Genomic DNA, 57,671 nt, shown 5'->3' with positions numbered 1-57,671 from the left:
TTCTGCTTCTAGAGAAAAAACTCACTAGAATTAATCTAATTTTGTCAAAAATCTAACAATTGAAAAGGGTAATTAAACAGTATTTTTGAGTATTTTCGTAGAATTAAATTTTATACATGAAAATAGCAATAGTTTGTTATCCAACATTTGGCGGTAGTGGTGTAGTTGCAACAGAACTAGGCCTTGAATTAGCCAGACGCGGACACGAAATACACTTTATAACATATAGTCAGCCGGTTAGGTTGGCGCTTTTAAATCCGAATGTTCATTATCACGAAGTAAACGTTCCAGAATATCCACTTTTTCATTATCAACCTTACGAATTGGCTTTGTCAAGTAAATTGGTCGATATGGTGAAATTGTATAAAATCGAAGTTCTTCATGTGCATTACGCAATCCCTCACGCTTATGCGGGTTATATGGCGAAACAAATGCTGAAAAATGAAGGAATTAATCTGCCAATGATTACAACGCTTCACGGAACAGATATTACGCTGGTAGGAAATCATCCGTTTTATAAACCTGCTGTAACTTTTAGTATCAATAAATCAGATTATGTGACATCAGTTTCGCAAAGTTTGAAAGATGATACTTTGAAACTGTTCAAAATCAAAAATAAAATTAAGGTAATCCCGAATTTTATTGAATTGGATAAAGTTAAGAAAGATCCAACTGTGCCATGTCATCGTTATGTAATGGCAAAAGAAGATGAGCGAATCATAACACATATTAGTAATTTTAGAAAGGTAAAACGTATTCCGGATATTATTAAGATTTTTTATAATATTCAGAAAGTAATGCCTGCTAAATTAATGATGGTGGGAGATGGGCCTGAGAAAGAAAAAGCAGAGGTTTTGTGCATGGAATTGGGGATTTATGATAAAGTAATCTTCTTTGGAAACAGCAACGAGATTGATAAAATTTTATGTTTTACCGATTTGTTTTTACTTCCATCAGAAACAGAAAGTTTTGGTCTTGCTGCATTAGAAGCAATGGCTTGCGGAGTTCCTGTTATTTCAAGTAATTCTGGAGGTTTGCCTGAAGTTAATTTTGATGGAGTTTCTGGTTATTTAAGTAATGTTGGAAATGTCGAGGAAATGGCTGCCAATGCTATTAAAATTTTAAAAGACGATGAAACTCTGAATCAATTTAAATTAAACGCTTTAGAGGTTGCTAAAAAGTTTGATATTAAAAACATCTTGCCTAAGTATGAAGCTTTGTATCAAAAAGCAATAGATGATTATAAAGAGTAAAAGTTTTTAAATAATATAAGCGTAAATGAAAAAAGTAATTTCGGTTCTAGTCCTTTTTGTTTTGATTTCCTGCGGTGTTAAAAAAACATCAGATTCAAAAGGTTTGTATGAGATTTTAACGGAACAGTCTGACGGCGGTGGAAATATTAAGTTTTATGAGATTTTGACCGAGCCAAACGAAATCAAAATGTTAGAAAATGATCCGCTTTTGGCTGACAAAATGAAACAGACTGATATTAATAATTCCAACTATATTATTTTAAATATGGGAGAGAAAAATACAGGAGGTTATTCTATTGGAGTTGATAAAGTCGAGGAAACAGATAAAAATATTATTATAACTGTAAAAGAAAACAGTCCGGCTAAAGATGCAATGGTTATGCAGGTTATTACATATCCGTATACAGTTGTGAAAATACACTCTAAGAAAGAAATTATTATCAAATAATACACTGTAAGTATTTAGGATTTTAAAGCAAGTGTTTCTTGTTTTTTTAAGCATAAAAAAAACCTGCCGTATTTAAAACGGCAGGTTTTTTCTTTTTTAGTTGTTGATTTTTTTTGATTAAAATCTAAATTTAACACCAAGGCCAACATCAAATCCGAAGTTGTCATCATCATAATATCCAGAACCAATTTCAGGTCTGGCATCTAATGATAATGTAATTGGCACTTCACTAAATCTGTATTCTATACCAATATCTCCAGCTGCAAAAACATAAGTTCCGCTGTCGTTATATTTGTAGTTGTTATTGTAATAATCATGATCCCATGCGGCTAATCCACCACCAACACCAGCATACCAGTTAAAACCGCCGTCAATGTTCCAAACCCATTGGTATAAAGCAACACCTTTAATGGCGTCAACATCGCTGCTGTTTCTCCATCCTAAATCAAATTCAAGTCTATTTTTTTGATTTAATCCCAGTTGGTAAGATACTTCACCTCCAAAACCGTTATTGTCGCCTAAACGTATACCAAGAGCGTTTTTTGAAATTTCTTGTGATTGAGCCGTAAATGCTAATCCTAATAGCATAATGGCAGATAGAATAATCTTTTTCATAAAATGGTTAAATTAATTTTTTTCAAATGTATAGTTCTCGTAATTCAAGAACGTATAAGATTTTTGGAAATTGTTATATAATTCACATTTCGCAACATTTGAAACGTTGTAAATTAACCTAAAAGTAGTGGTTTGCTATATGTTAACTATTTAAGAATTATTGATGAGATTAATTGAGAGGTAATAATGTCTTCCATTTCGAAAAGATTTTCTTCTTCTGAAAAATTACTTTCTGTATAAGAATATAATTTCCAGCGTTTTTTATGATATTCTAATGCTGTCAAATTTTCGATCCAGTCACCGGAGTTTAAATATAATGTTGATCCGTGTTTGTTTTCTTTTGTAACTATTTTGGGCTCGTGAATATGTCCGCAGATTACATAATCGTAATTTTTTTCGATAGCCAAATCAGTTGCAGTGGTTTCAAAATCTGAGATGAACTTAACAGCTTTTTTTACGCTGGCTTTTATTTTTTTTGAGAAAGAGTAAGGTTCTCGACCTAGTTTTGCCAAACACCAATTAGCAAAACGATTACTCAAAATTAAATAATCATATCCTAAGCCGCCTAGTTTTGCAATCCATTTTGAGTGTTGAACAGAAGCATCAAATACATCTCCGTGAAAAATCCAAGCTTTTTTATCATCTAATTCTAAAACTAATTTATCAACCAAACTAAAATTTCCTAGATTCATGTCGCTGAATTTTCGGAGAATTTCATCATGATTTCCAGTAATATAATAGACTTTTGTTCCTTTAGAAGCCATTCCTATTATACGTTGTATAACTCTTAAATGCGATTTAGGAAAGTAAGATTTTCTAAACTGCCACGCATCAATTATATCTCCGTTAAGTATTAAAGTTTTAGGTTTAATGCTTGATAAATAGTTGTTTAATTCTTTGGCGTGACTTCCGTAAGTTCCTAAGTGGACATCTGAGATAATGACCAATTCAACATTTCTTTTTTTCAATTTTTATTAATTTGAAGTTTAGCAAATAAAAGAATCTCTTCGTAAAACGGTTTTATCAAAAGGTTACTAATTTGGCTGCAGTTTTAATAAATTGTGATTTTTATTTGTTTGATCTTTAATTAACAATAACAATTTTAAATTTTTTAATTTAATTCATAAAACTTACATTTGCTCAAAACAAATAACAATGGCAGGAAATAGCTACGGCACCCTATATAAAGTTACGACATTTGGAGAATCTCATGGTGAAGCTTTAGGCGGAATTATAGACGGTTGTCCATCAGGAATTGAACTTGATTTAGAAGCAATTGAAGTTGAAATGTCTCGCAGAAAACCAGGACAGTCAGCAATTGTTACCCAACGTAAAGAACCAGATGCAGTTCAGTTTTTATCTGGAATTTTTGAAGGTAAAACTACCGGAACACCAATAGGTTTTATTATTCCAAACACCAACCAAAAGTCAGACGACTATTCGCATATAAAAGATAATTACAGACCAAGTCATGCTGATTATGTGTATGATCAAAAATATGGTTTTCGTGATTATCGCGGCGGCGGAAGAAGTTCTGCACGTGAAACGGCAAGCAGAGTTGTAGCAGGAGCAATTGCAAAACAAATGCTGCCTGAAATTAAAATTAATGCTTACGTTTCTTCCGTTGGACCTATTCATTTAGATACACCTTATCAAGATTTAGATTTTTCTAAAATCGAAAGCAATCCAGTTCGCTGTCCAGACGAAAAATCAGCAGCAATTATGGAAGAATATATTCGTGATATTCGCAAACAAGGAGATACCGTTGGAGGTGTTGTGTCTTGCGTAATTCAAAATGTTCCAGTTGGTTTAGGAGAGCCGGTATTTGATAAATTACATGCTGAATTAGGAAAAGCGATGCTCTCTATAAATGCAGTTAAAGGTTTTGAATACGGAAGCGGATTTTCTGGATCTGAAATGAAAGGAAGCGAACATAACGATTTATATAATCCTGACGGAACTACAAAAACAAATCTTTCAGGTGGAATTCAAGGTGGAATCAGCAACGGAATGGATATCTATTTTAGAGTTGCTTTTAAACCGGTTGCTACAATTATGCAAACTCAAGATTCACTTGATAATAAAGGAAACATAACACCAATGACCGGAAAAGGACGTCATGATCCGTGCGTTGTCCCTCGTGCTGTGCCAATTGTTGAAGCAATGGCCGCAATTGTTTTGGCTGATTTTTATTTAATCAACAAAACATATTAATAAAAGTTAAGACAGTGAGGGTCTTATATTTTAATAATTAAAAAACAAATTAATGCAACAAGTTACAGAAACCAAAAAAAAATCATTTCTTTCAGGACTAACTGGGCAAATTTTAATTGCTATGGTTCTTGGAGCAGCTCTAGGAATTACATTGCACCATTATATTTCGCCAGAAGCTGCGTTGTCTTTCAGCAACAAAATAAAAATGCTGGCAACTATTTTTATCCGTTTGGTGCAAATGATTATTTCGCCTTTAGTTTTTACAACTTTAGTGGTTGGAATTGCAAAATTAGGTGATATAAAAACAGTTGGAAGGGTTGGAGGAAAAGCACTTGGATGGTTTTTTACAGCTTCATTTATCTCCTTATTGATAGGGTTGTTTTATGTTAATATTTTAGAACCTGGAGTTGGAATCAACTTAGGACATGTTGATATGGCATCTGCAACAGAGGTAACTGGGAAAACTCAAAACTTATCTTTCGAGAATTTTGTTGAACATATCGTTCCTAAAAGTATTTTTGAGGCAATGGCAACCAATGAGATTTTGCAAATCGTTGTGTTTTCAATCTTTTTTGGATTGGCTGCTGCATCATTAGGAAATACTGTGAAGCCTGTAATTGGTGCTTTAGATAAAATGTCACACATCGTTTTGAAAATGGTGAATTATGTAATGAACTTCGCTCCAATTGGAGTATTTGGTGCTATTGCAGGTGTATTTGCAATTAGAGATGCCGAAGAGTTGATTATAACATACTTTAAATTCTTTGGGTCTTTCTTACTTGGAATTGGTACATTATGGGTTGTTTTAATTGCTGTAGGTTATATTTTTCTAAAAGGAAGAATGACAGAGTTGTTAAGACGTATTGTAGGACCTTTGGCGATTGCTTTTGGAACTACAAGCAGTGAAGCTGTTTTTCCTAAATTAACTGAAGAATTAGAAAGTTTTGGTGTGAAAGATAGAATTGTATCATTTATGCTGCCTCTTGGTTATTCGTTTAATCTAGACGGAAGTATGATGTATATGACTTTTGCGAGTATTTTTATTGCTCAATTTTATAAAGTTGATTTAGATTTAGGAACTCAAATGGTAATGCTTTTAGTATTAATGTTAACCAGTAAAGGAATTGCAGGTGTGCCAAGAGCTAGTTTAGTTGTTGTTGCTGCAACTTGCGGAATGTTTAAAATTCCTGTAGAAGGTATCGCCTTGATTTTGCCAATTGATCACTTTTGTGATATGTTTAGAAGTGCAACAAACGTTTTAGGTAATGCATTAGCTACTTCAGTTGTTGGACAATGGGAAGGTAATGAAGAAACAGAGGTTGTATCTGAAAGTTAAAAAAAAGATACTTTTTTCAGTAGAAAAACGTGTTTTTATATATAAAAAAAGAGCTGTATTTTTTAATTGAAATACAGCTCTTTTTTTAAATTTTTAAATGTATATTTGATAAAATTAGCCGATTAATGCCCCGAAAACGGATTTTTTTATTTCTTCTTCTATTTCTGAATTGTTTTGTCAATTCAGCGATCGGGCAAACTGAACCCATATCAGAAGCAAAGATCGATAAACTTATAAAAAAAGCATTAGCTGATTTTAGAGAGTCAAACTTCGAAAAATCATTAATTATTTCAAGAGCTGCACTAAATGCTGCAACTAATTCTAAGAATCCTACCTTAATTTCTCGTTCGTATAATATTATAGCTGCAAACTATAATGAGTTGTTAGAAGTTGACAAGGCAATCTTTTTTTACAACAAAAGTTTGTATTATGCCAATAAAACAAAAAACGATTCTATTAAATACAATCTTTATAATAATCTAGGAAATATGTACTGTTTTGAAAAAAAACAGTTCGAGAAAGGAATTCAATATTATAAAAAATCGATTGTTTATGGTTTAAAAATTAAAGATTTAAGTCAGGTTTATTTTAGTAATGTAAATATTGTCTGGGCGTATTTTGATATTAAGAAATATGAGGAAGGTTATCCGTATCTGAAATATGTAAATGAGAATAAGGAAAAGTACGGAGACGAATTGACGGAAATTGTTGTGAATATGTTTAATGGCATCTATCACAATTTTCGTAATGAAGACAGCTTAGCTGATACTTTTTTTATAAAAGCTATAAAAGCAGGAAAGGATAATACTCAAAAATCTGATTTAGCGTTTGCTCATTTAGAATATTCAAGATTTTTAACTAAAAAAAGCAGACTTAAAGAAGCTTATGAACATCTCTCGATGTATACCAAGCTTACTGATGAGTTGTATAATGATGAAAAAATTAAGAAAGCTACTGTTGCTGGTTTTAATCTTGAATTAGACGAATATAAAAGGCAGATTGATAAAGTCGAGAGCGAAAAAGTAGAACAATATCACAGTCTCAAAAAATCAAAAATTATTGTTATTCTGTTTGTTTTAATTTCTTTGATTTTGCTGTTTCTGATTATTACTTTAATTAAAAATATCAGACTTAAGAAAAAACACAATTTAGAGCTTTTAAAAGCAAAAGAAATTGCAGAGGAAGCCTCACTCCTGAAAACTCAATTTATTTCGACTATAAGCCACGAATTACGTACTCCGCTTTATGGTGTGGTTGGTATAACGAATATGCTGCTCGATGAGCATAAGGAATTAGCACGAAGCGAGCATTTAAGTGCTTTGAAATTTTCTGCCAGATATTTATTGTCGCTTGTAAATGATATTCTTCAAATCAATAAAATTGAAGAAAATAAGGTAGTGCTGGAGAACTTAACATTTAATATTTCTGATGAGATAACTGTAATCAAGAACTCTCTTTCTTTTTTATCTCAAAAAAATAATAATAAAATAAACATCGATATAGACAACAAGATTCCAGAATATCTAATTGGAGATAAACTTCGTTTAGCTCAAATTTTAATGAACTTGGTTAGTAATGCTTTAAAGTTTACTAAAAATGGTGAAGTCGATATTGTGGTTAAACTGGACCGAATTGAAGGGAAGTTTTACTTTTTAGATTTTTTAATAAAAGACAACGGAGTTGGTATAGCTGCTGTTGATCAAAATAAAATTTTCGAAAAATTTGTTCAAGTGGGAAGAAAAGATGAAGATTATCAAGGAACCGGTTTAGGGCTTAGTATTGTGAAAAGATTATTAGGGCTTTTTGGAAGCTCAATAAGTGTAGAAAGTGATCTCGGTAAAGGAACCACTTTCTCTTTTAAAGTTCCATTCGAGCATGATCCTCAGAAAACTAAAAAGATTATAGAAGAAATCGAGGTTGATTTAACATCGAATGAGATCTATAAAATTTTAATTGTTGAAGACAACTTGATTAATCAATTGGTAACCAAGAAAATTATCGAGAAAAACAATTATATCTGTTCTGTTGTAGATGATGGATTCGGAGCTTTAAAGATATTAGAGACTGAGGAGTTTGATCTTATTTTAATGGATATTAATATGCCTTTAATGAATGGATTTGAAACCACGAAAAGAATCCGTCTTTTGGGAATAAAAACACCAATAGTTGCCTTAACTGCTTTTGATAAAGATGAAATAACAGATGAAGCAATTTCATCAGGAATAAACGATATTATTGTAAAACCGTTTGAACCTGTTAAGTTGTTTAAGATTTTAAACTATTTAATAAATGAAGCAAAAAACGCTGGTTAATACCAGCGTTTTTTATTTTGTTTAGAAGCATTTGATTTTCTCGATTTATGAGCTCCGCCGCTTCGGTTTGAATTTTTAGGTTTTTCACCTGCTTCAGGACTTCCTTCGTGCCAAGGGTAAGGATGATCTGTAATAGTTTGAACATCTACTTTTATTAATTTTTGGATATCTTTCCAGTATGGATGTTCGTCTTTTCCGCAAAATGAAATTGCAATACCTCCATTTCCTGCACGCCCGGTACGTCCAATTCGGTGTACGTAAGTTTCAGGAATATTAGGAAGGTCAAAATTGATAACATAAGGAAGCTGTTCAATGTCGATTCCTCTTGCAGCAATATCTGTAGCTACAAGTACGCCAACTTCTTTGTTTTTAAAAGCATCTAGGACACGTTGTCTTGCATTTTGAGATTTATCTCCATGAATTGCTTCTGCAGGAATATCTTTTTTTCTAAGTGCTTTTACAACATTATCAGCCCCATGTTTTGTTCTTGAAAACACAAGCACATTCGATAAGTTTTCGTTTTTTATCAAATGGTATAATAAATTTCTTTTTTCTGTTTTATCAACAAAATAAATACGTTGTTCTACATTTTCGGCAGTTGAAGAAACTGGAGAAACTTCTACTTTTTCTGGATCTTGTAAAAACATTTCAGCCAGTTCGCGAATTGCTAAAGGCATTGTAGCAGAGAAAAGTAAAGTCTGTCTGTTTTTTGGAGTCAGTTTTACAATCTTCTTTACATCATTTATAAAACCCATATCAAGCATTTGATCTGCTTCATCAAGAACTAAAGTATGCAAATGATTAAAATCTAGAAAACCTTGTTTGTGTAAATCAAGTAAGCGGCCTGGAGTGGCTACTAAAATATCTACACCATTTTTTAAAGCTTCAACTTGTGGGTTTTGTGAAACGCCGCCAAAAATAGTCAGCTGTGTTAAGTTTGTATATTTAGCATAAGTGTCAAAACTTTGACCAATTTGTACTGCTAATTCACGAGTAGGAGTAACTACAAGAGCACGAATTTGTTTGGCCTTTTTTGAAGAGCCTACAATTCGGTGTAATTGATGTATGATAGGAATTGCAAATGCTGCAGTTTTTCCCGTACCTGTTTGCGCGCAGCCAATTAAATCTCGCCCAGCCAAAACAATCGGAATTGATTTTTCCTGAATTGGGGTAGGATTTAAATAGCCTTCTTCAAATACGGCTTTTTGTATACTTTTTGAAAGTGATAAATCTTCGAATAACATATCTTAGTAATTAAGATTTTAGTTTTAAGTACTAAAATCTGTGCAAAGATAGGTTTATTCGGTCAATCGTTTATTTGATTCTTGTATTATTTGGGAAATGTGTGGTTTTAAAGCGGTTGTCGTTCATTGTGATTTTTCTTTTTCGTTATTGGCTTTCACAAAATCGGTAACTAAATAACCAATTAATTTTCCAATTAAATTGTTATTTGGAGAATCGGCTAAATCTGGTGCACCTTCGCAAATATGAAGATATGCTGCATTTTTATGCTGTCCGAAAAAAGAAATAAATTGTCTGAGTTCTTCAACCGAGAATCCGCTTATAGTCATTGCGCTGCTGGCAATGTTTGGAATTGCATCTAAGTCAATTTCAATTCCAAATGAATCTGTTTTTATAAATTCAAGTGCAAGAGCCATTTCTTTGTCAAAGTCTTTTTCTTTACGAATATTGACGCTGTCGTAAGTATTGTAACGAACGCGGTCTTCTAGTTTTTTGATAATGTCTAGAACACTTTTTGAAGTATAATTTTCATGGAGCCCAAAAATGAAATATTTTTTTAGGAAACCTTCTTCGTAAGCGTACGAGAATCCATTTCCGCTGTGGCGGCCTTCGAGAATTCTAAAATCTGAATGGGCATCAAAATTTATTGCATTAATGGGTTTTCCTTTGGCTAAAGCCGAACCTTTAATGTTTCCGTAGGCATTATTATGACCACCGCCAATGATAATTGGAGTTTTTCCAGCTTTAATTATAGTAAAAATAATATGCGAAACCTCTTTGTCGATTTTTTCTACCAATTGACTTAGTTTAGATCGGTCGTCAATGTCGTTAAAATCTAGATTTTCAACATTGCGCATTTCTTCGGAAACATTGAGTTGTCCTAGAACTATAATCTGGCTGCCTTTGCAAAAGCGATTATGCTGAATATTGGCAATGCTTTTTATGGCACTATCCCAAGCAGAAGCAGCTCCGGGTCTGCCGTAGTTAGCACGCACGCCTATATCTTCTGGGATTCCCAAAAGAACATATTTTGCTTCGCTTTCTTGTAAAAATTTGATTTTATCAGCTCCCTTAGGAATGACAATCATTTTTTCTCCAAATTTTATTTCGCCGCTTCGATGATTTGTGACTTTTGCCAAATCATTGACTGTAAAAGGAATTAGTTTTTCCATTAAAAAAAAAATATTTTCCAAAAATAATATAATTGCGTCAACTTACGTTATTACGATATATTAATTCTTAAATTTGTTTTTAAAGAAAATTATTCAATATGGAAAACCCAAAGAACAACAATTCAAGTCTAAAGGCGATTATCGCAGTTTTAGCAGTCCTACTAATTGGTAGCTTAGTGTATGTTTTTAAACTTTCTTCTGATACTGAAGTGGTTAAAACTGAACTTACAACGACTATGACAGAGAAAGAATCTGTTATGAAAGATTTGCAAGAGTTAAAAGCGACTTATGATGCTGCAATTGCAGAGAATACTTCAATGTCTGATGAATTAATTCAAGAAAGAGATAAAGTAGTAGCTTTAATGGATGATTTGAACAAATCTAAAGGTGACGTTTCTAAATTCAGATCTCAAGTTCAAGCAATGCAAGGTAAAATGAAAACTTTAGTTGCTGAAAACGATGAGTTGAAAAAACAAAATGGTGTTTTAACTACTCAAAGAGATAGTACTATTGTAGTATTGGGAGAATCTAAAAAGTATAACGAAGTACTAGTTGGCCAAAATGAAGAATTGGCTAAAACTGTAGAAAGAGGTTCTAAATTATCAGTTTTAAATACTAAAACTGCAGCTTACAAATTGAAAAGCTCAGGAAAACAAGTTGAAACTGATAAAGCAAGCCGTGCCGATGTTTTGAAAGTAAGCTTTACAATTGCTGAAAATCAAATCGCTAAGTCTGGTGATAAAACGTATTATGTTCAAGTAATTGATTCTAAAAATAACGTTTTAGGTGATAAGAAAACTGAAAGTTTTGGTGATAAATCATTAACATACAGCTTTAAAACTACTGTTCAATATGAGAACAAAAGCGTAAATGTTACTGAAGATTTACCAGGTAAAGATTTTGCTAAAGGAACTTACTTTATCAATGTTTTTGATAATGATGAGTTGGTTTCTAAAACAAGCTTCAGTTTAAGATAATACCACGTCGCTTAAGTAATAATACCACTAAAATATTAAAGGTCTGTGATTTCTCGCAGACCTTTTTTTATTGATAAAACTATTTGAAGATATTGCTGTTATATAATTTTTCCTTCTATAAAAACACTTTCAATTAAATTACTGCCAAAAGCGTAAGGTATTTGGTAATAAGAAGAAATTGGTTTGGTCAGGATAAGATTGGCCTTTTTTCCTTTTGTGATACTTCCATGTGTTTCAGAAAGTCCCATTGCATAAGCTCCGTTAATTGTAGCCGCATTTATAGCTTCTTCAGGAGTCATTTTCATTTTTATACAAGCCGTTGCAACAACAAAATTCATATTTCCTGATGGAGTAGAACCGGGGTTGAAATCGGTTGCTAATGCAAGCGGTAAACCTGCTTTGATCATTTCGCGGGCTGGAGTATAAGGAATACTTAAAAAATAAGAACATGATGGTAAAGCAACCGGCATCGTTTCTGTGTCTTTTAAAGCTTCAATATCTTCAGGATTCATAATTTCAAGATGATCTACAGAAAGGGCTTTAAATTTAACGCCAGCTTGTATTCCGCCAATAGAATTGAATTGGTTTACATGTATTTTTGGTGTTAAGCCTGATTTTATTCCTGCATTCATTATTTTTTCGGTTTCTTCAACTGAAAAATAACCGCTTTCGCAGAAAACATCAATATAATCAGCAAGTTTATTTTGAGTAATTTCAGGAATCATTTGCGTTATGATTTCTTCGATATAACCCGCTTTGTTTTCTTTGTAATGTGTTGGAAAAGCATGAGCGCCCAAAAAAGTAGCTTTTATTGAAATAGGATAATTTTCGGCTAGTTTTTTAATTACACGAAGCATTTTTAATTCACCTTCAATCGTAAGTCCGTAACCTGATTTTATTTCGACAGCGCCAGTTCCTAACTGCATTACTTCTTCAAGACGAATTTTAGATTGGTCGTAAATATCGTCTTCTGAAGTTTCGTTTAGTTTTTTAGCCGAATTTAATATTCCGCCTCCGCGATTAGCAATTTCTTCATAAGTAAATCCGTTAATGCGGTCAACAAATTCCTGTTCGCGATTGCCGGCGTAAACAATATGAGTGTGACTGTCGCACCAAGTTGGCAGAACTACTTTTCCTGTGGCATCGATAACTTCGTCTGCATCGATTTCAGGAAGATTTTCCATCAATCCAAAATCGGCAATTAAATTGTCTTGTATCAGTAAAAAAGCATTTTTAAGGGTTGGAAGTATTGCCATTTCAGCTCCTGAAACTTTTGATATTGAAGTTTCGCGAACTTGAAGCAGTTCTTGTATGTTTTTTATTAATGTTGTCATTATTGTTATTGTTATAAAACACAAATTTCACAAATTATCACGAACTAATTCGCGAAATCTGTGAAATTTGTGTTCTTATTAGTTTTGTTTTATTATTCAGAAACGGTTATTTCAAACATTTTCTCCCAATATTTTCCCGTAACAAATATGGTTTTGGTTTGTGGGTTGTAAGCGATTCCGTTTAATACTTCGGCTTCTGGATGTTTGATAAATTTGCGTAAACCAGATAGGTTTAAAATGCCTTCAACAGCTCCAGAAGTTGGATTTATAACTGCAATCGCATCTTTTTGCCAAACATTTGCATAGATCTTTCCATTAATATATTCCAATTCGTTAAGAACTTTAATTTTTGAAGTTCCTGAATATACATTGATATAGTCAATCAGCTTTTGTGTATTTGGATCCATCTTCCAGATTTTTTCAGTTCCGTCTGAACGATAAATGTATTTTCCGTCATTTGTCATTCCCCAACCTTCAATTTCTTTGTCGTAGGTGAATGTTTTTTCAAGTTTTAATGTTTTAGCATCATAAATAAAACCTGTTTTTTCCTGCCAGCTTAATTGAAAAACTTTTCCATTAATAAAAGTAATTCCTTCGCCAAAATACTCTTTCGGAAGATCTACTTGTTTAATCACTTTTCCAGTTTTATAATCTACAGATCTAAAATAAGAATCTCCTTTTTGACCTGTACTTTCATATAAAACGCCATCATAAAATTCTAAACCTTCTGTAAAAGCTTTGGTGTCGTGCGGATATGTGTTTACAACTTTATAGTTGAGTAATTTTGGTTCAACACTTGAAACTAATTCAATTCTTTTAGTAGCATCAGATGAGTTTCCTCCATAATAAACTGTTGCTTTTAGATATTGATAACCTAATCTTTGATCTTTTAGTTCAAATTTAAATTTTTCATTTCCTTTTTTACTTCCCACTTTTTTATCGTTAACGAAGTATGCAACGCTGTCGATTTCTTTCGAATTTGGGTTCGAAATTCCGATTGAAACAGCTTCTTGTGGAAGAAAATGGGCAGGAAAAGCAGAATCGTCAATATTAAATAAAGAATTTTCACTTTTATTTTTATCTCCACATCCAATTAATGTAGTTCCTAATAAAATGACAGCTAGGAAGTTATATTTTTTCATAGTTTAAAATTTGAATAAGCCAATATACAACGATATTTTTATAGCAGCAAAGCTCTTGCAAAAATATAAAAAGATTGTATATTTGCACCGGCAAGTCCTACACGACCAGCTCCTGCAGACTCCCCCAGGATGGGAACATAGCAAGGGTACGTGGTTGAGCGGTGCGATGTAGGTCGCTTGCCATTTTTTTTTCTTTTTTTTTATTGTCCCGAAGTTTCGGGATTTTTTTTTAGAATTAATGTAAAAGTAGTCTTCCTTCGGGAGGATTTTTTTATTTTTGGTCCTTAGTGAAGTTTGGAGTTAAGCATTAGAGATGAAAAGTTTTGTCTTCTTTCGTAAAACTCATAAGTCACAATTCATAACTCATAACTCAAAAAATGAATAAAGTTGTTTTAATTACTGGTGCATCCTCAGGGATTGGAAAATCGATTGGTGAATTTTTGCATAAAAAAGGATTCGTTGTGTATGGAACCAGTAGAAATCCTGAAAAAGTATTGAATTCTATTTTTCCGTTAGTGGCTCTGGATGTTCGAAATGCTGAATCAATTAAGCTGGCGGTGAATAAAATTATTGCAGCTTCTGGGAGATTGGATATTGTAATTAATAATGCTGGAGTTGGAATTACAGGACCTTTGGAAGAAATTCCGATGGAGGAAATTAAAAACAATTTTGAAACCAATTTTTTTGGGCCAATTGAGGTAATGAAATCAGTATTGCCGCAAATGCGTGAACAAAAATCTGGTTTGATTATTAATATTACTTCAATTGCGGGTTATATGGGATTGCCTTATAGAAGTGTTTATTCGGCTTCAAAAGGAGCTTTAGAATTGATCACAGAGGCTTTGAGAATGGAAGTGAAGCAATTTGGGATTGAAATTACAAATGTTGCTCCTGGAGATTTTGCAACAAATATTGCATCAGGACGTTATCATGCGCCGGTTATTCAAGGTTCTGCTTATGAAAAAGTGTATGGAGAAACGTTAGCAACAATGGATGAACATGTTGATGCGGGAAGTAATCCAAATGAAATGGCTGAAGCTATTTTTAAAATTATTCAAGAAGATAAACCAAAAGTTCATTACAAAGTTGGCGCTTTCATGCAGAAGTTTTCGATTGTATTGAAACGTGCATTGCCAGATAAGGTTTATGAAAAAATGCTGATGAATCATTATAATTTGTAAAATTATGGAGCAGATGATAGAGTTTTTGCCTACTATTTTTGTTTTTTTAATTTTTCTTGTTGTTTGGTTTGTATTTCGAAGAATATTAAGCTCTTTGAGTGATAAGATTAATAATTCGGAAGTTTATAAAGAAGAAACGTTAAAAGTTCTTGAAGAAATTAGAGATGAATTGAAAGAATTAAATAAAAAGAATTCTTCTAAGTAATTATAAGTTGTAATTTTGCAGCTGAGTTTGCGTGAGGGATAAAGGTATTATCCTTTTGCGAAGTGAAGAGGAACAAAAGATATAGCCGAAAGCCCGTTCGCCGCAGCGAACACGCCCAAATAATATTCAACACAATTAAATATAAATAGATTATGAAATTTTTTATTGATACTGCTAATTTAGCTCAGATTAAAGAAGCACAAGCTTTAGGTGTTTTAGATGGTGTAACAACTAATCCGTCTTTGATGGCTAAAGAAGGAATTACTGGAAAAAACAATATCTTGAAGCATTATGTTGACATTTGCAATCTTGTAGAAGGTGATGTAAGTGCAGAAGTAAATGCATTGGATTTTGAAGGAATGGTGAAAGAAGGTGAGGAATTAGCTGAATTACATGATCAAATCGTTGTAAAATTGCCTATGACTAAAGAAGGTGTAATGGCTGCAAAATATTTTTCTGATAAAGGAATTAAAACAAACGTAACTCTTGTGTTTTCTGCAGGGCAAGCATTATTGGCTGCAAAAGCTGGTGCAACTTATGTTTCTCCTTTTATTGGTCGTTTAGATGATGTTTCTACAGATGGTTTGAATTTAATTCAAGAAATTAGAGAAATTTACGATAACTATGGTTACGAAACTCAAATTTTAGCAGCTTCTGTACGTCATACAATGCATATTGTAAACTGTGCAAAAATTGGTGCTGATGTAATGACTGGACCGCTTTCTGCAATTTACGGATTATTGAAACACCCGTTAACTGATATTGGTTTAGCACAATTCGTAGCTGACTTCGAGAAGGGAAATAAGTAATTATTAGATACTTATAAAATTAAAAACGTCTTTTTTCTAACGAGAAAAGACGTTTTTTTTTACTTTTATAGTAACCTAAAAACAAATTACTTATGAAAATTGTACTATTCTTAATGTCATTTTTTGTTGCGAGTTTATCCATAAATGCGCAAGCTGCGAAGGTTTTAACAAGTGTTAATGAAGCTGGTGATGTGGCTGCTTATGAGCTTGATTGCAGTGTTAAATTTCAGGTGTTGGCTAAAGGTTTGCGTTATAATATTACCCGACATGAATTTAAGGGACCTGAATTGAAAAACTCATACCGACTGATGTTGGTTATGGATGGATTTTATTCTAAAACACTCAATAAAACAATGACAATATCAGCAGTATTAAGTGATGGGACAATTATTGAGGCTAAAAAAATTATTGAAGATGACGGTTTTTTTGATGGCGCCTGTACATTAAAAATAAAAGATCCTCAGGCTCTTTTAGCGGCCAATATAGATAAAGTTATTGTTCACGCTGATAAAGATGTTGTGTATAATTTACGTGAGCAAAATAAAGCCGTTTTTAAGAAGAATTTGAGTAATATTATAAATGCTAAGTAATGTAATGAGGTTCAAAGAAGCAAAGTCGTAAAGGTTCAGAGATTGTTTTGAATTGTTTTTTGATACTGCTTGAATTTAGTTTTATGTTATTGGCAGAGTGTATAAAAAAAGTCCCATTTTATAAAAAATGGGACTTTTTTATTGTAATTATATTTTAATTAGTGACCGCCGCCTTCACTTTGAACGTGGCTGATTCCTTGTTTTTTTAATATTTTAGGGCAGTAGAAACCGTAGAATCCTAAATAAGCAAAGCCTAAAAGAGGTACAATGTAAGAGAAATGTGTCCATGTAATACCAAAGATTCCTTCAGGTTTTGTAAGGTCAAAATCACAGATACTTCCTTGTACTAAAGGAATAATTCCTCCTCCAAGAATCATCATGATTAGGAATGAAGATGCTTTTCCTGTGTTTTTTCCTAAACCAGCGATTGCTAAATCGAAGATTGAAGGCCACATGATAGACAAGAATAATCCGCCAGAGATAAAGAAGAATTTAGCAATTTCCGGGCTTGGACAAACTAATCCTGCAAGCATCATTAATAAACCAGATATTCCGAAAAGCATTAGCGTTTTTCCAGCATTTTTTCCTCCTATAAAACTCACTCCAATAAATACTAAAATCCAGATTGGGTAGATGTAGAATGAAGAAACATCGTGTGCTGCAAAAATATTAGCTCCAATAATTACTCCAAATGCAATAGCAGGAACAATGAATTTTAATGCTGTATTTACTAAGTTTGAAGTGTTGAAAACGTTAACACCACCATTCCAACGGCCAATCATTAAACTTCCCCAATATAGAGCGATAAATGGCGCGATAGCGTCTTCTAGGACATTACCAAATTCAGCAGTATGAAGTAAAGCAGGCAGGTTACTGATAATTGTAACTTCGGTTCCAACATAAATAAAGATTCCTAACATTCCTAGATATAGTTGTGGGTAATCAAGGATGTTGAATTTTTCGTGAGCTGTTTTTACTACTTCTTCCTCTTCTTTTGCCGGGTCTTCAATTTTAGAGAAGTTCATAAAAATTGCAACTGCAATAAATGCAAGACCAAGGATGATAAAAGGTAATTTAATATCTTCTAAAGAAAGTGCTGTTTTTTTGTTGTCTCCCATTCCAAATAAAGCGATTCCAAGTAAAATTGCTCCAATTGTTGTTCCAAAAGAGTTAATACCTCCTGCAAGTGTTAAACGGTGAGCTCCGGTTTGAGGGCTTCCCATTTTAATGGCTAATGGATTGGCAACAATTTGTTGAATAGAAAAACCTAATCCTACAGTAAATAAAGCTGTTAGGAAAAATGGAAAGCTTTCCATTGTTGCTGCAGGAATGAATAAAAATGAACCAAAAGCTGAAAGTACTAAACCAGCTGAAAGGGTTTTTTTGTATCCAAATTTTTGTAGAACATCTAATTTTAAGGAAACTAAAAAGAAAATCAAAGATCCTACAAAATACGCCGCATAAAAAGCCCACGCTACTAGTTGTGATTGAACTTGAGATAAGGTGAATACTTTTTTGAATACGGGAATAAGGATATCATTGGCGGAACCAACAAAACCCCAAAAGAAGAAGACTATTATCAACGAGATAAACTGCCCCCATTTGGTTTGCACATTTTCTGAACTCATAATTGTAATAAGGTTAATTTTTAATAAAATTGTTTTTTGAAGACCGTAAATATATTTGTTACACGAATCAAAAAAAAATTATTGATTAAAAATAATGTTAAATTTAAACGAACTACAGTATTTATTCAACAATGTGTTAATTTATATAGAGTTAGAAATGTTAAAGTTTTACTCCAAAATTCGATTTTTGACGTCTTTACTGTAATTTCTTCCAATAGGAATCGTGTAGGACTGAATCTGTATGCGGTTTCCTTCTATTGATTTTACTTTGTTTAAAGCAATAACATACGATTTGTGAATGCGCAAAAAGCGTTCAGCAGGGAGTTCTTCAGATAATGAGGTTAATGATCTGTGGGTGATATAAGTTTTGTCTGGAGTTACAACTTTTATGTACTCTTTCATTCCTTCTATAAACAGAATTTCTTCAATATTAATCTTCATCATTTTTTTATCTACTTTGATGAAAATATGCGAATCGCTTTTTGAGGTATCGACCTTAATATTGTTTTTTAAATTGTATTCTGTCGTAATTTTATTAATGCATTTTATGAATCGTGGAAGCGGAATAGGTTTTACTAAATAATCTAAAACATCGAGATCGTAACTCTCGGCAGCAAATTCTCTAAATGCGGTTGTTATGATTACTTTGGTTTTGTTTTCCATTAAACTGATAAGTTCAAAGCCAGTCATCATAGGCATATTGATATCAAGAAAAACGGCATCGACAGAGGTGCTGTTTATAAAATCCAGCGCTTCTAGAGAATTATTGAATGTTCCTATTACTTCAAAGTCTGTGAAATTTGCAAAATAATTTTGCAGCACTTTTATAGCTAAAGGTTCATCATCAATCAATACACATTTAATCTTCATTATCAATTGGTATTTGTAAACGTATTATATAGTAATTCAGTTTTGTTGTATCTTTTAAGCTAAAATGATTTTTGTAAATCAGTTTTAATCTCTTTTTTGTATTAACCAGACCAATACCGCCTTTTGAGTTAAGATTTTGTGAAAGTACAAAATTATTTAAGATTTCAAAATCTAACATTTTGTTATCAATAATCTTACAGTTGATTTTAATTTTTAGATTAGTATTGTTTATACTGCCATGTTTAAAGGCATTTTCTACTAATGAGATAAAGATCAGCGGCGGAACCATTATATCTTCAATGTTCGATTCTAGGTTAATAGTAACTTCTACATTCTCAAAACGTAATTTTTCAATCTCAACGTAATTCTGAATATAATCGATTTCTTTAATCAGCGGAACAAATTTAGTTCCTTTTACATCATACAGAACATACTCCATTAAGTTCGAAAGTTTGATAATTACATCTGGAACTTTGTCTGAAGATTCTAGTGACAATGCATAAAGATTGTTTAAAGTGTTAAAAAAGAAATGCGGTTGAATTTGATTTTCTAGATATTTCAATTTGATTTTAAACTGATTCTCTCGCAATGATCTGTTTCTTTCACGTTCACGAAGCCAAGTCAGCGTTAAGTAAACTGATGAAGCCATTGCTAGAACATACAATTCTCCAATACAAACCGCTACAATATGATTAATCTCAAACGGATGATATTCTCGATTCGCTTCCGGCCAAATATTTTCCGAGATAATATAAAAGGTAAGAGCTGTTTTTAGAAGATAAATACCAAAAAGACTGGCTAGTAAAGCAAAAGTGTAGGTAATGTATTTTTGTTTTAGGACATATTTAGGTACTAAAATAAATAGATTAAAATATACTAATGGAATGTGCAGTGAGAACTCAATTAAATTTGATTTAAAAGAATAAGGATAGTCATTAAAGTAAGCGCCCCATCTCAAAAAGTTGAGAGTGAAATAAGTGCCCCAAAACCAAATATGATTTTGAAGTTTTATGTCAAAGTTTAATTTTCGAATTTCGTTCAACTTTTTTAACGTTTTGTTATTATTTAGGGAGGACTTGTAAATACAGTACAACTTTACATAATTACTGTCAAAAACACAATTTTTTTGAATTAAATTTTAAAATAAATGTTAAAAAATACTGTATTTCAACGATATAACGTTTTCGTAAAACATAATGTTGAATGTTTCGTGTTGTTTGTTTAAAAAACTGTACTGTTTGTATAATATATTTTTTTTAACAGTGCCTTAACAATATTTTTATCGCTTAACTAATCAAAACCATGATAAAAATGAAACAAATTATGTTAATCCTTGCGATTATCTTTACTTCGCAAATGTCATTTGCACAAGTAAAAACAATCAAAGGTTTGGTAAGCGATCAAAACGGATTGCCGCTGCCTGGAGTGAGTATTATTATTAAAGGTACTAAAACGGCAACCCAAAGTGATTATGACGGAAAGTATACGATTCAGGCATCTGCGGGAGATGTTCTTGCGTTTTCGTATATTGGTATTAAAACCCAAACAGTAACGGTGACTTCTTCACCTACAATTAATGTTGTGCTTAAAGAAGATGCACAAAATTTAAATGAAGTTGTTGTTACAGCACTTGGGATTAAAAGACAAAAGAAAGAACTTGGTTATGCAGTTCAAGATGTTAAAGGTGATCAGTTAAATAAAGCGATCACAACAAATGTAACTTCAGCTTTATCAGGAAGAGTTGCCGGTGTAGACGTGTCAATACCGTCAACGGGAATTGCTGGTAGTACGAGAGTTATTATTAGAGGTATTTCAAGTATAAGCGAAAGTAACCAGCCGCTTTATATTGTAGATGGAGTTCCTATTGATAATTCTGGTTTGTCAAATGATAATGCTGCGGCAAGCAGATGGTTTGATGGACGTGATAATGGAGATGGGATTTCAGGAATTAATCCGAATAACATTGAAAGCTTAACAGTATTGAAAGGTGCAGCTGCGGCGGCATTGTATGGATCAAGAGCTTTGAACGGAGTAATTTTAATTACAACTAAAAAAGGAAGCAAAGGAAAGCTTCAAGTTGAATTGACAAGCGGTGTAAGCTTTGATCATGTAAATGCTAAGTATTCGGATTTTCAAAGTGATTATGGAACTGGTGCAAATGGTGCACTGCCGGATCCTAGCAGAGGTCCTTCTGAACTTTATAATTATACTACCAGTGCTTGGGGACCAAAGTTCTCTCAATCTGTAGGAGCACAAGTAAAAATATTTGATGGTTCTACAAGACCTTACGCTAAAGTCGATAATAATATTCAAGATTTTTTTAGAACTGGATTTACAACTACAAATGGAATTTCATTATCGGCAGGTAGTGATAATGCTTATGTACGTTTTGGATATAATAATTTAAATAACGATGACGTAATTCCGGGATCTGGTTTAGAACGAAATGATGCAAGTTTAAATGCAACTTTAAAATCAGAGAAATTTACGTTGGATGCTAATGTAAATTATATTGCCGAAAATACTGAGAACAGACCAGGTCTAGGGGATTCTCCTAATAATATTGGTTATTCATTAAGCGGATTGGCTCCAAATATTGATCAAGCTTGGTTGAAGAATTATAAGGATCCAGAAACAGGTAAGATATACGAATGGAATACTAATATTTACCAATTAAACCCATATTTTACGATAGACGAGAATCATAATTCATCTAAGAAAAATCGTTTTATTGGTAATGTATCTGGAACTTATCAGTTAAAAAGATGGGCAGCATTAACGTTGAGATCTGGTTTAGATACTTATGCTTTTAGTGCTAAAGATTTTATGGCTGCAGGAAGTACTTGGCCAGGAAGAGATGAAGGTTATTTAGGTTTAAATAATATAAATGTGTCAGAGATGAATACTGACTTAATCGCAACTTTTAGTGATATAAAATTAGCTGAAGATTTTACTTTCTCAGGAATTTTAGGAGCTGGAAGAAGAGATTTTAGAAGAGATCAAAATTCAAGATTTGGAACAAAAATTATAGAACCAGGAACTGAATACATTAGTAATTTTGTTAATCAAACAGAAAATGCTCCTGTTGAAACCAGAACCAGAACAAATTCAGTTTATGGTTCAGCAAAGTTTGATTACAAAGGGTATTTATATGCTGAATTTACAGGAAGAAATGACTGGTTCAGTGTAATTAATAAAGATGCTTTTTATCCTGCAGCTTCGTTAGGTTTTGTATTCTCTGATGCTTTTGATATTAAAAACGAAGTTTTTAATTATGGAAAATTTAGAGCTTCTTGGGCGAGAGTTTCTAATGCTCCTGGTGCTTATAAAAATGCATTAAACTATACCACGTTTGCATCTTACAATGGTCAGAGTGTGGTAAATATTAAAAATAGTGCTGCGCCAAATCCTAATTTGACTTACCAATCTAAAACAGGAGTGGAGTTTGGACTTGAAACTTCTTTCTTTAAAAATAGATTAAGAGCCGATATTACTGTTTATCGTGAAGATACTTCTGATCAAACTCTGGATCTTCCTTCATCTGCAACTTCTGGATATGAGTTTATTTCGGTTAATGCTGGAGAATTGCGTAACGAAGGTATTGAGATCTTTTTGTCTGGTACACCTATTAGAACTAAAGATTTTGAATGGGGAATTGATTTGAATTTTTCAAAAAACAAAAACTCAATTCTTTCTTTACATCCAGATATTCAGACGTATACAATTTCTGAAGCACGCTGGGCAGGAGCTTCTATTGTCGGGGAAGTTGGAGGTAAATACGGAACAATTATGGGAAGAGATTTTCTAAGAAATGATGCAGGTGAAAAAGTTGTTGGAGCAAATGGTCTGCCATTATTTACAGATGAAAAAGTAGCATTAGGAAAAGGTCTTCCAGATTGGGCTGCAGGTTTAACAAATAGATTTAGCTATAAAGGAATAACACTTCAATTTTTAATAGATATGAAGTTTGGAATGGATGTGTATTCTATGACTAATTCTGTTGCTGCACAAAAAGGACTTTTGGATGTTACTACTGATGGTAGAGATGCTTATAATCAAGCAAGAGCTCAGGCAATTGCGAGCGATCCTAATTTTAGTCAAGCAACATGGATTCCTACTGGAGGATATATTGCAGAAGGTGTTGTAAATGTAGGAACTACAGGCAATCCGAAGTATGAAAAAAATACAAAACCTGTAAATCCTCAGGATTATTGGAATACAGTATTTAATAACACACCGGCTCCATTTGTTTACGACGCTTCTTATGTGAAATTAAGAGAGGTTAGTTTAGGTTATCAAATCCCAAAAAGTGTTTTTGCGGGTGCTAAAATTAACTCAATTTATGTTTCGGCATTTGCAAGAAACTTATTGACTTTTAATAAAGATCTTCCAAATGTTGATCCGGAGTCTATGTATACATCTGGAAACGGACAAGGTTTTGAATATGGTTCGTTACCATTTAGACAGTCGTATGGTTTTAATATTAAAATTGCATTCTAAAAAAAAGATATTATGAAATTCAAACAAATAATAATAGCCATACTTGCATTATTTACTGCAGTAGGCTGTACTGAAAATTTTGACGCGCTGGAGAAAGATCCTGTGGCATTGACTGCGAATCCAGCTGGACAACTTACGTTTACACAATTGTGTATGTCTGGAGATGGGTTTTATCAATGGAGAACCAACTTAATTTATTCTGGTGGTTTTGTACAGCATTATTCTGGTGCATGGAACGTAACTACATTTGGAAGCAGATTCAACAAAGATGACGGATATGCTACAGCCTTATGGAGAAATGGATATTCTAATGAATTAAAGAATGTAGTAGATATTCTTGAAAATACAAAAAATGATCCTGCTGCTGCAAACATGAATGCTGTTGGTAAGATTATGAAAGTAATGGTGGCACAGCGTATGACAGATATTTATGGTGATATTCCTTATTCAGAAGCTGGTTTGGGTTATTCAAAAGGAGTTGTAACGCCTAAGTATGATAAACAAGAAGATATTTACGCATCGTTTTTTAAAGAATTAGATGAAGCTTATAATCAATTAAAAGTTGGCGGCGGAAGCATAAAAGGAGATTTATTTTATAAAGGCGATATTCTAAAATGGAAAAAACTGGCAAACACATTACGTTTGCGTCTCGGAATGAGAATTTCTGAAATAAAACCAGCCGAAGCTGAAAAACAAGTTAAAGCAGCTTTGCAAAACGGGGTTTTTACCAGCAATGAAGATAATTGTATCATGCGCCATCTGGATGCAAGTTTTAATGATGATCCAGCATCTATTGATTTTAGAGGAAATGGACTTGCTTATGCTTTTGTGGGGAATGAAAATGGAGATCACTTTACAACTTTGGTTATAGATTATCTTAGAGACAATGGGGATCCTAGATTAACAATGCTTGCTACTCCTAAAAAAACCAGCAGTGTTAAGCAAGGTGCGCCAATTGGGCCAGGTGAAAATTTATATGAAGGAGTAAAGCCAGGTTTGTACCAATATCAAGCTCCAGGTGGAACTGATGCTACATCAGGAATTCAAGATTATTTCAAGAAAAAAACGACACCTTTTTTACATGTTAGTTATTCAGAAACACAATTGTTACTGGCTGAAGCTGCTTTTAGAGGATGGGTTTCGGGTACTGCAGCTGATTACTATAAAAAAGGAGTTGAGGCAGGTATTAAACAATTAGAAATTTATGGAGCGCTTCCGGCTGGTCAAGCTAAAATAGATACTTATCTAAATGCTAAACCATTAGTTGCGGGAAAAGAAAAAGAACAAATCGCAACTCAGCTTTGGATAACTTATATTTTTAATAGTATTGAGGCTTATTCAAACTGGAGAAGAACTGGATTTCCAAAATTAGTTCCTATCACAAATCCAGATTCTGAGACAAATGGAGTTACACCAACACGTTTATATTATCCAAATGATGAAATGCAGAAGAATGAAGTAAATTATTTAGATGCATTAGCTAGAATGGGAGGAAAGAACGACTGGTTGAACAAAGTTTGGTGGGATGCTAATTAAATAGAAATTCCTGCATAAAGTTTTGCCTAATAAGGTGTTATTGTAATTAAATCTTAGAAATTAAAATTATGATAACATTTTATTAGGCATTTTTTTTAACATTTAAATACTTCTTTTTTTTAATAGTATTTAAATGAATCTGATAAATTTTATCTTAAATAACAGATTTTCAAATATTTGTGATTTGTTAAATGATTTTTAATAAAACTAACCTATTGTTGAATAAAATCTCCGTAAATGTGGTAAAAACTGCATTTTATAGATAGGAAAACGTTTTCGTGCAACGGATTATTGATCGATTTATGTCGTTTGTTTAAAATTTTAGGCAGTTTGTATAATATATTTTTTTTAACAATCCCTTAAGAATAATTTTACATCATAACTAACAAAATAAATAAACATGAAAAAAATTTTCTTAATCTTTATGATTGTTTTTACGGCGCAAGTTTCGCTTGCTCAGGTAAAAAATGTTAAAGGTGTGATTACAGATTCTGATGGGATGCCGTTGCCGGGTGCATCTGTTGCTGTGCAAGGAGGTCAAAAAGGTTCTACTACCGATTTTGATGGATTGTACACTATTGAAGTTACAAAAGGACAGACATTAGTTTTTACTTATGTAGGTCTTGAAACACAATCGATAGTTGTAGGTGATGCTACTACAATTAATGTTAAAATGGTACCAGCTGCATCAAATGCGTTAAACGAAGTAGTTGTTACTTCATTAGGTCTTAAGAAAACTAGAAAATCTCTTACTTATGCAGCTCAAGAACTTAAAGGAGAAGAGTTGACTCGTGTAAAAGATGCCAACGTTATTAATACAATTGCAGGTAAAGTTGCCGGTGTTGCAGTAACAAAAAGTTCTGCAGGTACTGGAGGATCTACAAAAGTACTTATTCGTGGTAACTCTTCTATATTAAACAGCCAGCCGCTTTACGTAATTGATGGTATTCCTTTGTATAATGGTAGTTCAAATCAGCCAAATGATTCATTTGGTAGTACTGCAGGAGGTAACCGTGACGGAGGAGATACAGTTTCTTTGATTAACCCTGATGATTATGAAGGAATGACCGTACTTAAAGGTGCAGCAGCATCTGTATTATACGGATCTCAAGGAGCAAATGGTGTTATTTTGCTTTCTTCTAAGAAAAATAAAGAAAACAAAGGAAACTTAGCCGTTTCTTCTGTTACTACTTTTGAGTCTGTACACTCTTTGCCAAAATTCCAAAATGAATATGGAACTTTAAATGCACAAAAATCTTGGGGTGGAAAAGTAGCTTCAAATGATTTTGTAAAAGACTTTTTCAATACTGGAGTTACACAAATTACTTCTGCTTCATTTACAACAGGATCAGATATTGCTTCTACAACTTTATCTTATGCTAACACTTCTTCTTCTGGAATTATTGAAGGTAATGGATTAAAGAAAAACAATTTTGGAATCCGTCAAACAGCTAAATTTTTCAACAATAAATTAACTGTTTCTGCTGATGCAAAATATACAAGCCAAACTATTGATAACAGACCGGTAAACGGACTTTATTCAAATCCTCTTACAGGTGTTTACTTGTTCCAAAGAGCAAATGACTTTAATTTTTACAAAGATAATTTCGAATCATTTATTCCTTCTAGAAACCTTTACGGACAAAATTTCTACACGCCATTGGATGCTGATATCTATGTTCAAAATCCTTATTGGTTAATCAATAGAAATAAATCTGTTGATAAAGATAATTTCTTTAACGGAAACATAGCTTTAGATTATAAAGCAAACAACTGGTTGAGCATTGGAGCAAGATACAGTTATAACAGAATCGAAAATGATTTTGATAAGAGAATTTATGCTACGACAAACAATTCTTTGTCTGGATATAATGGTAGATATATTAATGTAGCTACATTAAGTACACAACGTTATGGAGATTTAATTGCTAAAATCAATACTAATATCAACGAGAATTTCAGCTTTAATGCTATAGTAGGTGCTAGTATCAATAATACTTTAGGAAATCATGCTACTACTTTAGATTCTGGTATTACTCCAGGGCTTATTAATGCTAACTTATTTACATTAGGAAACTTTGGAAGTAATAAAGGTATAGATAACTTAAATCTTCAAGCTACAGGATCTTCTAGAGAAGTTCAATCTATATTTGCTTCTGCTACTTTTGGTTACAAAAACATGTTGTATTTAGATATTACAGGACGTAATGACTGGTCATCTACTTTAGTAAATACAGATACTCCATCATACTTTTACCCATCTGTGGGTGTGACTGCTCTAATCAGTGAAATGACAACTTTACCTGAATGGATTAACTTTGGAAAAGTGAGAGGAACTTATGCTGAAGTAGGAAACGATGTTTCGGCTTTCGTAACTTCTCCAAAATCAACAGTTCAAGGTGGTATTATTATTCCTCCAACTGTAGGACCAAGACCAGGCGAATCTTTAAAACCTGAGTTAAAATCAGAATACGAGTTTGGTACAGAGTGGAGAATGTTTAATAACAGATTTGGTTTTGAAATTTCTTACTACAATTCAGAAACTAAAAATCAATACATCCAAGTTCCTGCACCAAGTACTAACCCTTATGGTTATACAAATTACGGAATTAACGCTGGTAGCATCGAAAACCATGGTATTGAGCTTGTTCTTACTGGAAAAATCATCACTGGAGATAAATTTTCATGGGATACTACAGTAAACTATTCTCAAAATAAAAACAAGGTTAAAGAAATTCCAGAAGAATTAGGAGGAACAATTCCTTTAACTCCTGTAAACAATATCAACTACAGATATGCTTTAACAGAAGGAAGACCATTTGGAGTTATTGAAGGAAAAGGTATCGTTAAAAACGATAAAGGAGAAATTGTTTTAGATGACAAAGGAAACTTAGCAATTGAAGGAGCATTCCGTGAAGTAGGTAATGCAAATCCAGATTTCATGTTAGGTTGGTCAAACACATTTAAGTTTGGTGCTTTTACAGCTAATTTCTTAATTGATGGACGTTTTGGAGGTGATGTAATGAGTATTACAGAATCTATGAATGATTTTTATGGAGTTTCAAAAAGAAGTGGAGATGCAAGAAATGCTGGTGGTGTGCCAATAAATGCAGTTATGCCTAATGGTACTAAAGTTACTTCAATGGATGCTCAAAAATATTACGAAGCAGTTGGCGGACTTAACGGAGCTACAGCTGAGTATGTATATGACGCTACAAACGTAAGTTTAAGAGAGGTTTCACTTGGCTATACTTTCAGTAAAAAAACATTGCCATTTGTTAATACAGCAACTTTATCATTAATCGCAAGAAATTTATTCTTCTTTTATAAAGATGCACCTTTTGATCCAAACATTGCTTTAAGTACAGGTCAAGGTTTACAAGGAGTTGATATTTATGGTTTGCCATCAACAAGAAGTATTGGTCTTAATTTAAATGTAACTTTCTAATTTAAAATATCATGAAAACAAACAATATAAAAAAATCATTAATCTGTTTCGGTCTTTTAGCCTTAGTTGGTTGTACAGATAATTTCGATGAGATTAATAGTAATCCTGATGCTTTTACTCAAGAGGAAGTAACACAGGACTTTAACCATATTTTAGGTCCTTTTAAAAATATGTTCGAGAATGTAATGGTGAATACTCCAGGTTGGAGATATCAAATTGCCATTGATTTATCAGCAAATACTTGGGGAGGTTATTCAACAGCTCCAGGTTTTGATGGAGCAAATAATCTTTCTTACGCTCTTACTGATAAATGGAATGGAGCAGGATGGGAAGCTGCTTATTCATTAGTAATGGCAAATTTCTTGAAAGTTGAAAAAGAATCTAAAGGAAAATACGATCAGTTTTATGCACTTGCAACAATTATTAAAGTAGAAACTTTACATAAAGTAGCCGATGCTTGGGGACCAATTGTTTACTCTCAATTAGGAACTACTAATTCGACAATTGCATACGATTCTCAACAAGATGTTTATGCAGCAATGTTTAAAGACTTAGATTTTGCAGTAAATGAATTAACAAGAAGAATAGATGCAAAAGAACCAAGCTCTTTTGTAAATACTGACCGTTCAACTTACGGAGGTAGTTATGAAAAATGGGTTAGATATGCGAATTCATTGCGTTTAAGATTAGCAATGCGTATTGTAAAAGTAAATCCAACATTAGCTAAAGCAGAAGCTGAAAAAGCAATGAGCCAAAAATTTGGTGTAATGACAGCTGCAACTGATACTTTTATGGTAACTAAAGATGTTTCACAACATCCTTTAAGAGTAGCTGCTTATGAGTACAATGACAGTCGTATGTCTGCAGATATGGAGTCTATCATGGGAGGTTATAATGACCCTAGAATGAAAGCTTACTTTGCAACATCAGAACAATATCCTGATCAGTACAAAGGAATCCGTACAGGTGGAATTCTTGGAGATAAAACATTACACATGAAATTTTCAAATTTCGGAAAAGTAATTAAAGATGACAAACAAGTAGTTTGGATGAATGCTGCCGAAGTTTACTTCTTAAGAGCCGAAGGAGCTTTGAGAGGCTGGAACATGGGAGGCGATGCTGAATCATTATATAAAGCAGGTATTGCTGCATCTTTTGATCAACTTGCTACAGGAGGCGCTGCAGAATATACTGCAAATAATGTGAATACAGCAAAAGATTATGTAGATCCAGTTGCTCCATTCAATAGTGGTTTAGCGGTAAATAAAGTTACTGTTGCTTGGGACAATACTGCAAGTAATGAAGTGAAGCTTCAAAAAATCATCACTCAAAAATGGATTGCTAACTTCCCTGACGGACAAGAAGCTTGGTCTGATCACCGTAGAACAGGTTATCCTAAATTATTACCAATTCTTAATAATCAAAGTGCTGGTTTAATTACTACTCAATTTGGTGTGAGAAGAATAAACTTTGTTCAAAGTGAAAGAGATGGAAACCCAGAAGGAGTTAAAACAGGTGTTGCAAAACTAGGAGGTCCAGATAATGGAGGAACTAGAACTTGGTGGGATGTTAATGCTCCGAACTTCTAAAAACAGAGTATAAGAATTTAAGTTTGGTTAGTGAATGGTATAGGCAGTGAAAGTTGTCTATACCATTTCAAAAACCAAAATTGTAAATACAAAAAAAGAAAATAAATGAAAAGTGCTTTAGAAATAAAACCTGATATCAGCTATAAAAGTGCCGGAAAATTTGAAGAAACAAGATTTGAGAAAATCCATAATGAAATCTTCAAAAATTCAACAGAAGCTTCTATAATTGTAGCGCAGGAAATTGCGCAGTTAATTAGATCTAAGCAGGAAAAAAATAAAACCTGCGTATTAGGTTTAGCCACAGGTTCTTCTCCTATAAAAGTTTATGAGGAATTAGTGAGAATGCACAGAGAAGAAGGCTTAAGTTTTAGCAATGTAGTTACTTTTAATTTGGATGAATATTATCCAATGAGTAAAGAGAACAATCAGAGCTATCATTATTTCATGCATCAGCATCTTTTTAATCATATTGATATCAAACCAGAGAATGTAAATATTCCAGACGGTACAGTTGCAATTGATGAATTAAATCAATACTGTATCGATTACGAAATGAATATTAAAAATGCGGGAGGTCTTGATTTTCAATTATTAGGAATAGGTCGTACTGGCCACGTAGGTTTCAACGAACCAGGTTCACATATTAATTCTGGTACCAGAATTATTACACTGGATCATATTACAAGAGTTGATGCCTCATCAGATTTTAATGGAATTGATAATGTGCCTAAAAGAGCCATTACCATGGGAGTTTCAACCATTATGCGATCAAAAAGAATCGTACTTATGGCTTGGGGACAAAATAAAGCCGATATCATTAAAAGAACAACTCAAGGCGATATCAGTTCAGAAGTTCCAGCTACATTTTTGCAAAATCATCCTAATGCAACCTTTGTTTTAGATCAGTCAGCAGCATCAGAATTGACTCGTTTTAAAACTCCTTGGCTTGTTGGAGAATGTATTTGGAATCAAGAACTAAAAAGCAAAGCGATTGTTTGGTTATGTCAAAAAACAAAACAATCAATCTTAAAATTAACGGACAGAGATTACAATAACAACGGAATGTCTGATTTACTGGCACAAGAAGGTTCTGCTTATGATTTGAACATTAATATGTTCAATGTTTTACAGCATACCATTACAGGATGGCCGGGAGGAAAACCTAATACAGATGATTCACATCGTCCAGAAAGAGCTAATCCTGCAAAAAAACGAGTAATTCTTTTTAGTCCGCATCCAGATGATGATGTGATTTCTATGGGAGGAACTTTTTCAAAATTGATAAAACAAGGTCATGATGTACATGTTGTATATCAAACCTCTGGAAATATTGCGGTTACAGACGATGAAGCTTTAAAGTTTGCTGAGGTTGCCAAAGATTTTGTTGGTGAAGCAGGAAGTGGAATCAACTTTAAATCTGTAATTGAATTTTTAAACCATAAATCAGAAAACGAAATTGATTCTCTTGAAGTTCGAAAACTAAAAGGATTAATAAGAAGAAGAGAATCTTATGCTGCAACAAGATATATTGGGCTGAAAGATGAAAAAACTCATTTCTTAGATTTACCGTTTTACGAAACAGGACAAGTAAAGAAAAATCCGTTAGGACTAGAAGATATCGCGATTGTAAAAGAAATTATTGCCAGAATAAAACCACATCAAGTATTTGCGGCAGGAGATTTAGCAGATCCACACGGAACTCATGAAGTTTGTTTGAATGCGATTTTTGCAGCAATGGGTGAATTAAAATCTGAAAAATACATGGATGATTGCTGGTTATGGCTGTATAGAGGTGCATGGCAAGAATGGGATATTAATGAAATCGATATGGCTGTTCCTCTTTCTCCATCAGAAGTGCTTTTAAAACGTCATGCTATTTTGTATCACCAGTCTCAAAAAGACCGTGTAATGTTTCAAGGAAATGATTCAAGAGAATTTTGGGTTAGAGCCGAAGACAGAAATAAAAATACCGCTATTCTTTATGATGAATTAGGATTGGCAGAATATGAAGCAATCGAAGCTTTTAAACGTTTCGATTACTAAAAATTAGATTCGGATAACGAATCAAATTACAAAATTCAGATTGATTTCGCAGCGATTAGTGAGGTTCAATAAGAGTCCATCTGAGTTTTGTTTCTTTTATCTATTTATTAATGTTGTCTTAGGATAACATCTTTTCAAAAACAGTAAAAATGAAATATTTATTTGTCCTACTATTAGCAGGTGTAACCTCTAGCGCTCAAATTCAGAAAGAGCAGTTAAATCTTATGCCTTGGCCTCAGAGTGTTGAATTAAACGACGGGAATTTTGCTTTAAACAAAAACTTTAAAGTAAACATTACTGGAAATCCTAATCCAAGAATTTTTGGAGGAGTAACTCGTTTTTTACGCCGCTTAGATGGTAGAACAGGAATTTTCTTTCAGCAGGGTTTTATCACAAAATTAAATGAAGTTCCAAATGCCGAACTGCAAATTAATTGTACTAAAAGTGGTAAAATTGGTTTATACGAAGATGAAAGTTATCATTTAGATATCAAACAAAATAAAATTACGATAAACGCAACAAGCGATTTAGGTGCTTTACACGGACTTGAAACGTTGTTACAAATGCTGCAAAATAATAGTAGTTCATTTTATTTTCCAGTTTCTAAAATTTCAGATTTTCCAAGATTTACATGGAGAGGTTTAATGATAGATGCTTCAAGACACTTTCAGCCGGTTGATGTAATTAAAAGAAATCTAGATGGATTGGCAGCAATGAAAATGAATGTGTTTCATTGGCATTTAGTTGACGATCAAGGTTGGAGAATTGAAATGAAAAAACATCCAAAACTAATAGAATTAGCTTCGGATGGAATGTATTACACACAAGAGGAAATTAAAAATATCGTAAAATATGCTGAAGAGCGCGGTATTTTGATAGTTCCAGAAATAGATGTTCCAGGTCATGCATCTGCAATACTTACAGCTTATCCAGAAATTGGCAGTAAAGTGATTACATTGACAGGAGGAACTTCCGAAAAAAATATTCAAGGTACAGCAATCGCTACCTATGGAATTGAAAGAAATGCGGGTATTTTTTCGCCAACATTAGATCCTTCAAATCCTAAAACATATCAAATATTAAGTGAACTTTTTGATGAAGTATGTCCATTATTTCCAGGAGCTTATTTTCATATTGGAGGAGATGAGAATGAAGGAAAAGACTGGGATGAAAATCCAAAAATTCAAGAGTTTAAAAAGAAAAATAAGTTAACAACGAATCATGAATTGCAAACTTATTTCACCATGCAGTTAGTTCCGATGCTTAAAAAACACGGAAAGCAACTAATGGGCTGGGAAGAGATTTTGACAAAAAACATGTCAAAAGATGCTATTATTCATGCATGGAGAGGACCAAACGAAGGTGTTGTTGCAGGTCAGTCATTGATTGATGCCGTTAAAAAAGGGTATAAAACGGTAATGTCAAATGGATATTATGTCGATTTGTTGTACCCAATAGAAAGTCATTACTTAAATGATCCAATGCCAAAAGGTGCAGTTTTATCGGCAGAAGAAAAAGCAAGAGTTTTAGGTGGAGAAGCAACAATGTGGACAGAACTTGTAACACCAACAACTATCGATTCTAGACTTTGGCCAAGAACTGCGGCAATAGCAGAAAGACTTTGGTCTGCAGAAGATATTACCGATATGACTAGTATGAGAAAACGTCTTGATGTAGTTTCTTTCAGATTAGAAGAACTTGGATTAACACACATTCGTAACAAAGCAGTTATTTTAAGAAATATTTCTAATAATCAAAATATAGAAGCATTAGAAGAATTTTCGAATGTTTGTGAACCATTAAAAGGTTATAAAAGAAACAAAGGAGGAACTGAATATCAAATGTATTCTCCGTTTACACTTTTTGCAGATGCTTGCGGACCAGATGCTAAAGATTCATTAGCTTTTAATGATGCTGTAAGTCAGTATTTAGCAAATAAAACACCAGAAAATAAAGCTAAAGTAACGGCATTCTTTACTAAATGGATTTCACTTCATAAGCAATTAACAGAGTTGAGTGCAAATGCACCTTTAGTACAGCCATTTTTACCTTTAGCAAAAAGCTTAAGCGATGCATCGAAAGAGTTGTTGCTTGTGTTAGATAATAAGTCGCAATTAAAAGCTGATGAGCTTAAAAATTTAATTGAGCAATGTAACAATAAAGACCACGCTGATGTTGAATTATCAGTTTATGAAAGTCTTAAAAAATTAATATAATGAGTTTGGTTTGAGTTAGTACTTAGTAAGTTGTGTTGCCTGAATTATTTAGTAATTTTTTTTATCTCTGTCAGGTTTTCTGGCAGAGATAATTAGGGCAAAAATCTGTTGAAGACAGCTCTTTTAAGATAAGTGGAAATAGAATATTGGAATGGTTAAAATTGAGTTTGGTTATTTATTTTTTAATCTAAATTTTATTTCAGAATAATGATCAAATTTGGGTGATTTGTTATTTGGTTTTCACCCAGATGCGAACATTATAAAACCTGGTAATTTTATTACCAGGTTTTTTTATTAATGCATGTTTCCTAGTTTGAAGTTTGCTGCACAAGTGCCAAAACCAATTACAAAACCAATAATGGCGAACAGTATAATTTTCAACGAAGTTTTTCTGTCTCGTGAGATAATAATCAAGCGTAAAATTCCAACAAGAAAAGCAATTACACTTATAAAGGCGGCCATACCGCCAATTGCTACTAAAGGATTATTCATAATGTTTTAAATTAAAGCTGACTTACAATTAAGGCACAGGTGCCAAATCCAATTACAAGAATGATTATTGGAATCAGCATAATTATTAAAAAGAATTTTTTGTTTTCTTTTCCAGAAATTAAACCAATCAATCCAACTAAAAACATCACAGCGAGGATGAATCCAATAAATATTAATCCTTCCATATTTTAAAAAATTTGTAAATTAAACATTCAGTTTTTCTCGAATCTTATCAATTTTATGGTCTCTGTAGAATAAATTCATGGTTTCAAAAGGAATAATTTTCATCTTATCGCTTACAATGTGAACACAAGATTTTTTAACAGCCCGAACATCAAAATCATGCGCGTCCATAAAATTCATTATCAAAATTCGGAACAAATTATTATAGTTTAAAGTGTCTGATTGCACTCTTGGCAAGCAGCACATTAATTCATTCATTTCGGTTTCAGCACAATCAACAGAAATTCCAGTGCTAAATAGATTCAGCATATGAGTTTTTAGTTTTTCATCATGCTCAAAAACAATAGTGTTTTTGGAGTTGTTTAACAGATCTTCTGGATTAATTAAGTGTGTCATCGGGAAAACTTCTCCATCAATTTTTAATGCATAAGCCATACATAAAGCATCGGGATTACAAGGAACCGGAATTAAATCCTGAGGTGTAAAAAGAGGATACTGCTCATAAATTTTTCGGCGTACTTCGGTCAAAGTTATTCTTCCAAAATCATCATCATAATTATCATTTCTGCCTGCAACTTGAGTAGGCTGAAAAGTTACGCCACGAATACATTTTTGCTGTAAAGCATATTCAATTATCTGACCAATTTCATCATCATTTTCTCCTTTTTGAAGTGTAATTACTAACGTAGTCGAAATATTAAATTGATTTAAATGTTCAATTGCTTTTTTACGAACTTCAGTTAAATCCTCTCCGCGAAGTTTTTCTAATACTTCAGGTTTAAAGCTGTCAAATTGTAAGTAGATTTCGAAATCCGGCATGTAGCTGGCCAATGTCTCAACAAATTTTATGTCTTTTGCAATTCTTATTCCATTCGTGTTCAACATCAAATGCTTGATAGGTTTACTTTTTGCAATATCAAGAATTTTAAAAAATTCAGGATGTACAGTTGGTTCACCTCCTGAAATTTGAACAACATCTGGTTCACCTTCATTAGCGACAACAGTGTCGAACATTTTTTCAATTTCTTCTAAAGTACGATGCCTTCCATAGTTTGGAGCCGAATTTGCATAACAAGTCGGGCAGGCTAAATTGCAGCGATCCGTAACTTCAACAATCGTTAAGCAGGAGTGCTGCTCATGATCTGTGCATAATCCACAATCATATGGGCAGCCATAGTGCACTTTTGTATTGAACTTTAAGGGCATTTCAGATTGCTTATTATAATTACGAATTTGTTTATAATAATCAACATCATCAGCAATCATCGATTTCAATTCGCCGTGTGTTTTGCAATGTTTCAACATCATAACTTTATTGTCTTGAAATACAATTTTAGTATCAACAAGATCCAAGCAGGTTGGGCATAAACTTTTAGTATAATCGTAAAATATATAATCGCGGGTTTTCATTATGATAGAAGTATAGTTATTGTAAAAGTAAAGTTTTGCTTAAATGATTAAAAACCCGATTTATAAATTTCGAGTAGTAAATAAAAATAAAAATGGAGCTCCATTGAATACTGCTTAAATGAAAAAATAAAGGATTGTATGGCTTTATAAATTCAATTAAAAAGCGAAATAAAAAGTACAAAACCATGAATAGTTTAAATCGGTCACCATTAACGAGATTTCTGTTTTTTATTTTTTGAAAAAAGATAAAAAGTAAAAGCATGAAAAACATTTCATATAAAGCTACTGGATGTCTGTATAAACCATCTCCCAGATCCATTCCCGTAATAAAACTTGTTTCGATTCCGTAAGTAGGTTCAGCAATACCCATTGAAAAACAGCCAATTCGACCAATAAACAAAGCCACAATTATCGGAATTACATATAGATCACCTGAAGAGATTTTAACACCAATTATTTTTTTGAAAAGTTCCACACCAAGCAGTCCGCCTAAAAATCCTCCCGCTACAGTTTTGTTCTGAAAGAAAGTTAAAAAAGTCTGCTGTGTTATTTCGGCAGGATTTTCAAGCAAAGCAATAACTCTAGAGCCTATTAATGCACCAACCATTGCCCCAATTAAAATAATAAGACGATTGATATCTGAAATAGGATCTACTGTTCTTTTCTTCAAAAAGTAATATGCCCTTATCCCAATAAAAAAGGCTAATGTTTCAAATAAAGCGTGCCAATAAAAGGTTTCGTTAAAGAGCTTAAACTGAAATGGAAACGTCATTTTTTAGTCAGATTTTTTTGCTAATTTAATTAAATTAATTGGATTGTTTTTGCAAATTTTTTCTTTTAAGAAACTACAACAAATTAGTCTGATTTGTGATATGTTTCTTAGCTGTATATTTGTTTGTTTAATAATGAAATTATTACATTTATAACTTTTTTTTGTAAACAGAAAATATGATCTGTTATCGCATTTTTAATGCAGATATGATTTAATCATTACCTTATTTTTATAGAATAAAATATGAAAACAATAGCCATAATTAAATATGTATTTTTATCAATCGGAGCACTGATGCTTGCAGGAGCTTTTTATCTTTATCAGGATAAACAAGCCTTTTTAAAAAGAGCAGAAACCGTTCAGGGAACCGTAATTGAATTAATTAGCAAAAGATCTGATAATTCTACAACTTATGCGCCAGTAGTTACTTTTACAACAAAAAAAAGGGAACAAAATCGAATTTACTTCATCAGTGAGCAGTAATCCTCCAAGTTACAGCGAAGGTGAAAGTGTCGAAGTTTTTTACGATCCTGCAGAACCAAAAGATGCCAGTATTAATGGATTTGCTTCACTATGGCTTGGCCCATTAATTTTGGGGATTTTGGGAACAGTTTTCTTTTTAATTGGTTTCGGAATCATTTTATTCGGCTTTTTAAAACAAAGAAAAACGCTGTATCTACGAGATAATGGCAAACGTATTGATACAAAATTTGTTCAAGTGCACTTAAATTACAGTATGGCAGTAAATGGAAGGAATCCGTTTCAAATATCCAGTCAGTGGCTTAATCCTCAAACAAACGAAATGTATATTTTTGAAAGTGATAGTATTTGGTTTGATCCAACGGAGTTTATAAAAGACGATATAATAAAAGTGATGATCGATCCGAGTAATCCAAAGAAATATTATATGGATATTTCTTTTTTACCTAATCTCAAAAATTAAATAGATATTCTAGAAACCTTATAAATCTGTCTCCAGTATTTAAGGGCAATTTTAGTACTTTTGAGACTTAAATATTGTATTAAAAACCCATGCCGAAATCAATTCTTTTTATAGCAGCATTTTTAGTTTTTACCTTTGGTTACAGCCAAATTAAAAATGGAACGCCAGAAGTCGATCCAGTTCAAATTCAAAAAACGTTTAGCGATTGGTCCGTTTATCAAAGTAAAAAAATCATGCTTTCGAGAGATTTTACTGCTCTTGATTTAGAATCTAAAGAAATTTCAAAAGAAAAGTTTTTAGACCAATTAGCAAATGGAAATTATATTCCAATTCGATTAAAATCAGGAGATTCTGTCTACAGTTATAAGCTGTTTAAAATTCTGCCAAAATCTGATACGAGCATAAAAGCGACAATTAACCAAATAGGTTTTGATGCGCTTAAAAACTATCAGATGGAAGGAACCGCTTTTCCTAAATTTTCGTTCAAAGATCTAAACGGAAATCTGGTTACAAACGAATCCATGAAAGGAAAAATTATAGTAATAAAATGTTGGTACATTCACTGTACGCCCTGTATTAGAGAATTTCCACAAGTCAATACGTTAGTTGAAGAATACAAAGACCGAAAAGATATTGTTTTTATCAGTCTGGCAGAAGATTCGACGGAACAATTAAAAGCATTCTTAAGTAGAAAACCGTTGTCGTATGCTGTAATTCCTGATATGAAAGTTTATATGAATGAAGCTTTACAACTCAATTCATTTCCAACACATTTTATTCTCAATAAAGAAGGAAAGATTGCTAAAGTCCTTCCAAATTTCGAGAGTCTGGAAACCGCTTTGTCGAAAGAAAGTAAATTGTAATGGAAGTGAGATGTAAATTGTAAAATGTGAGAGGATAAAAGTTAGATATTTTGGAGTTGACATTTTACGTTTTACAATTTATAATTCACCTTTTCACATCTTTGCAACTCTGAACCTTTTTCACTACTTTTGCACCAAATTAATTAAAAAGACATTCATGTTAACAGTCAATAATTTATCAGTTCAATTTGGCAAACGAATTTTGTTTGACGAAGTAAATACAACATTCACTCACGGAAATATTTACGGCGTTATTGGAGCCAATGGTGCTGGAAAATCTACATTTCTTAAAATTATTTCAGGTGATATGGACCCAACTTCTGGGCACATACATTTAGAGCCGGGAAAACGTATGTCGGTTTTGAACCAAAATCACAACATGTTCGATGAGCATACTGTTTTGGAAACCGTTTTAATGGGAAATAAAGTTTTGTACGCTGTTAAAAAGGAAATGGATGAACTTTATTTAGACTACAACGATAAAAATGCTGACAGAATAGGGGAGCTTCAAGTTCAATTTGAAGAAATGAACGGATGGAACGCAGATTCTGATGCAGCATCAATGTTGTCTAACTTAGGAATTAACGAAGAGCATCATTATACTTTAATGGGCGATATGGAAGGAAAAATGAAAGTTCGTGTGCTTTTGGCGCAGGCACTTTTTGGAAATCCTGATGTATTGATTATGGATGAGCCTACCAACGATTTGGATTTTGAAACAATCGCTTGGTTAGAAAATTTCTTAGCAAACTACGAAAATACTGTAATTGTTGTATCTCACGACCGTCACTTTTTAGATGCGGTTTGTACACATATTTCTGATATTGATTTCGGGAAAATCAATCACTATTCAGGAAACTATACATTCTGGTACGAGTCTAGCCAATTAGCAGCAAAACAACGTGCACAGCAAAACAAAAAAGCAGAAGAGAAGAAACAAGAACTTGAAGAATTTATTCGTCGTTTTAGTGCAAACGTTGCGAAATCTAAGCAAGCTACTTCTCGTAAAAAAATGATTTCTAAATTGAATATTTCTGAAATCAAACCTTCAAGCCGTCGTTATCCAGCAATTATTTTTGATCAGGATCGTGAAGCTGGAGATCAAATTTTGAATGTAGAAAACTTATCAGCTTCAGTAGATGGTGAAGTTTTATTTAAAGATATTAACTTGAACATGGCGAAAGGCGACAAAATCGTTCTTTTCTCTAAAGATTCACGTGCTACAACTGCTTTTTATGAAATCTTAAACAACGAACAAAAAGCAGATTCTGGAACTTTTGACTGGGGAATTACAACAAATCAAGCTTATTTACCAGCTGAAAATCACGATTTCTTCGAAAACGATTTGAGTTTAGTTGATTGGTTACGTCAATATGCTAAAACAGAAGAAGAGCGCGATGAGGTGTTTATTAGAGGTTTCTTAGGGAAGATGATTTTCTCTGGAGAAGAAGCTTTAAAAACAAGCCGAGTTTTATCTGGAGGAGAAAAAGTACGTTGTATGCTTTCTAGAATGATGATGGAACGTGCAAATATTTTAATGCTGGACGAACCAACAAATCACTTAGATTTGGAATCGATTACCGCTTTCAACAACTCATTGAAAAACTTTAAAGGTTCAGTGATTTTTACAACTCATGACCACGAGTTTGCACAAACCGTTGGTAACAGAATCGTTGAAATTACACCAAACGGAGTAATTGACCGTTACATGACATTTGACGAATATCTTGATGATGAAAAAATTCAAGAGCAAAGAAAAAAGATGTACAATCTTTAATCTATAAAATTCCAATATTTTAAATTCCAAATTCCAAATTAAACTTGGAGTTTGGGATTTTTATTTTGGTCTAATTTTAAACACATAGAAACATAGTTTTAATGTCAAATTTAGTGCGAATAAAGACTACAAAAGAGAAATGTATTTCTTTCACACAGCTATTTTTTTTTTCAAAAAAGTGAAACGCCTTTTTTAAGTTCAAAAACTATGTCTCTATGTGTTTAAAAAAATCCCCGCTATGAAAATAACGGAGATTATTTTATGTCTATTTATTGCCAAAAAGTTTAGCGAAAATGAAAATGATTATCGCAATAATAAAGATTACGATGAAAATTCCAAATCCCATTCCGGCTTTAAAAATGTCTCCAATAACTTCGCAGCTTGTAAATGAAAACAGTATTACAAATACCATTAACATTCTTAGTATTTTATTTTGCATGATTCTGAGTTTTATAATTTCATAAATTAAAATTACCTCAGGAATCACGAAAATGTGTTATAGAATTTTTTGAAAATGTTTTAGGATTTGGTGTTTTAGTTTCTTTCGTACCAATTAATATATTTATTCTCTACTTATAGTGGAGTATACTATTTATAGCTGCAGATTTTCAATAAATGTATTTATATTTGAGTTTGTGCATTTTGAAATTACTTTTATTTCGGACTATTTTAATTTATTAAACTGAAATATGCTATTTTTAAAAGCTATTCAACTGGATTTTTATACCACAACAAATATGAAATCATACAAAATGAAAACCGCCTCAAAAAAAATAATATGCCAACTAATTATTGTCTTTTTTATAAACGGGCTGCTTTTTGCTCAGGAAGCTAAACCGCCAATAATGGGTTGGAGCAGTTGGAATAATTTTAGAGTGCATATCGATGAAAAAATGATTCGAGAGCAGGCTGATGCTATGATTACTTCTGGGTTGTACGATGCTGGTTATAGATATGTTAATATTGATGATGGTTATTTTGGAGGAAGAGATTCAATAGGTAATCTTTTTGTTGATACTCAAAAGTTTCCTTCGGGAATGAAGGCTTTAGTGACTTATATTCACAGCAAAAAACTTAAAGCCGGAATATACAGCGATGCAGGAAGAAATACTTGCGGATCTATTTATGATAATGATCAAAAAGGTATTGGAGTTGGTATGTATGGATATCTTGATGCAGATTGTAAAACTTTTTTTGAAGACTGGGGCTGCGATTTTTTAAAAGTAGACTGGTGTGGCGGAGAGAAAATGAATCTCGATGAGAAAACAGAATATTTAAAAATTTTAAAGGCTGTAAAAGCTAAGAACGAAGCAATTGTTCTTAATGTTTGCCGATGGAAATTTCCAGGCGAATGGGCAATCGATAAAGCGGATTCTTGGAGAATTTCCTATGATATTGATGATAAATTTTCATCTATACTTAAGATTATAGATTTAAATGTTGATTTGTATAAATACTCATCTCCCGGACATTATAACGATATGGATATGTTACAGGTTGGCAGAGGAATGACTTATGAGGAAGATAAAAGTCATTTTTCGATGTGGTGCATGTTGAATTCTCCTCTATTGGCAGGAAATGATTTAAGAAGTATGTCAAAAGAAACGGTTGGTATTCTTACCAATAAAGATCTAATTGCTTTAAACCAAGATAAGGGATTCTATCAAGCGAGACGAATATTTAAAGAAGGAAATATTGAGGTTTGGGAAAAATTGCTGGGAGAAAAAGGAAAAGACGGAAAAGCGATCGCTATTTTGAATCGCGGAGATGAAGCAAACCAATTTGTTTTAAAATCAGATTTAGTAAATCTCGAAAAATCAGCGAAAATTCGTGACTTATGGTCAGGTAAAAAGATTGGAGCAATAGGTAAGAAGGTGAATTTTAGTATTCCAAAACATGGCATAATAGTTTTGCGTACCGAATAAAACGGCCTGTGTTTTTTTTTGAAGAAGAGAGAAAAATCTATTGTTTTCTAATCGTTTTTATCTCGAGGAATATAAGTCCAGATATAATAATGATTTCTCCTAAAAAATAAGCCATACCAAAAATAGAAATACTTTTGGAGTTATATACGACAATTCCAAAAGTCATAATACAATATAGAATGTTGGCAATGCAGATTGTTTTTAGAAATGATTTCCAATTTTGCTTCACTAAAAAATAACAGGTAAGAGAATAAATAAAAAAAGCGAATGCAATAATTGAAAGGTATTCAAAGATATCTTTTGATAAACCAAAAAAAGTATTGAAATTTCTAAGTACAAAAAATAGTAATACAGCAGTAAGTAAAGCACCAAAACCATCCAGCAGAAAGATGTTTCTTGGTTTTGTTATAAACTTTTGCAAACTTTTCATCATTTTTATGGTTTAGGATAACATCTCAATAAGTTGAATATAGTTACCGCAAGTATCGTTTAAAACGGCAATTTTCACATTTCCCATTTCGGTTGGATTTGTTTTAAATGCTGCACCCAAATTTACAAGACGATTGTATTCTTCCTCAAGATTGTCTACATTAAATTGTGTACACGGAATTCCTGCTTCAAAAAGCGCTTTTTGATACGTTTTAGAAGGTTCAAAATGGTTTGGTGATGGTTCCAACAGAATTTCAACGCCATTTGGTTCCTCTTTAGAAACAACCGTCAGCCATCTATTATCGCCGCCTAAAGGCACATCGTGTTTTTTTATAAAACCTAATTTTTCTGTGTAAAACTGTAATGCCGTTTCTTGGTCAAGAACTGGAATTGATATGACTTTTGCTTTCATGATTTTGTGGTTTTATTAATTTATTATGCTGTGCGAAGTCTCTTGACTTCGTACCCATTCCAAATATGTTTTGATTTTCTTAGTGTCCTACTGTTGTCTCTGTGAAGTAAGGAGACTTCGCAGAGCGGGTTATAAACCTCACATTTTATAAAAGTCAAATTTAATTTAAATTATCTTTTACTATTCTTTATTCTTTGTTCAGTTGTTGATTGCTCTTTCGTGGATTTGTTATCATCAACACGCCAAAATTTAATAGTCAAAACAGTTATTAGAAAACTTAAAAAGGTGATTACAAAGCCTGCAATGACTATTTTTTTTCCGATTTTAGATTCAAACGATTTAAGTTTCAAGTCCAAATCCATTAATTTATCCGATTTAGCTTCTCGTTCAGCTTTTTTAATACGTTCGGTTTCTAAATCGTGTTCGATTTTAGTAAATCCTCCTTTTTTTAAAAATGAATCGACTAATCCAGAAGGTGATACAGCAAAAGGCTGTCCAATTGCTTTCACTATATTTATTAGTTCAGGTTTTTCTCTAATAATTTCTTTAATTAAGAACTCAATTTCGTCTCTATTTTTGTCTTTTAATATTACAGAAATTAAAGATTCAGAAGTAAAATATGTATCAGGATTTCTATTTGGATTAGAAATCATTTGTTGTAATATCAAATCTTTATCGTTCATTTTTCAAATTTTTGGCAACTAGTTTATATGTAATATAAATAACATATATCTATCTTATGCATAAGAGGTTAGTATGAAGTTTTTGATTTCAGCTAAAGTAGGAAAAATGTTTGTTTATAAAAAGTATGTTTCTGCTTCAATTCTATATCAATTTGAAAAAAAATATTTCCCCACTCAACACCCCAACAAATAAATTCTGATTTCGTATATTTGCCAACCAAACATTACAATTACTTATGAGCCAAAAAGTATTACTTAATTCAAAAGAAGTTACTATCATACTCCATCGTTTGGCTTGTCAGTTAATCGAAAAACATCTTGATTTCTCAGAGACTATTTTAGTGGGAATTCAGCCAAGAGGTGTTTTTTTAGCGGAACGTTTAAAACAAATATTAGAAAACGAATATAAGGTTCCCGAAATTTCTTTGGGATATCTGGATATCACTTTTTTTAGAGATGATTTCCGTCGTACTGATAAACCACTCGAAGCCAATAAAACTCAAATCAATTTTATAGTCGAAAACAAAAAAGTCATTTTTATTGATGACGTTTTGTTTACTGGAAGAAGCATTCGTTCTGCCTTAACGGCAATTCAATCTTTTGGAAGACCTTCAGAAATTGAATTATTGGTTTTAATTGACAGACGTTTCAGTCGTCATTTACCAATTCAGCCAGATTATAGAGGTCGTCAGGTAGATGCTATTAATGGTGAAAAAGTGATAGTAAGCTGGAAAGAAAATGATGGTGAAGATGTTGTTCACTTAGTGACAAATTAAAAAGTTTAATCGATTAATCGGTTAATTGTTTAATCGAAAGAAGCGATTAAACGATTAAACAAATAAACGATTAAACAGTAAAAAACAAATAAACAATAAAAATGAAAGAATTAAGCGTAAATCATTTATTAGGAATAAAATATATCAACGAGAATGATATTAACCTGATTTTTGAAACGGCAGATCATTTTAAAGAAGTCATTAATCGACCAATTAAAAAAGTTCCTTCATTACGAGATATTACCATTGCCAATATTTTCTTCGAAAACAGTACGAGAACCAAACTATCTTTTGAATTAGCGCAGAAACGTTTATCTGCTGATGTGATCAGTTTTTCTGCAGCTCAATCATCTGTTAAAAAAGGAGAAACTCTGATTGATACTGTAAATAATATCCTTTCGATGAAAGTTGATATGGTTGTAATGCGCCACTCTAATCCCGGAGCGGCTTATTTTTTATCTAAAAATGTCAAAGCGAGTATTGTAAATGCTGGAGATGGAGCGCATGAGCATCCAACTCAGGCTTTGTTAGACAGTTACTCTATTAGAGAAAAACTGGGAGATGTTGCTGGAAAAAAAGTAGTAATTGTAGGTGATATTCTGCATTCAAGAGTAGCCTTATCAAATATATATGCTTTGCAAATGCAGGGCGCAGAAGTAAAAGTATGCGGACCAAAAACATTGATTCCTAGATATATTGAATCTCTTGGTGTTACGGTTGAACCAAATTTACGTAAAGCTTTAGAATGGTGTGATGTTGCGAATATGCTTCGTGTACAAAACGAACGTATGGATGTGAATTTTTTCCCATCAACACGTGAGTACGCACAACAATACGGAGTTGATAAACCGCTTTTGGATTCTCTTGGAAAAGAAATCGTAATTATGCACCCAGGACCAATTAACAGGGGAGTAGAGATAACTTCTGAAGTGGCAGATTCTGACCATTCTGTTATCTTGAATCAGGTTGAAAATGGTGTTGCAATTAGAATGGCGGTTATTTATCTTTTGGCTTCTAAAATTCAATAATAATATTTAGTTTCAAGTTTCAGGTTTCACGTTGTTGGAACGTTCAGTTTTACAACCTGAAACTTGAAACCTGAAACAAATTAAAAAACTTCGTACCTTAGTAAAATGAAAGTAGATCAAAAAGGACATACCGTTACAATAAAAAATACACAAGGTGATTTTAATGGCTTTGTAGAAAAAGTAACGCAGCAATTTAAAACCTTTGAAAAACATAATGTTATAATCGATCTGTTATCAGATTCCGAGCTTTCAGAAAATGATTTGAAACTTTTTTTACCTCTTGCTAAATCTCAAAAAAAAGCAAAAAAATCATTTGTAATTGTTGTTTCTGATCTTGATTTTAATGCTGTTTCAGATAAATTAGTTGTTGTGCCTTCACTTTTAGAAGCACACGATATTATCGAAATGGAAGAAATTGAAAGAGACTTAGGATTTTAAAGAATCGGTTAATCGTTGATTTGTTTAACTGTTTAATCGATAAGTTTTTGATTATAATTTAACGCGATTAAACGATTCACCAAATAAACGAATAAACATCAAATTGAAGTTAACTATACTTGGCTGTTATGCCGCAACTCCTAGAACACTTACTAACCCAACTTCGCAGGTTTTAGAAATCAAGAATCGTTTATTTTTGATTGATTGCGGAGAAGGAACTCAGGTACAACTTCGAAAAAATAAGATTAAATTCTCAAAAATTAATCACATCTTTATTTCGCATCTTCATGGAGATCATCTTTACGGATTAATTGGAACCATTTCTACTTTTTCTCTTTTAGGCAGAACGACGGATTTACATATTTATGGACCAAAAGGAATAAAAGAATTAATTCTTCTTCAATTGAAGCTGACAGAATCTTGGACAACTTATAGTTTGTTTTTTCATGAATTAGAGTCGAAGAAAAGTGAAGTGATTTTTGAAGACTTAAAAGTTATTGTCAAAACTATTCCGCTTAAACATCGTGTTTATACCAATGGATTCTTGTTTCAGGAAAAACCGGGAGAAAGAAAATTAAACATAGAAGCAGTTCAGCACTATGATATCCATGTTGCTTATTATCAAAAAATAAAAAACGGCGGTGATGTTAAGCTTGATGATGGGACTTTACTAGAAAACGAAAAGTTATCGTTTGACCCAATTCCGTCAATGAGTTATGCATTTTGTTCAGATACTGCTTATAATGAAGATATAATTCCGATTATTGAAAATGTTGATGTTTTATATCATGAATCTACTTTTTTAGATTCTGAAGCTCCTTTGGCACAAAAAACACTTCATTCGACTGCAAAAGAAGCGGCAAGAATTGCATTAAAAGCAAATGTAAAACAATTGATTTTAGGTCATTATTCTACACGATACGACGGAATTGAGCGTTTTAAAGAAGAAGCTGAAACAATTTTTCCTAATGTACTTTTAGGAGACGACGGCTTGAGTTTTGAATTTTAATTTATTAGTTACAAAGGTGCGGAGTAACAAAGGTTTTAAACTTGAATATATGTATGTTACCTTGAGCGATCCTGAGGCGTCGGGAGAAGGGCTTTTGTGGTTAGAAGGGCTTCGACTTCGCTCAGCCTGACAAACTTGAAACTTGAAACAAAAAAACTAAAAACAATGAACGATTTAAGCAATTATAGAAAATCTTACGAGAAAAGTGAATTATTAGAAACTAATATTCCTGAAGATCCAATTAATCTTTTTAACAGATGGTTTCATGAAGTTGAAGATTTTGGAGGAAGCGGAGAAGTCAATGCAATGACAGTTTCTACGATTGGATTAGACGGGTTTCCTAAATCTCGTGTGGTTTTATTAAAGAAATTCTCGGAAGAAGGGTTTATTTTTTATACCAATTATAATTCAGAAAAAGGAAAAGCGATAGAAGCCAATCCTAATGTTTGTTTGTCTTTTTTCTGGCAGGAAATGGAACGTCAGGTTATTATAAAAGGAATTGCCCAAAAAACGTCTGAAAATATTTCTGATGGTTATTTTGATTCTCGTCCTGATGGGAGTAAGTTAGGAGCAATTGTTTCTAATCAAAGTGAGGTGATTCCGTCTAGAAGTTTCTTGGAAGAAAACCTAAAAAAACTGGAACATGAATTTGAAGGAAAACCAATCCCAAGACCTGAAAATTGGGGTGGATTTATTGTAACTCCTTTGCAAGTTGAATTTTGGCAGGGAAGACCAAATAGACTTCACGACCGCATTCGCTACACAAGCCAATCTGATTTTTCATGGAAGATTGAGCGTCTTTCTTCTTAATTTGTAAGATTTTTACTTTTGTTTAAAAATATTTTATGTAGTTTGTCGATTTTTTTTGTAGTTTACCGATAAATTAAATACGTTTGATATAGAAATGTAAAAAGATTGTCACATAATTATTTAAGGTTTTTGCCCCAACATTTGCTTTAAAACTAAACTACTAAGATTATGAAAAAAGTTATGTGCGCCATGCTGTTCATTGTGATTTCGATCACAATGAACTCATGCTCGGCAGAAGTCGCAGAAGGTACTGAAAGTACTGGGGGTACAGAAAAATTAATTACAGACTACAGCTACAATGCGTCTGAATTAGAAACAATGCAGTTAATAAACAATTACCGGGTAAGTATTGGTTTAAATGCATTGGAAAAAATTAATCATATTTCTTATGAATGTGAAGTTCATAATAAATATATGATTGATAACAACCTTGTAAATCACAATGATTTTGTTTTGCGTTCAAAAAACATTGAAAGTGTTCTTGGCGCCAAAAGGGTTGGAGAAAATGTGGCTTATAACTATAAAACTTCTGAAGCTGCTTTGAGAGCTTGGTTGGATAGTCCGGGTCACAAAGAAAATATCGAAGGAAATTATACTCATTTTGGTATTTCGATATCTACCGATCCCGCAACTGGGAAAAAATATTACACTAATATATTTGCAAAAATTTAAAAAAACTTTCAAATTGGTTGGTTAGTTTTCGTTGTAATTCCTGAGTTACAACGTTTTTTTTGTAAAAAAAAAGCTGTCTAGTTATAGACAGCTTTTTTTGATATAATGTATTTTGGGAGTATTATAATCCTACTATAATGAACTCGCTTCGTCTGTTCATTTGGTGTTCTTCTTCAGTACAAGGTACCCCATCAGAACATTTATTTACGAGTTGTGTTTCTCCATAACCTTTTCCTGTCAGACGATTTTTAGCTACGCCGTTTTTAATAAGCCAGGCGATAGTTGATTTGGCTCTTCGGTCAGATAAAGCTTCATTGTATTGATGAGTTGCTCTACTGTCTGTATGTGAACGAATATCTAACTTCATAGTTGGATTTTGATTCAATACATCTAATATTTTCTCTAAGTCTAAAGCAGCTTCAACACGAATGTTTGATTTGTCAAGGTCAAAATAAATCATTTTTATTCCGAAGCATTTTCCTAAATCGTCTCCGATAGCAACTTTACAAATGATTTTATCTAAAGCAATTGGCAGATCAGTTTTTCCGCTTACTTTTCCAATATTCACCATAACTTCTTTAGTCGCATAATCTGTTTTCACAGCTCTCACATTATACGATTTACCGCATTCAACTGCAAAGCTGTATTTTCCTTCGGCATTTGAAATCGTTGTACTTACAATAACCTGCTGGCTGTCATATAAAGTAAGTTTTGTTCCCGGCAGTATTATGCCACTTTCAGCGTCTGTAATTACACCAGTTAATTCTTGAATACATTTTAGTCTTCTAGTTTCTAGAAATTTATAAATATCATCAGAACCGTGGCCGCCGGCTTTATTTGAACTGAAATAACCTCTTCTAGTGGCTGGATCAATAATATAAGCGAAATCATCATTAGGCGAATTTACGTCAGCACCTAGGTTTTGAATATCACTTACAGTTCCATTATCCTGCAATTGTCCCACAAATACATCAAGTCCGCCAAGTCCTGGATGACCATCAGAAGCAAAATAAATTTCATTTTCACTGGTTACGTAAGGAAATGTTTCTTTTCCTTCGGTATTAATTGTTTTTCCTAAATTTTCAGGAGTGCCATAACCGCCATTGCTGTTGATGCTTACTTTGTAAATATCCGATTGTCCGATTGTTCCCGGCATATCAGATGCAAAGTAAAGTGTTTTTTCATCAGGGCTTAAAGCAGGATGGGCAGTACTAAAATTATCACTTGTAAAAGGAAGAGCTGCTATATTAGTCCATTTTCCATTTTCGAGTGTAGCTTTGTAAATTTTGATCAGAGTAACTTTGTTATCATCTTTTCCTTTTTTGCCGTCAATAAAATTGTTTCTAGTAAAATAAACGGTCTTTCCGTCTTTGGTAAATGCTGGAGAAGATTCGTGAAATTTTGTATTTAAGGCAGTTTTTATTTTATTTACCTTAGTCGAACTTCCGCTTTCAGCATCAATATCTGCATTGTAAATATTAGTAAAATATTCACCTGTCCATTTGTGTTTTCTCTGACTGAAATTACCAGTATCTCTAGCCGATGCAAAATAGATTTTATTGTCATATACAAAACTTCCGTAATCAGAATATTTAGAGTTGATTCCGGCATCTTCAATTTTATAGCGACCAGAGTTTAATTTGATTTGATCTAGGTAGTTTACATCTTCTTTATAAAGCTTACCTCTAGAATCGTTTTTATATTTTGTATTAAACTCATTGAGAACTTTATCAGCTTTTGCAAGCTGTCCAGTTGATTTTAAAGATTGTGCATATCTGTAAAAATACTCGGCTTCAGGAGACGGATTCATTGCAAAAAGCTCGCCGTACCATTTAGCAGCACCTTCAAATTCAGAATTGAAATAATAAGAGTTTCCGAGTTTTTTAAATAAATCTTCAGACTTATATCCTTTTTCGGCCACCCTTTCATAGGTTTTAATGGCATCAACATAAGCATATCCGTCGTATTTTTTATCACCTGAGTTAACCTTTGACTGCTGTGAATAGCCGTAAAAAATATTTAATATTATTAAGCAAAGGAGCGTATAATTTTTCATAATAATAAGTTTTAGAAGAAACGAGGAGTTGTCATTTTACCATTTTTCTTGAAGAATTCATATCGCAGGAATATCTCATGAGATCCTGAGTTGTAATTATTTAAGTTTGTTGTTTCTCGGTCGTAACCGTATCCTAAATAAAGTCCGTCTGTGATTTGAAATCCAACCATTGCACTTAAAGATGCACTCCATCTATAAGCTGCTCCAACTACAAATTTTTCAAAAAACATAAAGTTGGCAGAAATATCAACTTGTAAAGGTGCTCCTTCAACCATTTTGGTTAATACGGCAGGTTTGAATTTGATATATTGTAATTTATCAAGATCAAATACGTAACCGGCCATTAAATAATAATTGATTTTGTCTTTGTAAATAGCTACATCATTATCATCATAACGATTGGTTTCGATGAAATTGGGTACAGATAAACCAATGTAAGCTTTGTCTGAATGCCAGTAAACTCCAGCTCCAATGTTTGGAGAGAATTTATTGCTTAGGTCTTGAAACTGTGGATCGCCTTGATCTTCAGGATTTAGTTTGTTAATATCTAAATTGAATAAATTAGCAGTTCCTTTAATTCCAAAAGAGAGTTTAAAATCTGGCGAAGTTTGTATTGAATATGATAGATCGGCAGAAATATTATTCTCATTTGTTGGACCTATTTTATCATTTACCAGCGAAAGTCCTATACCCAATTTACTATTGTTTATTGGAGTGTTAATAGAGAAACTGCTGGTTTCTGGTGCTCCGTCTAAACCAACCCATTGAGTACGGTATAGACCAAAAACACTTAGAGCTCCGCGAGATCCCGCATAAGCAGGATTTATATTTATCGCATTGTACATATACTGTGTATACTGTGCATCCTGCTGTGCATAGCCTGTAAGGGCTACAAACATAATGACGAAGAAAAATAATTTTGTTCTCATAGTAGATGTGTATTATTTAGTTATTACCAACTAACTTTTTAATTCTTTAAAAAAGGTTTTTAAGTTAGTATGAATCTTTATTCAAAAATAAGTATTTTTTTACGAATTGTTATTTAATGCGCTATATATTAATGTTTTATATAGCGCATTTTCTTTGTTGTTTATTTTGAAAGATATAAGTATCCGTCTTTTTTATTATCTTGAACTTCATTATTTCCATTCAATGATTTGTAATTCAAAATGTAGAAGTACGTTCCAGTTGGTAATCCATCTGATTGTTTGATAGTTGTTCTACCTCTAGATGTTCCATCAAATGCATTGGTTTCATTATTGTAATTTGTTGTTTCAAATACCAATATTCCCCAACGATTATAGATTTCTACAGTGTTTCCTGGATAACAGGTCAAATCATCAATACTATCAATTACGAAAACATCATTTTTTCCATCTCCATTAGGAGAGAAAGCATTGTGTACAACTATATTTCCACATGGCAGTACTTTACAATCGTCGTTAATTTCCATGTTAAGAGCAATTGTTCTAGGGCAGCTCTCGTCTTTTATTCTATATTCGAATATGTAATTTCCAAGTGCTAAACCTAAAGTATTAAGTGTACTGCCTTGTAGGGCATTAGTGTTATTTGTGTCAACCCAAGTTCCTGTTGTTGCGGTTCCTTGTGGCAGTAAATTAGACAAGTTTAGTAATGTTGAATCATCATTACAAGCCTGACTTGCAATATTAGTTACACCGTTTGGCAGCACTATGATTGTTACTGTTGCTGTATCACAATTTCCAGGACTTAATTTGTCACAAAGACGATAGGTATAAGTATAAGTTCCAGCTGGAGTTAAACTTGATACTCTCACATTTCCTAATGTATCGAATGTTATATTAGAATCTGTTTTTACATTACTATTCGTTTCTGTTAATAATGTAAACTCTACAAGATCAAGTGTTGCTCTAGTTAAACCTTTAGTATCGTTACTTAAAACGTTACCTACTAGTCCAAAAGTGTTACAGCCAATATTGCTGTAAGTATCATCAACCGCATTAATTGGAGTTGGCGGTGCAGGATCAACAACTGTTATTGTTACAATTGCAGTGTCACAGTTTCCAGCATCAGCATTTTCGCAAATTTGATACGTTAATGTGTATGTTCCGCCGGTTGTACCAACTTTTACATCTACAGATCCATTAGGATTTAGTGTTAATGCTCCTGTTGGGTCTGGTGTCACTGTTGTAAGTGTAACATCTGCTGGATTAATTGCATTTCCATTTAAGGTGTCATTTGTATATACATTTACAACATTTGTTGCTCCAGTACCTCCAGAAATTGGACCTGCGTTATCATCATTAGCAACAATTGCAAATGTTGGTCTGGCAGTACAGAACGGTTCAGAAGGCGGATAATTTACAGTTATTGTTTCACTTGGATTAAGCGATAATGTAATGTTCGCAGTTGGGCGTAATCCTTCAAAACCGTCAGGCGCTTGAATCCATTGATTGTTTTGGAATACCCATCCTGGCCAGTCAGTACCTTTTCCGTTTGTATCAACTGTAGCTCCAGGCCATAAAACGCGACCACTTAGAGGTAAGTCAGACATGGTAGTTACCACTTTGTTTGCTGCATCTGCCCAAGTTATCGATACGCCATTTGCAGGAGTAAAGTTAACTGGAGTTACAGTGTAATCAAGGTATGGAACATCATTTATACAAATTGGTGATGCAGTGACTGTTATTACCGGTGCTACAATCGTTACTGTTACTGTTGCAGTATCACAGTTTGATGTTGCATCGGCTTCACAAATTTGGTATACCATTGTAAGTGTACCTACTGGTGCATTTGGTAAAACATCTACAGAGCCATCTGAATTTAATTGTAAAAACTCATTTGGTGTTACAGTAGTTATTACAACATCAGAAGCAGTTACTACTACGCCTTCAAGTGTATCGTTTGGTAAAACATTCAAGACATTTTTTGTAATATGATTTACACCAGCAATTGGACCGGCACTATCATCATTGGCAACTATATCTTTAAATTCTTTACAGTTTACACCAAAGTCAGCATCTAAATGAACTAAGTCCTCAGGAGTAACATTTACAATTATACCGCTTTGACTGGTAGTTTGACATACCGTATGCATTTGCAGTTTGGCAGGTTTTGATGTTACTTTTCTATCTGTTGAGCTTGGAAGTACTTTTACAAGTCCAGTTTCTCCTAGAGCAGCTGCAACAGCATCTAGATTTGCTTCTCTAACTAGTTTAATGTTATATTCTCCATATGGATTTGCTTGTTCTGGTCTATCTCTCCAGAATCCTTGAATTCCAATAATTACTTCAGAATGATATCCATTTGGACCATCAATTATAATATTCGGATTTGATGCGTTTCCAAAACCACCGGCATTTAATTCGCCTGCATTTGATGGACCAACATAACTTCCGTCACCATTAAAATCTATCCATTCCCAAAGACTGTAATCTACAGCACCTTCAGCATCTGGAATATTTTTAGTTACGACACCATCATTGTTAGCATCATACCATTCGTCTTGAACACCATTTCCGTTAGTATCGTACCAAACATAATCTCCTAAAACAGGAAGGTTTGATTTTCCGTATTCGAAGTTATGAACTTGGAATTCACATTCTTTAAGAGTAGTAAAGAACAAGCTCGAGTCGACTGGGTAAAGTTGATATGCACTATTTAAATTGGCATCTTGAACTTGAACTAAATAACTTCCTGCAGGCATTCCTGTGAAGCTGTACATACCATCGGCTCCAGTTACACGTAGTAAAATTGGTCCTGTGGTAGTACCTTGAGGAATCAATGTTACTGGAACATTTGCAATAGGAGTGTTAGTGTCTACATTTATAATTTGTCCAGATATTTTAACTTTATAATTTGGTTCTGTAATAACTACCGTTGCAGTTGCTGTACAAGTTTCATTTTCACTATTTACTACAGATGTCGCAGTAAGTGTGTATGTTCCAGCTGGTAAATTTGTGTTTCCAACTACTTCGTTATTTTGATTTGTAATAACTACAGTAGATCCAGGACTGCTGGTAACTGCAATTGAACCATCACTTTTTCCTTGGCAGCTTACATTTGTAGCAATACCGCTTACAGAAACTTTATTCTCAACAGTAAAGGTTTGAACTAATTCCGTTTTATTACCTGCACAGTCTGTTAAAGTATAAGTTCTAGTTAAAATATATGATTCTCCATTACATCCGGTTCCTCCATTGTTAGTGTCACTTACTGTAATTTTTACAGCTCCTGCACAGTTGTCTGCGGCATCTTTTATGTCAGATGGACTTCCTGCTGGAATGTCGGCGGCACTTTGTAGATTAGCAACATTTGATGGTGCAGTACCAGTTGGAGGTGTAGTATCTCTTACTGTTATAACTTGAGTATAAGAAATTGAATTTCCTCCACAATCACTTGTTGTCCATGTGCGAGTTAAGGTATATTCTGTACCACATTCGTTTTTAACATCGCTTTTAACTTCTTTGAAAACAATTGGTAAATCTCCATTACAATTATCAGAAGCTTCCATATTAAATGGTTCTGGAACAGCGTCACAAGAAACAGTAATATCTGAAGGAAGATTGCCAACGAAAGTTGGTTTTGTAGTATCCTGAATTGTAATTATTTGTGTGAATGTTTCAGAAGTGTTTCCACAATCATCTTTTACAGTCCATGTATTGGTGTAAGTACCGGCATTTCCGCATTCTTCAGAAGCTTTAAACTCACCGCTCACTTTATCAATGTTTGAAACATCAGTATCGCAGGCGTCAGTTGCAGCAGGGAATAAGGCTTGAGCCGATGCTAGAGCTTCTGTATCACTGCATTCTATGGTTCTGTTTAATGAAGCAGCTTCAGTAGACCAAGTTGGTGCTGTAGTATCTTGGATTGTGATTATTTGTGTGAATGTTTCAGAAATATTTCCACAATCATCAGTAACTGTCCACGTATTAGTGTAAGTTCCAGCATTTTTGCATCCTTCAACAGCTTTAAACTGACCGCTTGCTTTCAGAATATTTGTCACATTAGTATCACAGGCATCAGTTGCAGTTGGGAATAAGGCTTGTGCTGCAGCTAAAGCTTGTGTATCACTGCATTCTATGGTTTTGTTTAATGAAGCAGCTTCAGTAGACCAAGTTGGAGCAGTAGTGTCTTGAATTGTGATTACTTGTGTGAAAGTTTCAGAAATATTTCCACAATCATCAGTAACCGTCCAAGTATTAGTGTAAGTTCCAGCATTTTTACATCCTTCAGTAGCTTTAAACTCACCTTTTACTTTATCAATATTTGAAACATCTTGATCGCAAGTATCAGTTGCTGTAGGGAACAAAGCTTGCGCTGCTGTTAAAGCTTGTGTATCGCTGCATTCAACTGTTCTGTTTAAAGAAGCTGTTTGCGTTACCCAAGTTGGTTTTGTTTTGTCTTGTACTTTAATTGTTTGACTTACAGGAAGTGAAATGTTTCCACATTCGTCCTTAGCTGTCCAAGTTCTTGTAATCGAATAAGAACCCGCACAGTTACCAGGAGTAGTAACATCCTCATAAGTTAAAACAGGAGCATTACCACTATTATCAGTTGCTGTTGCTTGAGTAAAAACTGGCGTTGCAGGACAATTAATAGTAGAAGTTTCTGGTAATGGATTTATTACTGGTTTAACAGAATCTCCATCGATAATAGTTACTGTTTTTGTGACAGTACATAAGTTAGCATCTTTAACCGTAACGATATATGTTCCAGCTTTAAGACCTGTAGCTGTAGCACCAGTTTGAACAGGAGTTGTGTCCCAAGAATATGTGTAAGGGCTTGTTCCTCCTGCTGGAATTACAGTTGCAGAACCTGTTGTACCTCCACCACAAGCTACATCAACTTGTGTTGTAGTTGCACTTAAAGGATCTTGCGGCTGACCAATTGTAATTTCACATTTAGTAGTGTAATTTAATTTATCAGTAACTGTTACAGTATGTAAACCGGCAGTTAAAGCAACAGCAGTTGCAGTTGTTTCGTCATTATCCCATTTATAAGTATACTCGCCATTTCCTCCAACAGCTGTTACTGTAGCTTTACCAGTATTACCACCGTAGCATTTTACGGTTGCATCTTGTTGTATACTGCAGGATAATACATTTGGTTGTGTAATTTCTACAGTACATTCTGTAAAACAGCCATTTATATCTGTAACTTTTACACTATGCATTCCTGCGTTTAGTGCTATGGCTTTTTGTGTAGTTTCACCATTATCCCATAAGTAAGTATAACCAGGAGTACCGCCAAGAGCTGATACAGTAGCCTCACCATTGCTTAAACCGTTTGCAGTTACAGGTTTGTTTTGAACTACAGAACATGAAAGAGCTTGAGCAGGTTGTCCAACCGTAA

Annotated in this window: 47 protein-coding genes and 1 other RNA gene; 29 read left to right on the top strand and 19 right to left on the bottom strand. The window is 33.1% G+C overall.

Annotated features, from left to right (window positions below; translation table 11 throughout):
* The first annotated feature begins 116 nt into the window (after window positions 1–116).
* Window positions 117–1,253: an N-acetyl-alpha-D-glucosaminyl L-malate synthase BshA gene (gene bshA, locus B0A81_RS17380; protein ID WP_089059189.1), complete on the top strand. Its 1,137-nt coding sequence runs from the start codon at window positions 117–119 to the stop codon at window positions 1,251–1,253.
* Between the two features lie 25 nt (window positions 1,254–1,278).
* Window positions 1,279–1,701 (top strand): protease complex subunit PrcB family protein, encoded by a 423-nt coding sequence (locus tag B0A81_RS17375; protein WP_089059188.1) that lies wholly within the window; start codon window positions 1,279–1,281, stop codon window positions 1,699–1,701.
* A gap of 117 nt (window positions 1,702–1,818) precedes the next feature.
* On the opposite strand, the gene B0A81_RS17370 is transcribed toward B0A81_RS17375, so the two are convergent.
* Entirely contained in the window at window positions 1,819–2,316 is a 498-nt protein-coding gene (locus tag B0A81_RS17370) for a hypothetical protein (RefSeq protein ID WP_089052808.1), read from the bottom strand.
* A 146-nt stretch (window positions 2,317–2,462) separates the two neighbouring features.
* Window positions 2,463–3,284 (bottom strand): UDP-2,3-diacylglucosamine diphosphatase, encoded by an 822-nt coding sequence (locus tag B0A81_RS17365; RefSeq protein ID WP_089059187.1) that lies wholly within the window; start codon window positions 3,282–3,284, stop codon window positions 2,463–2,465.
* A 187-nt stretch (window positions 3,285–3,471) separates the two neighbouring features.
* On the opposite strand from B0A81_RS17365, the gene aroC reads away from it, so the two are divergent.
* The 3 genes from aroC (at window position 3,472) to B0A81_RS17350 (ending at window position 8,178) form a co-directional block, all read left to right on the top strand.
* Window positions 3,472–4,530 carry a chorismate synthase gene (gene aroC, locus B0A81_RS17360; protein WP_029273121.1) on the top strand — a complete coding sequence of 353 codons (1,059 nt, stop codon included), beginning with the start codon at window positions 3,472–3,474 and terminating at the stop codon, window positions 4,528–4,530.
* 52 nt (window positions 4,531–4,582) lie between these two features.
* Window positions 4,583–5,866: a dicarboxylate/amino acid:cation symporter gene (locus tag B0A81_RS17355; protein WP_089059186.1), complete on the top strand. Its 1,284-nt coding sequence runs from the start codon at window positions 4,583–4,585 to the stop codon at window positions 5,864–5,866.
* Between the two features lie 125 nt (window positions 5,867–5,991).
* On the top strand, window positions 5,992–8,178 hold the full coding sequence (locus tag B0A81_RS17350; protein ID WP_089059185.1) for a response regulator: 2,187 nt from the start codon (window positions 5,992–5,994) through the stop codon (window positions 8,176–8,178).
* Here the strand turns inward: B0A81_RS17350 and B0A81_RS17345 are convergent.
* On the bottom strand, window positions 8,175–9,422 hold the full coding sequence (locus B0A81_RS17345; protein WP_089052813.1) for a DEAD/DEAH box helicase: 1,248 nt from the start codon (window positions 9,420–9,422) through the stop codon (window positions 8,175–8,177). The genes B0A81_RS17350 and B0A81_RS17345 overlap by 4 nt on opposite strands.
* Window positions 9,423–9,545: 123 nt before the next feature.
* Window positions 9,546–10,592, bottom strand: a complete 1,047-nt coding sequence (locus B0A81_RS17340; protein ID WP_089059184.1) for a formimidoylglutamase — start codon at window positions 10,590–10,592, stop codon at window positions 9,546–9,548.
* Window positions 10,593–10,690: 98 nt separating this feature from the next.
* Between B0A81_RS17340 and B0A81_RS17335 the strand changes: the two genes are divergently transcribed.
* Complete coding sequence (locus B0A81_RS17335) at window positions 10,691–11,569, top strand: hypothetical protein (protein WP_089059183.1); 879 nt, start codon at window positions 10,691–10,693, stop codon at window positions 11,567–11,569.
* Between the two features lie 98 nt (window positions 11,570–11,667).
* Here the strand turns inward: B0A81_RS17335 and hutI are convergent, their stop codons facing one another.
* Both hutI and B0A81_RS17325 read right to left on the bottom strand, forming a co-directional pair.
* Window positions 11,668–12,903 carry an imidazolonepropionase gene (gene hutI / locus B0A81_RS17330; protein ID WP_089059182.1) on the bottom strand — a complete coding sequence of 412 codons (1,236 nt, stop codon included), beginning with the start codon at window positions 12,901–12,903 and terminating at the stop codon, window positions 11,668–11,670.
* Window positions 12,904–12,995: 92 nt separating this feature from the next.
* Window positions 12,996–14,045 carry a glutaminyl-peptide cyclotransferase gene (locus B0A81_RS17325; protein WP_089059181.1) on the bottom strand — a complete coding sequence of 350 codons (1,050 nt, stop codon included), beginning with the start codon at window positions 14,043–14,045 and terminating at the stop codon, window positions 12,996–12,998.
* A gap of 88 nt (window positions 14,046–14,133) precedes the next feature.
* Between B0A81_RS17325 and ffs the strand changes: the two genes are divergently transcribed.
* From ffs to B0A81_RS17300, 5 genes are all read left to right on the top strand, one after another.
* Window positions 14,134–14,231, top strand: an RNA gene (gene ffs / locus B0A81_RS17320) — signal recognition particle sRNA small type.
* A 191-nt stretch (window positions 14,232–14,422) separates the two neighbouring features.
* Window positions 14,423–15,226: an SDR family oxidoreductase gene (locus B0A81_RS17315; protein WP_089059180.1), complete on the top strand. Its 804-nt coding sequence runs from the start codon at window positions 14,423–14,425 to the stop codon at window positions 15,224–15,226.
* A gap of 4 nt (window positions 15,227–15,230) precedes the next feature.
* The gene (locus B0A81_RS17310; protein ID WP_089059179.1) at window positions 15,231–15,431 is read left to right on the top strand and encodes a hypothetical protein; all 201 of its coding nucleotides are present in this window, start codon (window positions 15,231–15,233) and stop codon (window positions 15,429–15,431) included.
* 152 nt (window positions 15,432–15,583) lie between these two features.
* A complete protein-coding gene (gene fsa / locus B0A81_RS17305) occupies window positions 15,584–16,240 on the top strand; it encodes a fructose-6-phosphate aldolase (protein ID WP_089052819.1) in 657 nt (218 codons plus the stop codon).
* A gap of 92 nt (window positions 16,241–16,332) precedes the next feature.
* The gene (locus B0A81_RS17300; protein WP_089059178.1) at window positions 16,333–16,830 is read left to right on the top strand and encodes a hypothetical protein; all 498 of its coding nucleotides are present in this window, start codon (window positions 16,333–16,335) and stop codon (window positions 16,828–16,830) included.
* Between the two features lie 158 nt (window positions 16,831–16,988).
* On the opposite strand, the gene B0A81_RS17295 is transcribed toward B0A81_RS17300, so the two are convergent.
* From B0A81_RS17295 to B0A81_RS17285, 3 genes are all read right to left on the bottom strand, one after another.
* Window positions 16,989–18,458, bottom strand: a complete 1,470-nt coding sequence (locus tag B0A81_RS17295) for an MFS transporter (RefSeq protein WP_089059177.1) — start codon at window positions 18,456–18,458, stop codon at window positions 16,989–16,991.
* Between the two features lie 168 nt (window positions 18,459–18,626).
* Window positions 18,627–19,328 carry a LytR/AlgR family response regulator transcription factor gene (locus B0A81_RS17290; RefSeq protein ID WP_089052822.1) on the bottom strand — a complete coding sequence of 234 codons (702 nt, stop codon included), beginning with the start codon at window positions 19,326–19,328 and terminating at the stop codon, window positions 18,627–18,629.
* Entirely contained in the window at window positions 19,318–20,370 is a 1,053-nt protein-coding gene (locus B0A81_RS17285; RefSeq protein WP_089052823.1) for a sensor histidine kinase, read from the bottom strand. The genes B0A81_RS17290 and B0A81_RS17285 overlap by 11 nt, the downstream gene beginning before the upstream one ends.
* Window positions 20,371–20,639: 269 nt before the next feature.
* Between B0A81_RS17285 and B0A81_RS17280 the strand changes: the two genes are divergently transcribed.
* The 6 genes from B0A81_RS17280 (at window position 20,640) to B0A81_RS17255 (ending at window position 34,660) form a co-directional block, all read left to right on the top strand.
* Window positions 20,640–23,828 carry a SusC/RagA family TonB-linked outer membrane protein gene (locus tag B0A81_RS17280; RefSeq protein WP_165768089.1) on the top strand — a complete coding sequence of 1,063 codons (3,189 nt, stop codon included), beginning with the start codon at window positions 20,640–20,642 and terminating at the stop codon, window positions 23,826–23,828.
* Window positions 23,829–23,840: 12 nt separating this feature from the next.
* Window positions 23,841–25,364 (top strand): SusD/RagB family nutrient-binding outer membrane lipoprotein, encoded by a 1,524-nt coding sequence (locus tag B0A81_RS17275; RefSeq protein ID WP_089059175.1) that lies wholly within the window; start codon window positions 23,841–23,843, stop codon window positions 25,362–25,364.
* Between the two features lie 400 nt (window positions 25,365–25,764).
* Window positions 25,765–28,812 carry a SusC/RagA family TonB-linked outer membrane protein gene (locus tag B0A81_RS17270; RefSeq protein WP_089059174.1) on the top strand — a complete coding sequence of 1,016 codons (3,048 nt, stop codon included), beginning with the start codon at window positions 25,765–25,767 and terminating at the stop codon, window positions 28,810–28,812.
* 11 nt (window positions 28,813–28,823) lie between these two features.
* A complete protein-coding gene (locus B0A81_RS17265) occupies window positions 28,824–30,401 on the top strand; it encodes a RagB/SusD family nutrient uptake outer membrane protein (RefSeq protein WP_089059173.1) in 1,578 nt (525 codons plus the stop codon).
* A gap of 105 nt (window positions 30,402–30,506) precedes the next feature.
* Window positions 30,507–32,444 (top strand): glucosamine-6-phosphate deaminase, encoded by a 1,938-nt coding sequence (gene nagB / locus B0A81_RS17260; RefSeq protein WP_089059172.1) that lies wholly within the window; start codon window positions 30,507–30,509, stop codon window positions 32,442–32,444.
* Between the two features lie 149 nt (window positions 32,445–32,593).
* The gene (locus B0A81_RS17255) at window positions 32,594–34,660 is read left to right on the top strand and encodes a beta-N-acetylhexosaminidase (protein ID WP_089059171.1); all 2,067 of its coding nucleotides are present in this window, start codon (window positions 32,594–32,596) and stop codon (window positions 34,658–34,660) included.
* 294 nt (window positions 34,661–34,954) lie between these two features.
* Here the strand turns inward: B0A81_RS17255 and B0A81_RS17250 are convergent, their stop codons facing one another.
* The 4 genes from B0A81_RS17250 to B0A81_RS17240 are packed head-to-tail and all read right to left on the bottom strand — an operon-like array spanning window position 34,955 to window position 37,517.
* Complete coding sequence (locus tag B0A81_RS17250; RefSeq protein WP_089059170.1) at window positions 34,955–35,152, bottom strand: hypothetical protein; 198 nt, start codon at window positions 35,150–35,152, stop codon at window positions 34,955–34,957.
* An 11-nt stretch (window positions 35,153–35,163) separates the two neighbouring features.
* Window positions 35,164–35,337 carry a hypothetical protein gene (locus tag B0A81_RS21660; RefSeq protein WP_158234868.1) on the bottom strand — a complete coding sequence of 58 codons (174 nt, stop codon included), beginning with the start codon at window positions 35,335–35,337 and terminating at the stop codon, window positions 35,164–35,166.
* A 19-nt stretch (window positions 35,338–35,356) separates the two neighbouring features.
* Complete coding sequence (locus B0A81_RS17245; protein WP_089059169.1) at window positions 35,357–36,745, bottom strand: radical SAM protein; 1,389 nt, start codon at window positions 36,743–36,745, stop codon at window positions 35,357–35,359.
* A 16-nt stretch (window positions 36,746–36,761) separates the two neighbouring features.
* Entirely contained in the window at window positions 36,762–37,517 is a 756-nt protein-coding gene (locus tag B0A81_RS17240; protein WP_089059168.1) for a prolipoprotein diacylglyceryl transferase, read from the bottom strand.
* Window positions 37,518–37,760: 243 nt separating this feature from the next.
* Here B0A81_RS17240 and B0A81_RS22030 point away from each other — a divergent pair, with 243 nt between their 5' ends.
* The 6 genes from B0A81_RS22030 (at window position 37,761) to B0A81_RS17210 (ending at window position 43,025) form a co-directional block, all read left to right on the top strand.
* Entirely contained in the window at window positions 37,761–38,000 is a 240-nt protein-coding gene (locus tag B0A81_RS22030; RefSeq protein ID WP_089059167.1) for a DUF3592 domain-containing protein, read from the top strand.
* Window positions 37,990–38,460, top strand: coding sequence for a DUF3592 domain-containing protein (locus tag B0A81_RS17230; protein ID WP_165768088.1), 471 nt, complete (start codon window positions 37,990–37,992; stop codon window positions 38,458–38,460). Before B0A81_RS22030 ends, B0A81_RS17230 begins: the two co-directional genes overlap by 11 nt.
* A gap of 89 nt (window positions 38,461–38,549) precedes the next feature.
* Window positions 38,550–39,323 (top strand): TlpA family protein disulfide reductase, encoded by a 774-nt coding sequence (locus B0A81_RS17225; protein ID WP_089059165.1) that lies wholly within the window; start codon window positions 38,550–38,552, stop codon window positions 39,321–39,323.
* 157 nt (window positions 39,324–39,480) lie between these two features.
* The gene (locus tag B0A81_RS17220; protein ID WP_089059164.1) at window positions 39,481–41,100 is read left to right on the top strand and encodes an ABC-F family ATP-binding cassette domain-containing protein; all 1,620 of its coding nucleotides are present in this window, start codon (window positions 39,481–39,483) and stop codon (window positions 41,098–41,100) included.
* A gap of 293 nt (window positions 41,101–41,393) precedes the next feature.
* Window positions 41,394–41,564 (top strand): hypothetical protein, encoded by a 171-nt coding sequence (locus tag B0A81_RS21655; RefSeq protein ID WP_165768087.1) that lies wholly within the window; start codon window positions 41,394–41,396, stop codon window positions 41,562–41,564.
* Between the two features lie 288 nt (window positions 41,565–41,852).
* The gene (locus tag B0A81_RS17210) at window positions 41,853–43,025 is read left to right on the top strand and encodes a glycoside hydrolase family 27 protein (protein ID WP_089059213.1); all 1,173 of its coding nucleotides are present in this window, start codon (window positions 41,853–41,855) and stop codon (window positions 43,023–43,025) included.
* 37 nt (window positions 43,026–43,062) lie between these two features.
* Here B0A81_RS17210 and B0A81_RS17205 read toward each other — a convergent pair whose 3' ends face one another.
* The 3 genes from B0A81_RS17205 to B0A81_RS17195 form a co-directional block, all read right to left on the bottom strand.
* Complete coding sequence (locus B0A81_RS17205; protein ID WP_089059162.1) at window positions 43,063–43,458, bottom strand: hypothetical protein; 396 nt, start codon at window positions 43,456–43,458, stop codon at window positions 43,063–43,065.
* A 9-nt stretch (window positions 43,459–43,467) separates the two neighbouring features.
* Window positions 43,468–43,866 (bottom strand): VOC family protein, encoded by a 399-nt coding sequence (locus B0A81_RS17200; RefSeq protein ID WP_165768086.1) that lies wholly within the window; start codon window positions 43,864–43,866, stop codon window positions 43,468–43,470.
* A 170-nt stretch (window positions 43,867–44,036) separates the two neighbouring features.
* A complete protein-coding gene (locus B0A81_RS17195; RefSeq protein WP_089059160.1) occupies window positions 44,037–44,549 on the bottom strand; it encodes a hypothetical protein in 513 nt (170 codons plus the stop codon).
* A 236-nt stretch (window positions 44,550–44,785) separates the two neighbouring features.
* Between B0A81_RS17195 and pyrR the strand changes: the two genes are divergently transcribed.
* From pyrR to B0A81_RS17165, 6 genes are all read left to right on the top strand, one after another.
* A complete protein-coding gene (pyrR, locus tag B0A81_RS17190; protein ID WP_089052841.1) occupies window positions 44,786–45,325 on the top strand; it encodes a bifunctional pyr operon transcriptional regulator/uracil phosphoribosyltransferase PyrR in 540 nt (179 codons plus the stop codon).
* A 101-nt stretch (window positions 45,326–45,426) separates the two neighbouring features.
* Complete coding sequence (locus B0A81_RS17185; RefSeq protein WP_029273654.1) at window positions 45,427–46,353, top strand: aspartate carbamoyltransferase catalytic subunit; 927 nt, start codon at window positions 45,427–45,429, stop codon at window positions 46,351–46,353.
* A 105-nt stretch (window positions 46,354–46,458) separates the two neighbouring features.
* Window positions 46,459–46,791, top strand: a complete 333-nt coding sequence (locus tag B0A81_RS17180; protein WP_089059159.1) for a ribonuclease Z — start codon at window positions 46,459–46,461, stop codon at window positions 46,789–46,791.
* Between the two features lie 103 nt (window positions 46,792–46,894).
* Window positions 46,895–47,800, top strand: a complete 906-nt coding sequence (locus tag B0A81_RS17175; RefSeq protein ID WP_089059158.1) for a ribonuclease Z — start codon at window positions 46,895–46,897, stop codon at window positions 47,798–47,800.
* 165 nt (window positions 47,801–47,965) lie between these two features.
* Window positions 47,966–48,610, top strand: coding sequence for a pyridoxamine 5'-phosphate oxidase (pdxH, locus tag B0A81_RS17170; protein ID WP_089059212.1), 645 nt, complete (start codon window positions 47,966–47,968; stop codon window positions 48,608–48,610).
* A 168-nt stretch (window positions 48,611–48,778) separates the two neighbouring features.
* Complete coding sequence (locus tag B0A81_RS17165; RefSeq protein ID WP_165768085.1) at window positions 48,779–49,282, top strand: CAP domain-containing protein; 504 nt, start codon at window positions 48,779–48,781, stop codon at window positions 49,280–49,282.
* A 121-nt stretch (window positions 49,283–49,403) separates the two neighbouring features.
* Here B0A81_RS17165 and B0A81_RS17160 read toward each other — a convergent pair whose 3' ends face one another.
* From B0A81_RS17160 to B0A81_RS17150, 3 genes are all read right to left on the bottom strand, one after another.
* Window positions 49,404–51,338 (bottom strand): OmpA family protein, encoded by a 1,935-nt coding sequence (locus tag B0A81_RS17160; RefSeq protein WP_089059157.1) that lies wholly within the window; start codon window positions 51,336–51,338, stop codon window positions 49,404–49,406.
* A gap of 11 nt (window positions 51,339–51,349) precedes the next feature.
* Window positions 51,350–52,267 (bottom strand): PorP/SprF family type IX secretion system membrane protein, encoded by a 918-nt coding sequence (locus B0A81_RS17155; protein WP_089059156.1) that lies wholly within the window; start codon window positions 52,265–52,267, stop codon window positions 51,350–51,352.
* Between the two features lie 161 nt (window positions 52,268–52,428).
* On the bottom strand, window positions 52,429–57,671 hold a 5,243-nt coding region (locus B0A81_RS17150; RefSeq protein WP_133063645.1), incomplete at its 5' end, for an HYR-like domain-containing protein.

The sequence above is a fragment of the Flavobacterium plurextorum genome (assembly GCF_002217395.1).
Taxonomy (GTDB): Bacteria; Bacteroidota; Bacteroidia; order Flavobacteriales; family Flavobacteriaceae; genus Flavobacterium; species Flavobacterium plurextorum.
This window is presented reverse-complemented; position numbering and strand designations above follow the sequence as displayed.

Coding starts and splice junctions, on each gene's coding strand:
- bshA (WP_089059189.1), top strand. CDS start 117: ATGAAAATAGCAATAGTTTGTTATCCAACATTTGGCGGTAGTGGTGTA.
- B0A81_RS17375 (WP_089059188.1), top strand. CDS start 1,279: ATGAAAAAAGTAATTTCGGTTCTAGTCCTTTTTGTTTTGATTTCCTGC.
- B0A81_RS17370 (WP_089052808.1), bottom strand. CDS start 2,316: ATGAAAAAGATTATTCTATCTGCCATTATGCTATTAGGATTAGCATTT.
- aroC (WP_029273121.1), top strand. CDS start 3,472: ATGGCAGGAAATAGCTACGGCACCCTATATAAAGTTACGACATTTGGA.
- B0A81_RS17355 (WP_089059186.1), top strand. CDS start 4,583: ATGCAACAAGTTACAGAAACCAAAAAAAAATCATTTCTTTCAGGACTA.
- B0A81_RS17350 (WP_089059185.1), top strand. CDS start 5,992: ATGCCCCGAAAACGGATTTTTTTATTTCTTCTTCTATTTCTGAATTGT.
- B0A81_RS17345 (WP_089052813.1), bottom strand. CDS start 9,422: ATGTTATTCGAAGATTTATCACTTTCAAAAAGTATACAAAAAGCCGTA.
- B0A81_RS17340 (WP_089059184.1), bottom strand. CDS start 10,592: ATGGAAAAACTAATTCCTTTTACAGTCAATGATTTGGCAAAAGTCACA.
- B0A81_RS17335 (WP_089059183.1), top strand. CDS start 10,691: ATGGAAAACCCAAAGAACAACAATTCAAGTCTAAAGGCGATTATCGCA.
- hutI (WP_089059182.1), bottom strand. CDS start 12,903: ATGACAACATTAATAAAAAACATACAAGAACTGCTTCAAGTTCGCGAA.
- B0A81_RS17325 (WP_089059181.1), bottom strand. CDS start 14,045: ATGAAAAAATATAACTTCCTAGCTGTCATTTTATTAGGAACTACATTA.
- B0A81_RS17315 (WP_089059180.1), top strand. CDS start 14,423: ATGAATAAAGTTGTTTTAATTACTGGTGCATCCTCAGGGATTGGAAAA.
- B0A81_RS17310 (WP_089059179.1), top strand. CDS start 15,231: ATGGAGCAGATGATAGAGTTTTTGCCTACTATTTTTGTTTTTTTAATT.
- fsa (WP_089052819.1), top strand. CDS start 15,584: ATGAAATTTTTTATTGATACTGCTAATTTAGCTCAGATTAAAGAAGCA.
- B0A81_RS17300 (WP_089059178.1), top strand. CDS start 16,333: ATGAAAATTGTACTATTCTTAATGTCATTTTTTGTTGCGAGTTTATCC.
- B0A81_RS17295 (WP_089059177.1), bottom strand. CDS start 18,458: ATGAGTTCAGAAAATGTGCAAACCAAATGGGGGCAGTTTATCTCGTTG.
- B0A81_RS17290 (WP_089052822.1), bottom strand. CDS start 19,328: ATGAAGATTAAATGTGTATTGATTGATGATGAACCTTTAGCTATAAAA.
- B0A81_RS17280 (WP_165768089.1), top strand. CDS start 20,640: ATGAAACAAATTATGTTAATCCTTGCGATTATCTTTACTTCGCAAATG.
- B0A81_RS17275 (WP_089059175.1), top strand. CDS start 23,841: ATGAAATTCAAACAAATAATAATAGCCATACTTGCATTATTTACTGCA.
- B0A81_RS17270 (WP_089059174.1), top strand. CDS start 25,765: ATGAAAAAAATTTTCTTAATCTTTATGATTGTTTTTACGGCGCAAGTT.
- B0A81_RS17265 (WP_089059173.1), top strand. CDS start 28,824: ATGAAAACAAACAATATAAAAAAATCATTAATCTGTTTCGGTCTTTTA.
- nagB (WP_089059172.1), top strand. CDS start 30,507: ATGAAAAGTGCTTTAGAAATAAAACCTGATATCAGCTATAAAAGTGCC.
- B0A81_RS17255 (WP_089059171.1), top strand. CDS start 32,594: ATGAAATATTTATTTGTCCTACTATTAGCAGGTGTAACCTCTAGCGCT.
- B0A81_RS17250 (WP_089059170.1), bottom strand. CDS start 35,152: ATGAATAATCCTTTAGTAGCAATTGGCGGTATGGCCGCCTTTATAAGT.
- B0A81_RS21660 (WP_158234868.1), bottom strand. CDS start 35,337: ATGGAAGGATTAATATTTATTGGATTCATCCTCGCTGTGATGTTTTTA.
- B0A81_RS17245 (WP_089059169.1), bottom strand. CDS start 36,745: ATGAAAACCCGCGATTATATATTTTACGATTATACTAAAAGTTTATGC.
- B0A81_RS17240 (WP_089059168.1), bottom strand. CDS start 37,517: ATGACGTTTCCATTTCAGTTTAAGCTCTTTAACGAAACCTTTTATTGG.
- B0A81_RS22030 (WP_089059167.1), top strand. CDS start 37,761: ATGAAAACAATAGCCATAATTAAATATGTATTTTTATCAATCGGAGCA.
- B0A81_RS17225 (WP_089059165.1), top strand. CDS start 38,550: ATGCCGAAATCAATTCTTTTTATAGCAGCATTTTTAGTTTTTACCTTT.
- B0A81_RS17220 (WP_089059164.1), top strand. CDS start 39,481: ATGTTAACAGTCAATAATTTATCAGTTCAATTTGGCAAACGAATTTTG.
- B0A81_RS21655 (WP_165768087.1), top strand. CDS start 41,394: ATGAAAATGATTATCGCAATAATAAAGATTACGATGAAAATTCCAAAT.
- B0A81_RS17210 (WP_089059213.1), top strand. CDS start 41,853: ATGAAAACCGCCTCAAAAAAAATAATATGCCAACTAATTATTGTCTTT.
- B0A81_RS17205 (WP_089059162.1), bottom strand. CDS start 43,458: ATGATGAAAAGTTTGCAAAAGTTTATAACAAAACCAAGAAACATCTTT.
- B0A81_RS17200 (WP_165768086.1), bottom strand. CDS start 43,866: ATGAAAGCAAAAGTCATATCAATTCCAGTTCTTGACCAAGAAACGGCA.
- B0A81_RS17195 (WP_089059160.1), bottom strand. CDS start 44,549: ATGAACGATAAAGATTTGATATTACAACAAATGATTTCTAATCCAAAT.
- pyrR (WP_089052841.1), top strand. CDS start 44,786: ATGAGCCAAAAAGTATTACTTAATTCAAAAGAAGTTACTATCATACTC.
- B0A81_RS17185 (WP_029273654.1), top strand. CDS start 45,427: ATGAAAGAATTAAGCGTAAATCATTTATTAGGAATAAAATATATCAAC.
- B0A81_RS17180 (WP_089059159.1), top strand. CDS start 46,459: ATGAAAGTAGATCAAAAAGGACATACCGTTACAATAAAAAATACACAA.
- pdxH (WP_089059212.1), top strand. CDS start 47,966: ATGAACGATTTAAGCAATTATAGAAAATCTTACGAGAAAAGTGAATTA.
- B0A81_RS17165 (WP_165768085.1), top strand. CDS start 48,779: ATGAAAAAAGTTATGTGCGCCATGCTGTTCATTGTGATTTCGATCACA.
- B0A81_RS17160 (WP_089059157.1), bottom strand. CDS start 51,338: ATGAAAAATTATACGCTCCTTTGCTTAATAATATTAAATATTTTTTAC.
- B0A81_RS17155 (WP_089059156.1), bottom strand. CDS start 52,267: ATGAGAACAAAATTATTTTTCTTCGTCATTATGTTTGTAGCCCTTACA.